Source organism: Pseudomonas oryzihabitans, assembly GCF_006384975.1.
GTDB classification, from domain to species: Bacteria; Pseudomonadota; Gammaproteobacteria; order Pseudomonadales; family Pseudomonadaceae; genus Chryseomonas; species Chryseomonas psychrotolerans_B.
Map to the genome: position 1 here is coordinate 2252945 of NZ_CP021645.1, position 55097 is coordinate 2308041.

A 55097-nucleotide genomic window follows, 5' to 3' on the forward strand; every position below is an offset into this window, starting at 1 on the left:
CGCTCTTGTCGGCCTTCTTGAACTGGCTCTTGAAGCTGCCGCCGCCGGCATTGACCAGCAGGCGCAGGTCGGGACGGGCATCACGCAGCTTTTCCGCCAGGCTCAGGCCGGCCAGCTCGGCCGCCTCGCCAAAGGCGCAGAGGTAGAGATCGGCCGGGCGCATGAGATCGCTCGGCAGGCGCTCCAGGGTTTCCAGCAGCAGTACCAGGCGCTCGACGCCCATGGCGAAACCGACACCAGGGGTGGGCTTGCCGCCGAATTGGGTGATCAGGCCATCGTAACGGCCACCGGCGCACACGGTGCCCTGGGCGCCGAGTTTGTCGGTGACCCACTCGAACACGGTACGGCCATAGTAATCCAGGCCACGCACCAGCTTGGGATTGATCTCGTAGCGGATCCCGGCGGCATCCAGACGCGCCTTGAGGCCGTCGAAATGGGCCCGGGACTCGTCGTCCAGATAGTCGGCCAGGGTCGGAGCCCCGACCAGCAGCGCCTGGGTCTGGGCATTCTTGCTGTCGAGGATGCGCAGAGGATTGGTGGTCAGGCGGCGCTGGCTGTCTTCGTCGAGCTGCTCGAAGCGCTCCTGCAGATAGGCCACCAAGGCCTCGCGATAACGCCCGCGATCGGCACTGGAGCCCAGGCTGTTGAGCTGCAGGGTAACGGCGTCGGTCAGGCCCAGACGCTGCCAGAGGCGTGCGGTGAGCACGATCAGCTCGGCATCGATGTCCGGCCCAGGCAGGTTGAACACCTCCACGCCGATCTGATGGAACTGGCGATAACGACCCTTCTGCGGCTTCTCGTAGCGGAACATCGGGCCGGCGTACCACAGCTTCTGCACCTGGCCACCGCCGGTGAGGCCGTGCTCCAGCACCGCCCGCACGCAACCCGCGGTGCCTTCCGGCCTCAGGGTCAGGGATTCCTCGTTACGGTCGAGGAAGGTGTACATCTCCTTGTCCACCACGTCGGTGCCCTCGCCGATACCACGGGCGAAGAGTTCGGTGAACTCCATGATGGGCAGGCGGATCTCGTGGTAGCCATAGCCGTCGAGCAACGTCGCGAAGGTACGTTCCAGGTAGCGCCAGGCCGGAGTCTGCTCCGGCAGGATATCGTTCATGCCACGGATGGCTTGCAGGGACTTGCTCACGAAAGGGCCTTATTCCTTGATCTTTCAGCTGCGCGCGATGAGCGCGGCATCCGCTTCGGCCTTTTCGGCCGCCTTGCGGCGAATGAGCCCTTCAAGCTCGTCCACCAGATTGTCGTTGTTCAGCTTGGACGCCGGCTTGCCGTCGATGTACACCAGGTTGTTCGGCGTACCTCCGGTCAGGCCCACGTGGGCTTCCTTGGCTTCGCCGGGACCATTGACCACGCAGCCGATCACCGCGACGTCCAGGGGGACCAGCAGGTCTTCCAGGCGCCCTTCCAGCTCGTTCATGGTCTTGACCACATCGAAGTTCTGCCGCGAACAGCTCGGGCAGGCGATGAAGTTGATGCCACGGGATCTCAGGCGCAGGGACTTGAGGATATCGAAACCGACCTTGATCTCCTCGACCGGATCGGCCGCCAGCGAGATGCGGATGGTATCGCCGATGCCCTCGGCCAACAGCATGCCCAGACCGACCGCGGACTTCACGGTACCCGAGCGCAGGCCGCCGGCTTCGGTGATGCCCAGGTGCAGCGGCTGCTCGATACGGGTCGCCAACTGGCGGTAGGCCGCCACGGCCATGAAGACGTCGCTGGCCTTCACACTGACCTTGAAGTCCGGATAGTCCAGCTTCTCCAGGTGATCGACGTGGCGCATGGCCGATTCCACCAGGGCTTCCGGGGTGGGCTCGCCGTACTTCTTCTGCAGGTCCTTTTCGAGGGAGCCGGCATTGACGCCGATGCGGATCGGGATGCCACGTTCGCGAGCCGCGTCGACCACCGCCTTCACCCGATCTTCGCGTCCGATGTTGCCGGGGTTGATGCGCAGGCAATCCACGCCCAATTCGGCGACACGCAGGGCGATCTTGTAGTCGAAGTGGATGTCGGCCACCAGCGGCAGGCTGACCCGCTGCTTGATGCGACCGAAGGCCTCGGCGGCATCCATGTCGGGCACGGAGACGCGCACGATGTCGGCACCGGCGTCCTGCAGACGCTGGATCTGCGCCACGGTGGCATCGACATCGCAGGTTTCGGTGTTGGTCATGCTCTGCACGGCGATGGGAGCATCGCCGCCGACCGGCACCGAGCCGACCCAGATCTTGCGGGATAGTCGACGTTTGATGGGCGATTCGCTATGCATGCTGGTTTCCCATGGGGTCGCCGGACGTCATTGTCCGGCTTGACCGAGTTTGATACGGGCGGTTTCGCCCTTGGTGAACGGCGCGAGATCGACGATCTGGCCGTTGTAGGTGATCTGCGCCCCACGGGCGTAGCCGAGCCGGATGTTGACCGGCGCCTGGATCGAGGCGTAGTCGAGGCTCTCGCCGCCCTTCTTCAGGCCGCTGAACAGGATCTTGCCGGTACCGTCGCTGACCTGCACCCAGCAGTTGGCGGAGAAACGGATATCCAGGCTGTCGGCACCGGTAGCGGCTGGCGCCGCCGGCGCGCTCGGCGTAGCGGCAGGTGCCGCCGCGGTGGCGGTGGCAGGTGCGGCAGGGCTCGGCGCACCCGTGACGGCGGTGGCTGCGGGCGGCGCTGGCGTAGCAGCCGGCGCGGGCATGTTGGCCACGGTGTTGGCGTCGGGCACGGGCGTTCCCACCGGTGACGGCAGGCTGGCCGCCGGGCTCTGGGCCACGGCTGGGGGCTGCTGCTCTTCGGGCTCGTCGATGGGGTGGATTTCGGTCTTGCCGTCGGCCCCCTCCACCTCGACGTGCTCCATGCTCACGGCGCTGCTGACGGAGGCCTGGCGGCTGCGCTCCTGCCACCAGAACAGGCCCATGGCGATGATCAGTACCACCAGGATGAAACTGACGAATCTCAGGATGTTGCGCGACAGCCGTACCGGCTCGTCGAGCCGCCCCAGGCTGTGCACGGTACTGCCCTTGGCATCGGTACCGGTGTAGCTGTCGAAGGCACGCACCAGCTCCACCTGGTCCAGGCCGAGCAGCTTGCCATAGGCCTTGATGTAACCCCGGGTGAAGGTATGCCCCGGCATCTGCTGATAGTTGCCCGCTTCGAGCTGATCGATGATGCGCGCGCTGAGATTGAGACTCTGGGCAACCTGGGCCTGGCTCCAGCCAAGCTCAAGACGCTTCTGCCGCAAGATCTCACCGGGATTGCCCCGTCCGGCGTGTACCGCTTCGGATTGCACTGCGGTCATTTCTGCTCCGACTGAAGTTGACGATATTCAGGTGAGTTCGGGTACAGGCGCTTCAGCTGCAAGGCATAGCTCGCCGCGGTGTTGCGATCATTGAACACCTCGGCGAGACGGATCCCGAGCAACAGGCTCCGGGCATCCTGGGGACTGAGCTGGCTGAAGGCCTGGTAATAGCTACGAGACGGCACGTAGTCGCGCGACTGGTAGGCCAGTTGAGCCAATTCGAACAATGCCCTGGGCTGGTTACGATCCAGCCGCAGGGATTTTTCCAGATTTTCCTTGCCCAAGTCGACCTGATTGAGTCGCAGGGCGGTCAGGCCAAGATTCTCGAACACCCGGGCGCGCTCGGGATAAAGGGTATCTTCGGCGGCCTGGGTAAAGCGTTCGTAGGCATCCTTGTAGCGCCCCTGCTCATAGAGGAAGCTGCCGTAGTTGTTGAGGATGCGGGCGTCATGGGGGCGTTCGCGCAGGGCCAGGCGATATTCCTGGTCCGCCAGTTGCGCCTCCCCCTGAGCTTGGAACACCAGGGCCAGGGCGGCATGGGCATCGGCGCTGGAGGAATCCAGCTCCAGGGCCTTTTTCAGCGGCACCTTGGCCTGTTCGGTATTGCCCTGCTGGACGTAGCCGAGGCCGAGCTGGATGTAGGCATCACGGGCCTGCATCCGTCCCTCGCGGGTATCCATGGGGTTGCGATCACCCTCGGTCACGCAGCCGGCCAGGCCGCTGACCACCAGGGCGAGCGCGACAGCCGCAAAGCGCGTGATCGCCATGGTCGCGCCCTCAGCCCTGGAGCGGCGTTACGGTTTCGGCACCGTCGAGCTGGCGAACGGCGATGTAACGCTGGCTGCGACGGGTACGGTCCATGACCTGGCCGACCAACTGGCCGCAGGCAGCGTCGATGTCGTCGCCACGGGTGGTGCGCACGGTGACGTTGAAACCGGCCTGCTGCAGCAGCTCCTGGAAGCGGCGCGTGGCGTTCTTGCTCGGCCGCTCGTAGCCGGAGTGCGGGAAGGGATTGAAGGGAATCAGGTTGATCTTGCAGGGCACGTTGCGCAGCAACTCGATCATCTGATGGGCATGCTCGGGCAGGTCGTTGACGTCCTTGAGCAGGGTGTACTCGATGGTCAGGACGCGCTTCTCGCCCAGTTGCCCGATGTATCTCTGGCAGGCGTCGAGCAGCATGGCCAGCGGATACTTGCGGTTGATCGGCACCAGCTCGTTGCGCAGCTCGTCGTTGGGCGCGTGCAGCGACAACGCCAGGGAGACGTCGACGTGCTTGGCCAGCTCTTCGATCATCGGCACCACGCCCGAGGTGGACAGGGTGACCTTGCGCTTGGAAATGCCATAGCCCAGGTCGTCCATCATGATGCGCATGGCGGAGACGACGTTGTCGAAATTCAGCAACGGCTCGCCCATGCCCATCATCACCACGTTGGTGATGGCACGGTCGATCTTGGCCGGCACGGTGCCGAAGGACTTGTTGGCAATCCACACCTGGCCGATCACCTCGGCGGCGGTGAGGTTGCTGTTGAAGCCCTGCTTGCCGGTGGAGCAGAAGCTGCAATCCAGGGCGCAACCGGCCTGGGACGACACGCACAGGGTGCCACGGCCGTTCTGCGGGATGTAGACGGTCTCGACGCAACTGCCGGAGGCGACGCGGATCACCCACTTGCGGGTGCCGTCGCGGGAGATGTCTTCGCTGACGATTTCGGGCCCGCGGATTTCCGCGGCGGCCTTGAGCTTTTCCTTGAGCGCCTTGCCCAGGTTGCTCATGGCGTCGAAATCGTCGATGCCGAAGTGATGGATCCACTTCATGACCTGGCCGGCGCGGAAGCGCTTCTCCCCGATCGACTCGAAGAACGACTCGAGTTGCGGCTGGGTCAGGCCCAGCAGATTGACCTTATCGGTGGCTGTGGTCATGGGATCACCTCGACGAAATCTGTTTGAAGCCCGCGCAGGGCGCGGGCGATGCCAGGAAGGCGGGCTGGCCGCTTCCCTGGCCGGCGCTCATCCTTAGCGGATGCGCTCGCAGACTTCGGTAGCTGCGAAGAAGTAGGAGATCTCGCGAGCGGCGGACGCTTCGGAGTCCGAGCCATGGACGGCGTTTTCGTCGATGGACACGGCGAAATCGGCGCGGATGGTACCGGCGTCGGCTTTCTTGGGATCGGTGGCGCCCATCAGCTCACGGTTCTTGGCGATGGCGTTCTCGCCTTCCAGCACCTGGACGACGACCGGACCGGAGGTCATAAAGGAGACCAGGTCCTTGAAGAAGGGGCGCTCTTTGTGTTCGGCGTAGAAGCCACCGGCTTCGCGCTCGGACAGCTGGACCATCTTGGCAGCGACGACGCGCAGGCCAGCTTTCTCGAAGCGGGTGACGATCTCACCGACGACATTCTTGGATACGGCATCGGGCTTGATGATCGACAGGGTACGTTGAACGGACATGTGAACTCCAAAGGTGGGTATAGAGCAAAAACGAAACCCGCGGATTATACGCGGGTCCCGGTGAAAAGCGTAGCGCGGTACGGGCGATGCGTCAGGCGGACTCTTCGATCCAGGCGGCCTGGATGGCCTCCAGCACCTTCTCGCCACCGCGCTGGGGATCGTCGTCGAAGTCCGGCAGGGCCACGACCCAGTTGCGCAGATTGACGAAGTTCACGTAGCGCGGATCCACGTCGGGATGGGCATCGTTGAGTTCGATGGCGATATCCAGCACATCGGTCCATTTCAGTGCCATGACAGCCTCCCTCAGTGACCTTCGGACACCTGGTTGATGGTGTAACGCGGGATTTCCACCACCAGGTCTTCGCTACCGACGATCGCCTGGCAGGACAGGCGCGAACGCATTTCCAGGCCCCAGGCCTTGTCCAGCATGTCGTCCTCGAGCTCATCGGAAGGTTCGAGGGAATCGAAGCCTTCCTGGATGACCACGTGGCAGGTGGTGCAGGCACAGGACATCTCGCAGGCGTGCTCGATGTCGATGCCGTTGCGCATGGCCGCGGCGATGATGGTTTCGCCTTCGCTGGCTTCGAAGACCGCGCCCTCGGGGCAGTGCTCGGCGTGGGGCAGCAGGGTGATCTGCGGCATGATGGAACTACTCCTCGATATCGTTGAGACGACGACCCGCCAGGGCCGCCTTGACCGAGGCGTTCATCCGCCGGGCGGCGAAGGCATCGGTCACCTGAGAAAGACGCTTGGTCTGCTCTTCGAGCGCCTGGACGTCGGTGGCTTCCAGCAGCTCGGCCAAGCGACCGATTTCCAGCTCGATCACCTGGCGCTCTTCGGCGTCCAGCAGACGGTCGCCGTCGGCGGCAACGGCAGCGGTGACCGCCTCGATCAGCCGGCGGGCCTCGACCTGCTGCTCGCGCAGGGCGCGGGCCTGCATGTCGTCGCCGGCATGGCGGAAGGAATCCTGCAGCATGTTGGCGATCTCGCCGTCGGTCAGACCATAAGAGGGCTTGACCTGGACACTGGCCTCCACGCCGCTGGACAGCTCGCGGGCGCTGACGCCAAGCAAGCCGTCGGCATCGACCTGGAAGGTGACGCGGATCTTGGCCGCCCCGGCCACCATGGGCGGAAAACCACGCAGCTCGAAGCGCGCCAGGGAGCGGGCGTCCTTGACCAGCTCGCGCTCGCCCTGCAGCACGTGCACCAGCATGGCGGTCTGGCCGTCGCGATAGGTGGTGAAGTCCTGGGCGCGGGCGACCGGAATGGTGGTGTTGCGCGGGATGATCTTCTCCATCAGCCCGCCCATGGTCTCGAGCCCCAGGGACAGCGGGATGACGTCCAGCAGCAGCAACTCTTCGCCACCGCGATTGCCGGCCAGGGAGTCGGCCTGCAGGGCGGCACCGATGGCGACCACGCGATCCGGGTCGATGTCGGTGAGCGGCGTGCAGTCGAACAACTCGCCCACGGCTTCACGGACATAGGGAACGCGGGTGGAACCGCCGACCATGACCACGGCGGCGATGTCCGCCGGCTCCACCTCGGCGTCGCGCAGGGCGCGGCGGCAGGCCTTGAGGCTGCGCGCGACCAGCGGGGCGATGAGTTCCTGGAAGGTGCTGCGTTCGAGCACGCCCGACCAGTCACCATGGCTGACCTCGACGCGCTCGGCGGCAGAGAGGGCTTCCTTGGCGGCACAGGCACTTTGCAGCAGACGCCGCTGGGTGCCCGGATCCAGGTCACTGGACAACCCGGCCTGCTGGACGATCCAGCCGGCGATGGCATGGTCGAAGTCGTCACCGCCCAGGGCGCTATCGCCCCCGGTGGCCATGACTTCGAAGACGCCACGGGTCAGGCGCAGGATGGAAATGTCGAAGGTACCGCCGCCCAGGTCGTAGATGGCGACCACGCCCTCCTCGCCCCGGTCCAGGCCGTAGGCCACGGCCGCGGCGGTGGGCTCGTTGAGCAGGCGCAGCACGTTCAGCCCGGCGAAGCGAGCGGCATCCTTGGTGGCCTGGCGCTGGGCATCGTCGAAATAGGCCGGCACGGTGATGACGGCGCCGACCAGTTCGCCGCCGAGGGTCGCCTCGGCGCGCTCGCGCAAGACGCGCAGGATGTCGGCGGACACCTCCACCGGACTCTTGCGCCCGGCAGCGGTATCGATGAAAGGCATTTCCGACTCACCAGCGACGAAGCGATAGGGCAACTGCTCGCCCAGCTGCTTGACGTCGGCGATGCCACGCCCCATGAGGCGCTTGACGGAGAGGATGGTGTTGAAGGGATCCTGGGCGGCGGCGGCCTTGGCGCTCGCACCCACTTCCACGCCGTCGGCGGCATAGCGCACGGCGGAAGGCAGGATCACCTCGCCCTGCAGGTCTGGCAGGGTCTCGGCCACGCCACTGCGCACGGCGGCCACGAGGGAATTGGTGGTGCCCAGGTCGATACCTACCGCCAGCTTGCGCTGATGCGGCTTAGGCGCCATCCCGGGTTCGGCTATCTGCAATAGAGCCATCGGCTAGTCGGCTTATGGTTGTCGGTGCCTGAGCGACACCTGTGATTAATCGTCCAGACGCTCTTCGAGCTGGCGGATCTCGCTGGCCAGCTTGTCGAGAAACTGCATGCGACGGACCAGGCGTTCGGCGTGCTCGCGCTGGGCGGGATCCTTCCAGATCGCCGCGAAGGCCTGCTCGATGTCGCGCTGCGCATCCTTGAGCCGCTGGCGGAAGGCGGGAATGCCCGCGCTGTCGCCGGCGTCCTGCAGGTCTTCCAACTCCTCACGCCACTGCAATTGCTGCATGAGGAAGTCGGTGTCCTGGATGGTCGCCTCGAGCGGCATCTCGTGCCCTTCGAGTTCCAACAGGTAGCGTGCCCGGCGCGAGGGCGCCCGCAGCACGTGGTAGGCCTCGTTGAGTTCGGCCGACCGCTCCAGCGCCTGGCGTCTTTCGCGCTCGGGCGCATCGGCGAAGCGATCCGGATGGACCGTACGGGCCAGATCGCGGTAGCGCGACGCCAGGCCCGCCTGGTCGATCACGAAGGCAGGCACGAGCTCGAACAGGGCGAAGTGACAGGGCTTACCCATGCAAGGCCTCAGATGTTGAAGCTTTCGCCGCAGCCGCACTCGCCACGCACGTTGGGATTGTTGAACTTGAAGCCCTCGTTGAGGCCTTCACGCACGAAATCCAGCTCGGTGCCGTCCAGGTAGACCAGGCTCTTGGGGTCGATGATGACCTTGACGCCATGGCTTTCGAACACCTGATCCTCAGCCGCGAGTTCGTCAACGAATTCGAGTACGTAGGCCAGCCCCGAGCAACCCGTGGTACGAACGCCCAGGCGAATACCGGCACCCTTGCCGCGCCCATCGATGGAGCGCTGCACGTGACGGGCGGCGGACTCGGTCATGCTGATCGCCATGGTTCCTCCTTAGAGCAGGCCTTTCTTCTGCTTGTAGTCGTTCACCGCCGCCTTGATGGCGTCTTCGGCGAGGACCGAGCAGTGGATCTTAACCGGCGGCAGGGCCAGTTCTTCGGCGATCATGCTGTTCTTGATCGACGCCGCTTCCTCGATGCTCTTGCCCTTCATCCACTCGGTGGCCAGGGAGCTGGAAGCGATGGCGGAACCGCAGCCGTAGGTCTTGAACTTGGCGTCTTCGATGATGCCCTGCTCGTTGACCTTGATCTGCAGACGCATGACGTCGCCGCAGGCCGGGGCGCCGACCATGCCGGTGCCGACATCCGGATCGGCCGCGTCGAACTTGCCGACGTTGCGCGGGTTTTCGTAGTGGTCGATGACCTTTTCACTGTATGCCATGGTTCAATCCTCGCTCATCAGGGGGTGGTCAGTGGGCTTGCCACTCGACCTGACTCAGGTCTACGCCTTCTTTAAACATATCCCACAGCGGAGACAGCTCGCGTAGCTTGGTTACGGCCTCGGCGACCTTGCTCGCGGCATAGTCGACATCTTCTTCGGTGGTAAAGCGACCGAAGGTGAAGCGGATGGAGCTGTGTGCCAGCTCGTCGTTGCGGCCCAGGGCGCGCAGGACGTAGGACGGCTCCAAGGACGCCGAGGTACAGGCCGAACCGGAGGAAACCGCCAGGTCCTTGAGCGCCATGATCAGCGACTCGCCTTCGACGTAGTTGAAGCTCAGGTTCAGGTTGTGCGGTACGCGGTGCACCAGGCTGCCGTTCAGGTAGACCTCTTCCAGGCCTTCGAACTGGCGGTAGAAGCGCTCGCTCAGGGCCTTGATACGGGCATTTTCCTGGGCCATCTCTTCCTTGGCGATGCGGAAGGCTTCGCCCATGCCGACGATCTGGTGGGTCGCCAGGGTGCCGGACCTCATGCCGCGCTCATGGCCACCGCCATGGGTCTGGGCTTCGATACGTACGCGCGGCTTGCGGCGGACGTAGAGGGCGCCAATGCCCTTGGGACCGTAGGTCTTGTGCGCCGAGAAGGACATCATGTCGACCTTGAGCTTTTCCAGGTCGATGTCGACCTTGCCGGTGGACTGGGCGGCGTCGACATGGAAGAGCACGCCGCGGGAGCGGGTCAGCTCACCGATGGCAGCGATGTCATTGATGGTGCCGATCTCGTTGTTGACGTGCATGACGGACACCAGGATGGTGTCTTCACGCAGGGCCGCTTCGACCATCTCGGGAGTGATCAGGCCGTCTTCGCCCGGCTCGAGGTAGGTCACTTCGAAGCCTTCGCGCTCGAGCTGACGGGTGGTGTCCAACACCGCCTTGTGCTCGATCTTGGAGGTGATGAGGTGCTTGCCCTTGTTCTGGTAGAAGTGCGCGGCACCCTTGATGGCCAGGTTGTCGGACTCGGTGGCACCGGAGGTCCAGACGATCTCGCGCGGGTCGGCATTGACCAGCTCGGCGACCTGGCGACGGGCGTTTTCCACGGCTTCCTCGGCCTTCCAGCCGAACAGGTGGGAGCGCGATGCGGGGTTGCCAAAGTTGCCGTCCACCAGCAGGCACTCGCTCATCTTCTGAGCGACGCGCGGATCGACGGGCGTGGTGGCGGAATAGTCTAGGTAGATCGGCAATTTCATCGGTTACTCCTAATCAGACGGGCGTCTCTGCTCAGTCGATGGTGGACGCTTCGATTTTTTCGACCGCAAGGGGCGATTGCTTGCTGGCACAAACCTTGTTGTCCTGACGCTTGGCAACCTGCTGGATCTCGTTGCGGGCGACCAGATCGGCCAGGGTGATGCCGCTCAGGAAGGTGTGGATCTGATCGCTCAGATCGCACCAGAGGTGGTGGGTCAGGCAGGTATCACCCTGGTGACAGCCGCCACTGCCCTGGCAGCGGGTGGCGTCCACGGATTCGTTGACGGCGTCGATCACCTGGGCCACATGGATACCGCCCATGTCACGCGCCAGCTGATAGCCGCCGCCCGGGCCGCGTACGCTGTTGACCAGGGAGCCGCGGCGCAGCCGGGCAAACAGCTGTTCCAGATAGGACAGCGAGATGCCCTGCCGCTCGGAAATGTCGGCCAGCGACACCGGGCCCCGCTGGGCATGCAGCGCCAGGTCGAGCATGGCGGTTACGGCATAGCGGCCTTTGGTGGTCAGTCTCATGACGAACTCGAGCGGGTTGCAGCGGATGAGCTCGATTATCGGATTCCCGACAAAAAAGGTCAACTTTAAAACCGAGCAAATCACTCAGGCATTATCTATCGGGGGGATAGTCCGCGGATGGGATTCGCCACGGGCGGCCTTCTGGGTTTCGGTCAGGATGCCGCGCAGGATGTTCATCTCCAGCTTGCTGATGCCGGCGCGCCCATAGAGCCGGCGCAGGCGACTCATCAGGTGGCGTGGCTTGGCCGGATCGAGGAAGCCGATCTCCACCAGAGTCTGCTCCAGGTGCTCGTAATAGAGCTCCAATTCCTCCACCGTCACCGGCTGGGTGTTGAGCATGGCGGTGGCTTCGACCTTGTTCATCTTGGTCGGCTGGTTCTGCGCGGCGAGCCAGGCCATTCGCACCTCGTACACCAGCACCTGGACCGCCGCGGCGAGGTTGAGCGAACCGAAGGCCGGATCCGAGGGGATGTGCACGTGATAGTGGCAGCGCTGCAGCTCTTCGTTAGTGAGGCCGGCGTACTCGCGACCGAACACCAGGGCCACTTCGCCGCCCTGCTCCACCTGGGCCAGCGAGGTGGTGGCACATTCGCGCGGATCGAGCAGCGGCCAGGGAATCCGCCGGTCGCGGGCACTGGTGCCCAGCACCAGGCTGCAGCCGGTCAGAGCCTCTTCCAGGGTACCGACGACGATGGCGGCGTCGAGCACGTCATTGGCACCGGAAGCGCGGGCGTTGGCCTCGCCGCTGGGAAAGTCCTCTGGATCGACCAGGTAGAGGCGCGACAGGCCCATGTTCTTCATGGCCCGGGCGGCACCGCCGATGTTGCCGGGGTGGCTGGTGTTGACCAGGACGACGCGGATGTTGTGCAGCACGTGGCTATCCTCGAGCGGACGCGGGAAATCGGCGCCGTATACTACGCCCACCGAGTCTCGCTGACCACGAATACCCCTTCCAGCGCCGCGAAGTCTGCTATCATTGCCGGCTTTCCTTATACAACCCAGGTGATCTATCCATGCAGCCCATGCTGAACATCGCCCTGCGCGCGGCCCGCAGCGCCGGTGAACTGATTTTCCGTTCGATTGAGCGCCTGGACGTGATCACAGTCGACGAAAAAGGCGCCAACGACTTCGTCTCCGAAGTGGACCGTGCCGCCGAGCAGACCATTCTCGCCACCCTGCGCAAGGCCTACCCCACCCATGGTTTCTACGGTGAGGAATCCGGTTACCTGGCCGGTGAAGGCGAAGGCGCCGATTACGTCTGGATCGTCGACCCGCTGGATGGCACCACCAACTTCCTCCGTGGCGTCCCGCACTTCTCGGTGAGCATCGCCTGCAAGTACAAGGGTCGCCTGGAGCACGCCGTGGTCCTGGACCCGGTGCGCCAGGAAGAATTCACCGCCAGCCGTGGCCGTGGCGCCGCGGTGAACGGTCGCCGCATCCGCGTCACCAACCGTCGTAGCCTGGACGGCGCCCTGCTGGGCACCGGTTTCCCCTTCCGCGCCAATGACGTCGATCACCTGGACAACTACCTGGGCATGTTCCGCAGCCTGATCGGCCAGACCGCAGGCATCCGCCGCGCCGGTTCCGCCGCCCTGGACCTGGCCTACGTGGCTGCCGGACGCTTCGATGCCTTCTGGGAAATGGGTCTGTCGGAGTGGGACATGGCGGCAGGCGCCCTGCTGGTGCAGGAAGCCGGTGGCCTGGTGGGCGATTTCAACGGTGGCCATGACTTCCTCGAGAAGGGCCATATCGTCGCCGGCAACCCCAAGTGCTTCCGTGGCCTGCTGACCCAGATCCAGCCGCACCTGCCGGCCTCGCTCAAGCGCTGAGTCCATCCCGGTAACGCAAAAGCCCCTGTCGGTGATGCCGACAGGGGCTTTTTCATGCCTGCTGCAGAGGTCTCCGCAGCAGGTTCGGCCAAAGGTTACTTGACCACTTTCAGGCTCGGCCGCGCCGGTGCCGGCTTGGGCGCTTCTGGCTTGCTGCCACCGGTATCCGGGCCCTGGTTGTCCGGCGGATTGGGCTCGCTGTCGAAGACCATGCCCTGGCCGTTCTCCCGGGCATAGATGGCCAGGATGGCGCCCACCGGAATGTAGAGGTTGTAGGCCACGCCGCCGAAACGCCCGTTGAAGCTCACTGCTTCGTTGTCCATGTGCAGGTCACGCACGGCGCTGGGCGAGGCATTGAGGACGATCTGGCCATCGTTGGCGTAGCCCGGCGGTACGCGCACCTCGGCGTAGTCGGCGTTGACCAGCAGATGGGGGGTGCAGTCGTTGTCCACGATCCACTCGTAGAGTGCGCGGACCAGGTAGGGGCGACTGGAATTCATGGGGTTCTCCTCTAGCGCATCTCACGCTCGGTGACCGAAAGACTGGATCGGAAACTGTCGCGGGCGAACATACGATCCATGTAGTCCTGCAACGGCTTGGCGGCCCGGGGCAACTCGATGCCCAGGCGTGGCAGTCGCCACAGGAGGGGGAGCAGGCAACAGTCCACCAGGGAAAAGTCGTCGCTCAGGAAGAAGGGGTTTTCCGCGAAGATCGGCGCCACACCGGTCAGGCTCTCGCGCAACTCCTTGCGCTTGATTGCGAGATCAGCACCGGGAGCCGCCTGCAGGATGGCGTCCGCCAGGGTGCACCAGTCACGACCGATGCGGTGCATCAGCAGCCGGGACTTGCCGCGCGTCACTGGATAGGCCGGCAGCAGCGGCGGGTGCGGATAGCGCTCTTCAAGGTACTCCATGAGTACCTCGGTACCATAGAGCACCAGGTCGCGATCCATCAGCGTCGGCACGGTGCCATAGGGGTTGTGCTCGGCCAGTTGCCGCGGGCACTCGCCACGGCGCACGGCGACCAGGTCGCACTCGACGCTCTTTTCCGCCAGGATCAGACGGATTCTATGGCTGTAGTGATCCTCTGGATCATGGAAACAGGTCAGGCGGGTTATGGCGCCCATGGGTCCCTCCCCCGGCGGGGGCGAAGCTGTAAAGGGGGATTATCTCGCACCTTACCGCCTCACACCTAGCCTCATCGCTCACTGTCGGGCAATCGCCGCCAGAATTCGCGCTTGAGCCAGAAGGCCAGGCCGGCGAACAGCACCAGATAGCCCAGTACCCAAGGCGCGAGACGCCAGGCCAGGCCTCGCTCGGGGGCGGCCGAATAGTTCAGGTAGGCCACCAGATCGTCGACCGTCCGGGCGAATTGCTCCGCGCTCTGGATGCCGCTGCCTGACTCCAGCCGCAGCACGCAACGCCCCTGGCTGCAATCGCGCTGCTGGCGCCCGCGCAGGGCGGCCAGGACGTCCGGCATGCGGGTACCGGGCGCCATGAGGTTATCCACGCCGAGGGGACGGCCAGGCGCCACATAGAAGTCCTGCAGGAAGGCACGCAGCCAGGCGTCGCCACGCACCGCGGCGATGAGGGTGAGGTCGGGCGGCACACTGCCGAAGGCGCGCTGGGCATCCGCAGGCTTGAGCAGGCTGAGCATGGGCGCGCTGGGGGTGCGCCCGGGGGCCCAAAGGGCCAGATCCAGATGGAGATCCCGGGCGACGCGGTCGAAACGCTGGTACTCCTGGCCATGACAGGCCAGGCAGTAGCGGCCGAAGGTGATGGCGCCCGCCTGGGGATCGCCCCGCTCGGCCGCGACGGTCAGGCCGGCGCAGAGCAGCAGGAGGCTCGCCAGCCACCAGCGCCTCAAGACCCAGACTCCAGCAGCGTTCGCGGGCGGCCGAGACGGCTGTACCAGGGCATGCCCAGCAGGCTGGCGAAATACACGCCAGCGGCCAGCCGGGCCAGCAGCAGGCGTTCATCGGTAAGGGCCAGCACACCCAGTACCCCCAGAGTGGCGAAGGCCAGGCAACCGGCGTACAGCCCCAGCCGCGCCGGCCAGGCCTTGTGGCGCACCGAGCGGACTGCGCTGCGATCCAGCCAGGGCAACACGAACAGCAAGGCGATGGCCAGGGCCGCCAGCCCCAGCCCGCCGGCCTTGCTCGGTACCGCGCGCAGCAAGGCATAGAAGGGCGCCAGGTACCAGGGCGGGGCGATGTGCGCGGGGGTGACCAGCGGATTGGCCATCTGCTGATTGGCCGCCTCCAGCACCAGGCCGCCGAGGGACGGCGCCAGCAGCACCACGCCGACGAAGACCAGCAGGAAGACGGCCAGGCCGCAGAGATCCTTGACGGTCAGGTAGGGGTGGAAAGGCACCCCGGCCGCGCCACGCAGATCACGATCATCGCCCTCGGGATTGTTCGAGCCGGTCTGGCGCAGGGCGACGACATGCAAGGCCACCAGCATGAGCAGCAACAGGGGCAGCCCGACCACATGCAGGGCCTGGAAGCGGCGCAGGCTGGCATCGGACAACACCACCCCGCCGCGCAGCAGGTCGGCCAGGGTCGAGCCGATCAAGGGCACGGCCTCGACGGCGCTGAGGGACACCTGGGCGCCCCAGTAGGACAGTTGTCCCCAGGGCAGCAGATAGCCGAAGAAGGCCTGGGCCAGCAGCAGCACATAGAGCAACACGCCGAAGCTCCAGACCAGCTCGCGCGGGGCGCGGTAGGAGCCGTACAGCAGGCCCCGCAGCATATGCAGATAGAGGCAGACGAACAGCGCCGAGGCGCCCACGGCATGCAGATAGCGGATCAACCAGCCGAAGGGCACCTCGCGCATGAACAGCTGCACCGAGGCGAAGGCGCCCTCGACGGTCGGCTCGTAACCGAACAGCAGCCAGAGCCCGGTCAGTACCTGCAGCGCCAGGATAAAGAGCAGCAGGGAGCCGAACAGATAGAAGCCGTTGAGATTACGGGGCACCCGGTAGTCGCTGACATGCCGGCGCCAGAAGGCGCGCAGTGGCAGGCGGCGCTCCAGCCAGTCGTGCTCGCGGTCTTTCACGCCGCCCCCTCCCCGTCACTGCCGATCACCAGCAGGTTCTCGCCTTTGAAGTGATAGGGAGGCACAACCAGATTCAGGGGTGCTGGCTGATCGCGATAGACACGCCCGGCGAGATCGAAATGGGAGCCATGGCAGGGGCAGAGATAGCCTTTGTTCGTCGCGGCGGTATCCAGCGAGGGAATACAGCCGAGGTGGGTGCAGATGGCGGTGACCACGAAGATGTCCGGCCGCCGCGATCTCAGCCGTGGATCGACATAGGACGGCTGGCTGGATTCCTTGGAGTCTGGATCGGCGAGGCCGGCCTCGTCGGCGAGCAGTTGCGCCTGATCCGCCGTGCTGCGCCGCAGCACGCAGACCGGCTGCCCCCGCCACTGCACCGTGAGCTGCTCGTTTTCACGCAAGGCGGAGATATCGACCTGCACCGGTTCCGCCGCCACCTGGGCCGAGCGACTGGGTCGCAGGGCGCAGACGAAGGGCACGCTGCCCGCCACCAGGCCCAGGCCGCCGACGGCGGAGGTGGTGGCGATCAGTAGGCGGCGGCGTTGGGCATCGAGCACATCGTCAGTCACGTCAGGCTTCCCGGCTCCATTTCCAACGTTACGCCGAAGCGCTCCCTGACCGAGATGCGGATGCTTTCCGCCAGCGCCAGGACGTCGCGACTGCTGGCACCACCGAAGTTGACCAGCACCAAGGCCTGATCGGCATGCACCCCGACGGCGCCTTCGCGATAGCCGCGCCAACCGGCCTGGTCGATCAGCCAGCCAGCGGCCAGCTTGACCGAGCCATCGGTCTGGGGATAGGTCGGCAGCCCTGGATAGCCCTCCTTGAGTGCGGCAGCGGCGGCGGCTGTGACCACCGGATTCTTGAAGAAGCTGCCGGCATTGCCCAGCACCGCGGGGTCGGGCAGCTTGCTGCGGCGGATGGCGCAGATCGCCGCGCTCACGGCCTCGGGTGTCGGTTGCGCAACGCCGGCCTCGGCCAGCGCCTGGCGCACCGGCCCGTAGTCCACTACCAGTTGCGGCTGGCGGCTCAGATGAAAACGCACCCGCAGCACGATCCAGCGCCCGGCTTCGGCCTTGAAGCGGCTCTCGCGATAGGCGAAGGCGCAGTCCTCCGGCGCCAGGTCCTGGAGTTCGCCGCTGTGGCGGTCGAGGACCGTCACCCCGGCGCACCTGTCCTTGAGTTCGACGCCATAGGCGCCGATGTTCTGGATCGGCGAGGCCCCCACGGTGCCCGGGATCAGGCTGAGATTTTCCAGCCCGTACCAGCCGTTGGCCAGGGTGGTCATGACGAAGGGATGCCAGGGTTCGCCGGCTTCGGCTTCCACCAGCAGGGCGTCGCCCTCCTTCGCCAGCAGGCGAATGCCCCTCGAGATCAGGCGCAGCACCAGGCCCTCGACCCGCTCGGGCAGGACCAGGTTGCTGCCGCCACCCAGTACCCGCAACGGCACGCCCAGCTCACGGGCCAACGCCAGGGCCTCCTGGACCTCGGCGTCGCTGGCGGCTTCCAGGTAACGATCGGCTGCGGCGATCAGGCCGAAGGTGTTGAGTCCCTGCAGCGGGACACCCTGCAGGAGTTCAGCGACCATGGCGGGCAGCCACCTCGGCAACCAGGCCGTCGCAGGCGCTTTCGAGCAGGTCGAGCACCCGTTCGAAACCGGCCGCGCCGCCGTAATAGGGATCGGGCACCTCGTCCACCGCCAGCCCCTGGCGCGCCAGGAACAGCTCGGGTGCCGCGCCCTCGGCAGGACGCAACTGCTCCAGCCAGGCGAGATTGTCGTGATCCATGGCCAGGATCAGATCGAAGCGCTGGAAGTCTTCGGCCGTGACCTGGCGTGCGCGCAGGCCACTGATGTCATAGCCGCGGCTGGCGGCGGCCTGGATGGCACGGGAATCCGGCGCCTTGCCGCGGTGCCAGTCACCGGTGCCGGCCGAATCCAGCTCTACCGCCTCGGCCAAGCCAGCGGCTTCGAGCTTGTGTCTCAGGATGCCTTCGGCGGTGGGCGAGCGGCAGATGTTGCCCATGCAGACGAACAGGATACGCAGGGTCATCTAGGCTCCCAGCAGGCGCCGCACGCGCTCGAGGTCTTCTATGGTGTCCACCCCAGCCTGGGGCGCTTCCAGGGCGTCGGCGACATGGATACGCACTCCGTGCCAGAGGGCACGCAACTGCTCCAGGGCTTCGGTCTCTTCCAGGGCACAGGGGCCCCAGCCGACGAAATCGGCGAGAAAGCCCGCGCGATAGGCGTAGATGCCGATGTGGCGACGATAGGGAAAGCCTTGGGGCAGCTGCGAGCGGTCGCCGGCAAAGGCATTGCGCGCCCAGGGCAGCGGCGCCCGGCTGAAGGTCAGCGCCAGGCCGCTCACATCGGTGGTCACCTTGACCACGTTGGGATTGAACAGGCTGTCGACCTCGTGGATGGGCTCGGCCAGGGTGGCCACGGCCGCCTCGGGGTGGGCGGCGAGATTGTTCGCCACCTGATCGATCACCGCCGGCGGGATCAGCGGCTCGTCGCCCTGCACATTGACCATCAGGGCGTCGTCGGCCAGACCGAGCAACTCGGCCACCTCGGCCAGGCGATCGGTACCCGAGGCATGGTCGGCGCGGGTCAGCAGCACCTGGGCGCCAAAGCCTTCGCAGGCGCGCAGGATGTCGTCGTGGTCGGTCGCCACCACCACCCGCTCGGCGCCACTGCGCCGGGCCTGCTCCCAGACGTGCTGGATCATCGGCTTGCCGGCGATGTCGAGCAACGGCTTGTTGGGCAGCCGGGTGCTGGCGAGTCGCGCCGGGATGACGACGGTGAAGGCGGTGCTCATTTATCCAGGCGCTCGTCCGTGGTGATGATGCGCGCCTCGCTTTCCAGCATCACCGGGATGCCGTCGCGAATCGGAAAGGCCAGGCCGGCGGCCTTGCTGATGAGCTCGGTCTTGTCGTCGCTCAGGATCAGCGGGCTCTTGGTCAGGGGGCAGGCGAGGATATCCAGCAGCTTGAGGTCCATGGGCGAGGGTTCCGTCAGTGAGAATGTTCGGGCAGGAGGCGGTCGAGACGCCCATCCAGCCAGGCGACGAAGGCGGCCGAGGGCTGGGCGTCCACCGCCAGGTACCACCAGTCAGCGGCGGCGAAGGGCCGGCACTTGACCGCGTCCTTCTCGGTCATCACCAGCGGCAGATCGGGCTCGAAAGCCAGGTCCGCGGCGCTGTAGGCGGCATGATCGGCGAAGGCATGGGGCAACGGCTGCCAGTGTAGTCCTTCGAGGGTGGCGAAGAAACGCCAGGGGTTGCCGATGCCGGCCAGGGCATGCAGGCGCTGCCCGGGCGGGAAAAAATCCAGGGGCTTGGCTTCGCCGCTGCGCAGGTTGATCAGGGCACTGGGGCTCAGGGTCAGGCCATAGCCAGCGGCGGGGTCTTGGGTGGCGCCGTTATGGATCACGGCGTCCACCGTGGCCAGGCGCTCCAGGGGTTCACGCAGGGGGCCAGCCGGCAGGCAGCGACCGTTGCCGAAGCCGCGCGTCGCATCGACCATGACCAGTTCCAGATCCCGCGCCAGGCGATAGTGCTGCAGGCCGTCGTCGCTGAGGATGACATCGAGCTGTTCCTCGGCGAGCAGCTGCTCGACGGCGCGACCGCGGTCGGGATCTATCACCAAAGGAACGCCGGTGCGCTGCACGACGAGCAGGGGCTCGTCCCCGGCGCTGGCCGCGCTGTCGCTGGCCCGCACCCGCCAGGGCAGGCTCGGCGGCTGGGCGCCGTAGCCGCGGCTGACCACGCCGACGGTGAGGCCACGGGCGCGCAGATGGCCGATCAGCCAGAGGATCATGGGCGTCTTGCCGGTGCCGCCGACGGTGAGATTGCCCACCACGATGACCGGGACCGGCGCGCGATGGATGCTGCCCTGCCCCGCCAGGAAGCGTTGGCGCTTGCGCCGGGCGACCCGACGATAGAGGGCTTCCAGCGGCGCCAGCAGGCGCAGGGCGGGATGGCCCTCGTACCAGGCGCGGACCAGGCGGTCGCCCAGGCTCACGGGCGTTTCGCCTGGGCCTCGAGGGTGGTGATGCGCAGCTGGCTGAAGCCCAGCTTGCCGGCGGCATCCATGGCCATGACCACCGATTGGTGGGTGGCGCGGCCATCGGCGGTGATCACCAGCGGCAGGCTGTTGTCACCACCGGATTCACGCTGCAGGGCGGTGGTCAGGCCGGTCAGGTCGTTGCGCGCCAGGGCCTGGCCGTTCAGCGCCATCTGGCCATCGGCGGTGATGCTGATTTCCAGGGTCTTGCCCTGGTTGGCCGCCGCGGCAGCGCTGTCGGCCTCGGGCAATTCGATCTTCAGCTGGCTGGGCCGGCTGAAAGTAGCGGTCACCACGAAGAACAGCAGCAGGACGAAGATGACGTCGATGAAGGACGCCAGGTTGATGTAGATCTCTTCGCGAGCGGCGCCCCCGGCGCGACGACGGAATTTCACGCGGCGGCTCCTTCGCGGAATTCCACCTCGCGATCGCCGTGGATGATGTCTACCAGCTTGACCGCCTCCTGCTCCATGCCCACCACCAGTTCGTCCACCCGGCGCAGCAGATAGCGATGGAAGAACACCGCCGGAATGGCCACCAGCAGACCGGCAGCGGTGGTGACCAGCGCCTTGGAGATGCCGCCGGCAAGGATGGGCGCATTGGCCATGCCGTCGTTCATGAAGGCGCTGAAGATGTCGATCATGCCGAACACCGTGCCGAGCAGACCCATCAAGGGGGCCAAGGCGGCGATGCTGCCCAGGGTATTGAGATAGCGTTCGAGGTCGTGCACCACCCGGCCACCGGCTTCCTCGATGGCTTCCTTCATGATGTCGCGACCATGGCGGGAATTGGTCAGCCCCGCGGCGAGGATGTCACCCAGCGGCGAACCGGCACGCAGCTCGCGCAGGCGCTCGGCGTTGAGTTGCTTGTCCTGGATCCAGCGCCAGACCTGGGCGAGCAGATTGGGCGGCATGATCCGGCTGCTCCTGAGGGTCCACAGCCGCTCGGCGATGATGGCCGTGGCCAGGATGGAACTGAGGATGATCGGCAGCATCATCCAGCCGCCTGCTTTGACCATTTCGAACACGAGATCGTTACCCCCGCCGCAAAATGCCGCCACTCTAGCACGAACGCTTCAGGGTGTCGGCGGAGGCGTCCGCCACCAACGCGCTACCTCACGCTGACCGCGCGGTGCCTCCCATTTACCAAGGGTCCAGCTCAGGGCACCAAGTTCGGCGGTGTCGTAGGCCAGCACACCGCGCTCGCGATAGCGCTCGACCACCAGCGGATGTGGATGCCCATAGCGATTGTGCTGGCCGCGGGAGATCAGCACGCCACGTGGCTGCACGGCGTCGATGAAACAGGCGCTGGAGCCGCTGCGACTGCCATGGTGCGGGGCGCTGAGCCACTCAGCCGCGAGCGGCAGGCCGCTGGCCACCAATTCGGCTTCGCGGCGCTCGTCGATGTCGCCGGTCAGCAGCAGGCGCTCGCCCTGGGCCTCGATCCGAAGCACGCAGGAGGAGGCATTGGAATCCGCGCTGGCATGCCACCAGGTGGTGAAACTGACCTCGTTCCAGTGCCAGTTGGCGCCATCCTCGCAGTCCCGTGCCCTCAGGCCCGGTTGCAGGCGACCTGCCTCGCCGCTGAGTACCTGACCCGGAGGCAACCCCTTGGCCACGGTCGGAGCACCGCCGGCATGGTCGGCATCGGCATGGCTGAGCAGCAATACGTCAAGCGCCTGAACACCGGCACCGCGCAGATTGGGCAAGACCACGCGGGCCCCGCTGTCGTAGCTGCCCTGGCGCGGACCGGCGTCGTAAAGCAGGGTGTGATCCCGGGTGCGTACCAGCACGGCCAGACCCTGGCCCACATCCAGCACGGTGATCCGCGCCTGGCCCGGTGCGGGCAGCGGGATCGGCGGAAACAGCGCCGGCAGCATGAGCAGCACCCCGCAACCACGCAGCGGCACGCCCGCGGGTAACAGGGCGAGCAAGGCACCCAGGCCCGCCAGCCAGAGCGCCCAGGTCGGCGCAATCGCCGGCTGCCAGGCGGTGGCGAGCTGCGCCAGCCACGCCAGCAGCCAGAGCAAGAGCTGCAGCAAGCCACCAGCCAGCAGCAGCGCCGGCTCGCCGAGGGGCGACCACAGCAGGGACAGCAGCGTACCCACCAGCGCCAGCGGCACGATGGCCATATCCATCAGCGGTACGGCGACGGCGTTGGCCAGGGGACCACTGATACTCAGGGGCAGTCCCAGCGCCAGCAACAGGGGCGCCAGGCCCACGGCCATGCACCACTGGGCGCGCCCCAGGGTGAGCAAGGGAGGCAATCGCCCCAGGCGTCCGGCGAAGCTCCACAGCAGCAACAGCACGGCGCCGAAGGACAGCCAGAAGCCGGGCAGCAGACTGACCAGCGGATTGGCGGCCAGGATCAACACCAAGGCCAGCAGCACGGCATCGCCCAGCCGGACCTGCTGGCGACCCAGTTGCCAGAGCAGCCCCAGGGTGACCATGACGCAGGCGCGCTGGACCGGCACCTCGAAACCGGCCAGCAGGCCGTAGCCCAGGGCGGTGGCGATGGCCAACACGGCGGCGGATAGCCGCCAGGGCAGCCGACTCGGCCAGCGACCGCGGCGTGCCAGGGTGACCACCCCGGCATAGACGCCCAGGGCGACCAGGCCGATGTGCTGCCCGGAAATCACCATCAGGTGCACGGTGCCGGTGTCCTGGAACAGCTGCCACTGGGCGTCGGTGATGCCCGAGGCATCGCCCACCACCAGGGCGGCGAGCAGCCCACCCTGCCCGGCCGGATCGCGGGTATGCAGGTATTGCCGAATGCCGTCGCGCCAGGTCGCCAGGCCACTGGCGGCGCTGAGTCGCTGGCCGTCCTTGACGCTACCGGTGGCGCCGATGCCCTGGGCCAGCAGCCAAGCTTCGCGATCCTGCCCCAGGGCATTGCTCAGGCCGGCCGGACTGCGCAACTCCACGGCCAGTCGCCAGCGCTCGCCGGCCAGGGGTCGCGGGCCGCCGTACCAATTCAGGCGTAGCCGCGCCGGGAGTTTCAGATCACGACGGCTGGTCGGTTGGCTGAGCACGAAGCCGACCGAATCGGCCCCCACCACCGGCAGGCCGCTCACCTGGCCTTCGATCCACAGCACCCGCTGTTCCAAAGCGGGATCGAGGCGATCGTGCAGGGCCCAGTGGCCATTGAGCACCGCCCAGACCAGGCCGAAGCCAAAGGCCCCCAAGACGAACAGGCGCGTCCAGAGCAGCACGACGGCGACCGCGCCGAGGGCGGCCAGTAAGGGCAGCGAAGGCAACGCCGGCAAGGCGCGCAGGACCAGCACACCCAGGGCGAACGCGAGCAGAGCGGCGCGCATCAGAACTCCATCCGTGGAGAACCGCAAAGGTCTTGAATGCGCGGATTAGAGCAGTTCGGCAGCAGGAGAGCCAGGGCTACCGGCGTGAACGCCGCTGTAGCCCGGCAAGGGGATCAATCGTAGCGCAGGGCTTCGGCGGGCGAGGTCCGCGAGGCGCGCCAGGCGGGATAGAGGGTCGCCAGGAAGCTCATGCCCAGGGCCGCGACGGCGATGAGCACCACGTCTTCCAGCTCCAGCCGCGATGGCAGGTTGCTGATGAAGTACATGTCGCCGCCAAACAGCTTGTGGCCGACCAGGCGCTCCAGGGCGGCGATCCAGTCGCTGACGTTGAGCGCCGCGATGATGCCCAGGATGCCGCCGATCAGGGTGCCGACCAGGCCGATCACCGTCCCCTGCACCATGAACACCGCCATGATTTGTCCGGGGGTGGCGCCGAGGGTGCGCAGGATGGCGATGTCGGCCTTCTTGTCGGCGACCACCATGATCAGGGTGGCGATGATGTTGAAGGCGGCCACGGCGACGATCAGCAAGAGCAGCAGGCCGATCATGGTCTTCTCCATCTGCATGGCCTGGAACAGGCTGCCCTGGGTGATCGTCCAGTCGCGGGCCTGGTAGCCCGGGCCCAGTGCCTTGGCCACCTCACGGGAAATCTGCGGTGCCTGGAAGAGATCATCCAGCCCCAGCCGCACGCTTTCCACCTGGTTCGGCTGCCAGCCCTTGAGCACCGCGGCATCGGCCACGTCGATCAGGGCCAGGGAGGCGTCCAGGTCGGCGCCGACGCGGAAGATGCCCACCACGGTGAAACGTCTCAGCCGCGGGGTGATGCTACCGGTGTCCGAGGTCACCTCGGGGATGATCAGGGTCACCTCGCTGCCCAGCTCCAGGTTGAAGCGACGGGCCGCGATTTCACCGAGCACGATGCCGAAGCCACCGGGCTTGAGGGCTGCCAGGCTGCCCTGGACCATGTGTTGACCGACGCTGGACACCCGCGCTTCCTGGGTCGGATCTATGCCGTCCACCAGCAGCGGCTGCATGCGGCCGCGCACCGAAAGCATGCCCTGCAACTGGGTGTAGGGCACCGCCGCCAGCACATGGGGCTGTTGCTCGGCCTTGGCCGCCACGGGATGCCAGTCGTCCAGCGGCTGGGCGGCGCTGATGAAGGCGTGGGGCACCATGCCGAGGATGCGACTACGCATTTCCTCCTGGAAGCCGTTCATCACCGACAGCACCAGGATCATGGCCAGCACGCCCAGGGCCAGGCCGCACATGGAGACCAGCGAGAAGAAGGAGATGAACGACTTGCGCCGCTTGGCGCGGGTGTATCTCAGGCCGATGAAGAGGGAGAGCGGTCTGAACATAACGACCTCAGAACTGCCGGGCCGGCGTGGCGTCGACCAGATGGCCTTCGTCCAGGCGCAGCATCCGGTCCATCTGGCCGGCCAGGGTCTGGTCGTGGGTCACCACCAGGAAGGCCGTGCGCAGCGAAGTGGAGAGCTCCAGCATCAACTCCTGGATGCCATGGGCGGTGTGCTGGTCGAGGTTGCCGGTGGGCTCGTCGAGCAGCACCAGCTTGGGTTGGTTGACCAAGGCGCGGGCGATGGCCACGCGCTGGCGCTCACCACCGGACAGCTCGGCCGGCTTGTGCCCCAGGCGATGACCGAGGCCGACCCGCTCCAGCAGCTTGGTGGCCCGCTCGCGGGCCTCGCCGATGGACGCCTTGCCGATCAGCAAGGGCATGCAGACGTTTTCCAGGGCGCTGAATTCGGGCAGCAGGTGGTGGAACTGATAGACGAAGCCCATGGCGCGGTTGCGCAAGAGACCGCGGGCCTTCTCGTTCAGCGCCGAGAGTTCTTCGCCGTCGAGCCAGACACTGCCACTGCTGGGGGTGTCGAGGCCGCCCAGCAGGTTCAGCAGGGTGGTCTTGCCGGACCCCGAGCTGCCGACGATGGAAACGCGCTCGCCCGGCTGCAGGGCCAGTTGCACGTTGCTCAGCACCTCGACGGTCTGGGGGCCTTCCTCGTAGCGCTTGCCCAGGTCCTGGCAACGCAAAACGGCTCGATCATTCATAACGCAGGGCCTCGGCGGGTTGGGTACGGGCGGCGCTCCAGGAGGGATAGAGCGTGGCCAGGAAGCTCAGGGCGAAGGAAGCGCCACAGACCAGCAGGACGTCGTGCAGCTGCAATTGCGCCGGCAAATAGTCGATGAAGTACACCTCGGCATTGAGGAACTGGTGACCGGTCACCTGCTGCACCCAGGCCAGCACGGCGCTGACGTTGAGCGCGGCGATCACGCCCAGCACGCAGCCGATGGCGGTGCCGATGACGCCGATGAAGGTCCCCTGGACCATGAACACCGCCATGATCTGCTTAGGCGTGGCGCCCAGGGTACGCAGGATGGCGATGTCGGATTTCTTGTCGGTCACCACCATCACCAGGGTGGAGACGATGTTGAAGGCGGCCACGGCGACGATCAGCAGCAGCAGCAGGCCGATCATGGTCTTTTCCATGCCGATGGCCTGGTAGAGATTGCCGTGGGTGCGCGTCCAGTCGCGGGCGTACCAGTCGTTGCCGGGCAGTTGGCGGGCGATGCTCCAGGACACGTCGGGCGCCTGGAACAGGTCGTGCAGTTTCAGGCGTACACCCTGTACCGCGCCCGCTGGCCAACGTTGCAGCCGCGCGGCGTCCTCGATGTCGATGAGGCCCACCGAACCGTCCAGTTCGCCGGCGCCGACGCTGAAGATGCCCACCACGGTGAATCTCTTCATGCGCGGGAAGACGCCAGCGGGGGTCACGGCCACTTCGGGGGCGATGTAGGTGACCTTGTCACCCACCTTGACCCCGAGTTTCTCAGCCGCCAGCGAGCCGATGATGATGCCGAACTCGCCCGGCTTGAGGTCGTCGAGCTGACCCTGGCGCATGAAGCCGCCGATGATCGAGACCTTGGGTTCCTCGGCTGGATCTATGGCGTTGAGCAGCACGGACTGCACCGCCTTGCCGCGGGCCAGCATGCCCTGTAACTGGGTGAAGGGCGCCACCGCGGCGACCTGGCTGTTCTGCAATGCCTTGTCGCGGACACTGCGCCAATCGAGCACCGGCTGGTAGGACTCGACGGTGGCGTGGGGAATCATGCCCAGGACGCGCTCGCGCATCTCGCGGTCGAAACCGTTCATGACCGACAGCACCACGATCATGACGATGACGCCGAGGGCCAGGCCGATCATGGAGGTGAGCGAGATGAAGGAGACGAAATGATTGCGGCGCTTGGCACGGACATAACGCAGGCCAAGGTAGATCGGCAGGGGTCTGAACATAGGCTCGCTTGCACGGCGGAAAGACGTAGGCGCCCTGCGGGTTGGACGGCGACACCGTGCCGGCTCGCCGGCTACACTCGGGGCCATCACCCACGGAGCGGCCCACATGACCACCCCAGACGCGCGTGAACGGCGGGAATACTATCGCATCACCGACCGCATCGCACTGCAAATCAGCCCTGCCGACGGCGTCCCCGGCGAGACCGCCCCCCTGTTCGCACTCTTGAGCGAATTGCACCAGCTGGAATTCGAATCCCGTCACCTGCTGCGCAATCTGGACGAGCGCGACCGCGCCGTCACCGCCTGCCTGCGGTTGGTGCACAAGCGCCTCGACCTGCTTGGCCAGGCCTTCACCTGGAATCTGCTGCACGACAGCGGCGCCACCCGCGAGGTGGTGCTCTCCGAAGGCGGCCTGGCGTTCGTCGATGCCGAGCCCTATGCCCTGGGCACCCGGCTCGACCTGCGCATGGCCCTGCCGCCGCAGGGACTGGGACTCCAGGTGCTGGCCGAGGTGACCAGTTGCCAGGCGGTGGCCGGCGGCCATGAAATCGGCACCAGCTTCATCGCGTTGGAAGACGCCCAGCGCCAGTTGCTGGCGCGCCACGTCTTGCGACAACAGGCGCGGGTCCGCCGCGCCGACCGCGGAGACGAGGCGTGAAAGGTCCCTGGCTGGCCTTCCTGCTGCTCGGCGCCGCCCTCCCCGGCTGGGCCGAGACCCTGAGGATTCCGCTCGGCCAACAGGGTGATCCCAGCGTACCGGTACCCGCTCGCGGCGAGACCCGCAGCCAGGTCCTGGAGCGCTTCGGCCTGCCCGACGAAGAGCATCCTCCGGTTGGCCACCAGCCCATTCGCCGCTGGGACTATCGTGACTTCAGTGTCTATTTCGACAACGATCGGGTTCTGGATACGGTCCGCGAACCGCGTCGCCAGCCCCCCTCACCCTAGCCCCTCACCCTAGGAGCCTTCATGACCCTCATCTACGGACACCGCGGCGCCCGCGGCGAAGCCCCGGAAAACACCCTGGCCGGCTTCGAGCTATGCCTGGAACTGGGCGTCCACCGTTGCGAGCTGGACCTGCATCTGTCGCGGGACGGTGAGCTGGTGGTGATCCACGACCCGACCCTGAAGCGCACCACGGGGCGCGGCGGCAAGGTCAGCGAGAAGCTCGTCGCCGACCTGGTGGCCCTGGACGCCCGTCAAGGCGGGCCCGTCTGGCCGCGCCCCTGCCCCATCCCGACCTTGCGTGAACTCTTCGAGAAGTGCCGCTTCGAGCATTGGCAACTGGAGGTGAAGAGCGCCTCGCGGGTTCGGGCGGCGCAGACCGTCAAGGCCATCGCCCAACTGGTCGAGGAATTCGGTCTGCAGGACAAGGTGACCGTCACCAGCTCCTCACGCGAAGTCCTGCGCGCCCTGCAGCGGGATACACCGCATCTGGCGCGTGGGCTGGTAGCGGAATATGCCTGGCTGGATCCTCTCAAGGTCGCAGCCCACTATGGTTGCCACCTGCTGGCGCTGAATTGGACGCTGTGCACCCCGGAACGCCTGCTCAAGGCCCAGCGCCAGGGCCTGCACGTCTCGGTGTGGACGGTGAACGACGCCAGCCTGATGCGCCGCCTGGCCGATTTCGGCGCGGATAGCCTGATCACCGATTTTCCGAGTCTGGCGCGGCGGACGTTGGGGTAGGCGCTGGCGCAGGTCGAAGCCCGGGACGTGTTGGGCTTCGCTGCGCTCAACCCAACCTACGAAAGCCAAATCTATCGGCCATCGCGGCCATGGGCCGCTCCTACAGGCACGAACGTTACCGTAGGAGCGGCCCATGGCCGCGATATGAGCCGACGCAGATCCGTAGCGTGGAAAACGGCGCAGCCTTTTCCACTGAAAGGCTGCTGCAGGGACACCCTCACCCCAGCCCTCTCCCATAGGGAGAGGGGGCTATCCGAGCGGGCGCTCGTTGCCGTGCGCCCGACGCAGACCGACTCAGAACAACCGATTCAAACCATCGAAGGCCGCTACCCGGTAGGCTTCGGCCATGGTCGGGTAGTTGAAGGTGGTGTTGACGAAGTAGCGGATGCTGTTCGCCTCGCCTTCCTGGTTCATGATCGCCTGGCCGATGTGCAGGATCTCCGAGGCCTGGTCGCCGAAGCAGTGCACCCCGAGCACCTGCAGCGTCTCGCGGTGGAAGAGGATCTTCAGCATGCCCACTGGTTCGCCGGAGATCTGTGCTCGCGCCATGCTCTTGAAGAAGGCCTTGCCCACCTCGTAGGGCACCTTTTCCTGGGTCAGCTCGCGCTCGGTCTTGCCCAGGGAACTGATCTCCGGAATGGTGTAGATGCCGGTGGGGATGTCGTTGACCACCCGCCCACGGTTATCGTGCAGGATGTTGTCCGACGCCGAACGGCCCTGGTCATAGGCGGCGCTGGCCAGGCTCGGCCAGCCGATGACGTCGCCAGCAGCATAGATGTTGGGTACCGAGGTCCGGTAGTTCTCGTCGACGCTGACCTGTCCCCGGCTGTTAACCGAGAGCCCCACGTTCTGCAGCCCCAGGTGATCGGTATTGCCGGTCCGGCCGTTACACCAGAGCAGGGCATCGGCGCGCAGCTTCTTGCCCGATTTCAGGTGCAGGACCACGCCATGCTCCTGGCCTTCGATGCGCTCGTACTCTTCGTTGTGGCGAATGAGCACATTGTTGTTCTGCAGGTGATAGCTCAGGGCGTCGGAGATCTCGTCGTCGAGGAAGCTGAGCAACTGGTCGCGGTTGTCGATCAGGTCGACCAGCACACCGAGGCCGCTGAAGATGGAAGCGTATTCGCTGCCGATCACCCCGGCGCCGTAGATGATCAACCTGCGCGGGGTATGGGTCAGGGACAGGATGGTATCGCTGTCATAGATGCGCGGATGGCTGAAGTCCACGTCCACCGGGCGATAGGGACGCGAGCCGGTGGCGATGATGACCTGCTTGGCCACCAGGCGCTCCAGGTCACCGCGCAGGTTGACGATCTCGATGGTGTTCTCGTCGGCGAAGCTGGCGGTGCCGAAGAACAGGTCGACGCGGTTACGCGCGTAATAGCTGGTGCGCGAGGACACCTGACGGGCGATCACCCGCTCGGCGCTGCGCAGCACGTCGGGAAAGGAGAACCAGCGCGGCTCGCCAATGGAGCGGAACATCTCGTTGGTGTTGAACTGGATGATCTGCTTGACCGAATGGCGCAGCGCCTTGGACGGAATGGTGCCCAGGTGGGTGCAGTTGCCGCCGACCACCTGGCGATTGTCCACCACCGCCACCCGCCGACCATTCTTGGCGGCGTTCATCGCCGCGCCCTCGCCTGCCGGTCCCGAACCCAGTACCACCACATCGTAGCTATAGACCGCCATGCTTTCTCCTTAGAAGGTTAGCCGTCCGCAGGCGACGGCTGGAGCCGGGCAGCCTCGCGAGGCCGTCCGACGTGAGACGCAAGCCCGGGGCTGCGACCTCTTGTCACGGGTGGCTATTGTGGCGCAAAACCCGACCAAAACGAAAACGGGAGCCGTGTGGGCTCCCGTTTTTTCTTGCAAGTCAGCCTTGCTTAGGACGCAAGACTCAAGCCGGGAAGGCCGGCGGGTTGACGCCCGCGATTTCTTCCAGCACCCGGACGACCTGGCAGCTGTAGCCGAACTCGTTGTCGTACCAGACGTAGAGCACGACCCGGTTGTCGCTGACGATGGTGGCCCCGGCATCGACCACGCCCGCATGACGGGAGCCGACGAAGTCACTGGACACCACTTCCGGCGAATTCACGAAATCGATCTGCTTGTGCAGCGGCGAGTGCAGCGCCATGGTGCGCAGGTACTCGTTGATCTCGTCCTTGCTGGTAGCGTTCTCCAGGTTCAGGTTGAGGATCGCCATGGAGACGTTGGGCGTGGGTACGCGGATGGCGTTGCCGGTCAGCTTGCCGGCCAGTTCCGGCAAGGCCTTGGCCACGGCCTTGGCGGCGCCGGTCTCGGTGATCACCATGTTCAGCGCGGCGCTGCGGCCACGGCGATCGCCCTTGTGGAAGTTGTCGATCAGGTTCTGGTCGTTGGTGTACGAGTGCACGGTCTCGACATGGCCGTTGACGATGCCGTACTTGTCGTTGACCGCCTTGAGGATCGGCACGATGGCGTTGGTGGTGCAGGAGGCCGCAGTGACGATGGTGTCTTCGGCGGTGATGGTGTCATGGTTGATGCCATGCACGATGTTCTTCAGATTGCCCTTGCCCGGCGCGGTCAGCACCACGCGGGAAACACCCTTGCACTTGAGGTGCTGCCCCAGGCCTTCGGCATCGCGCCATTTGCCGGTATTGTCGACCACGATGGCATCCTGGATGCCGTACTGGGTGTAGTCGACGCTGGTGGGATCGTTGGAGTAGATCACCTTGATCAGGGTACCGTTGGCACACAGGGTGCTGTTGGCCTCGTCGACGGTGATGGTGCCGTCGAAGGAACCGTGCACGGAATCACGACGCAGCAGGCTGGCACGCTTGACCAGGTCGTTGTCGGCGCCCTTGCGGACGACGATGGCGCGCAGGCGCAGGCCATCGCCGCTACCCTGGTGCTCGATGAGAATGCGCGCCAGCAGGCGACCGATGCGACCAAAGCCGTACAGGACGACGTCGGTACCCTTGCGCTGCTCGACGCCCTGCTTGCCGACCACGGCGGACAGCTCGCTACGCAGGAAGTCCTTGAGGTCGCGACCGGCACCTTCGGCCTTGAATTTCAGGCTCAGGCGGGCCAAGTCGATGGAGGCGGCACCCAGTTCCAGCTCGCTCAGGGCCTTCACCAGCGGGAAGGTGTCCTGCACCGACAGCTCGACGTTGTCGATCTGGCGCGCGAAACGATGGGCCTTGAGAATGGAGATCACCGAACGGTTGACCAAACCGCGACCGTAAATGGAGGTCACAACATTGTTGTTACGGTACAGCTGACCAATCAGGGGAATCATGGCCTCGGCGAGCGCTTCGCGATCGATCCATTCTTCAAGGCACTGCTCAGGCTTCTGACTCACGACAAATCCTTCCCTATGTAGGAGCTGAAAAAAGGAACTACATTATGACCGCGCCGCCTCTCCCAGGCAATCAACGCGCGTCGCTGCACTGACAGCGTGAAAGGCCGGTCGTTACAATCCCAACCCTCCCGAAATCCACCGGAGTTCCGCCCGCGTGTCAGTTTTGCGTACCCCGTCAATTCCTGAAACCGCCGGCCGCCAGCAGTGGGGCAATCTGCCCGGCGCCGCGCTAGCCCTTGCCATCGCTGAAGCCGCCAAGGCCGCGACCCGCCGCTTTACCCTGCTGATCACCCAGGACAGTCAAACCGCCGACCGCCTAGAGCAGGAACTGCGCTTCTTCGCCCCTGAACTTCCGGTACTGAATTTTCCCGATTGGGAGACGCTGCCCTACGATGTCTTCTCGCCACACCAGGACATCATCTCCCAGCGCGTCGCTACCCTTTATCGCTTGCCGGAGCTGTCCCACGGCATTTTGGTAGTCCCTCTGGCGACCGCCCTACACCGCCTGGCGCCGACCCGTTTCCTGCTCGGCAGCAGCCTGGTGCTGGACGTCGGCCAGCGGCTGGACGTGGACGCCACCCGCGCGCGCCTGGAAGCGGCCGGCTATCGATATGTGGACACGGTTTACGAACACGGCGAGTTCACCGTGCGCGGCGCCCTGATCGACCTCTTTCCCATGGGCAGCAGCCTGCCCTACCGGATCGATCTGTTCGACGACGAGATCGAGACGCTGCGCACCTTCGATCCGGAGACGCAGCGTTCCATCGACAAGGTCGACAGCATCCGCCTGTTGCCCGCGCGGGAGTTCCCGCTGCACAAGGAAGCCGTGACCGGTTTCCGCGCGCGCTTTCGCGAGAGGTTCGACGTGGACTATCGCCGCTGCCCCATCTACCAGGATCTGGCCAGCGGCATCACCCCGGCGGGCATCGAGTACTATCTGCCGCTGTTCTTCGAGGAGACCTCCACCCTCTTCGACTACCTGCCGGCCAACACCCAGGTGTTCTCCCTGCCGGGCATCGAGCAGGCGGCCGAGCAATTCTGGACCGACGTCCGTGCCCGCTACGAGGACCGCCGGGTCGATCCGGAGCGGCCGCTGCTGCCACCGGCCGAGGTCTTCCTGCCGGTGGAAGACTGCTTCGCCCGGCTGAAGAACTGGCCACGGGTGGTGATAGGCGCGGAGGATCTGGAGTCCGGCGTGGGGCGCGAGCGCTTCAAGGCGCGGGCGCTGCCGGACCTGGCCATCGATGCCAAGGCCAGTCAGCCATTGGCGGCCCTGGAACACTTCATCACCGACTTCCCCGGTCGCGTGCTGTTCACCGCGGAAAGCGCCGGCCGCCGCGAGATGCTGCTGGAATTGCTGGCCCGCCTGAATCTGCGCCCCGGCCAGGTCGAGGGCTGGGCGGCCTTCCAGGCCAGTGGCGAGCGCATCGCCATCGCCTTGGCGCCGCTGGACGAAGGCCTGGTACTGGATGACGCCGGCGTCGCCCTGATCCCGGAAAATCCGCTGTTCGGCCAGCGCATCATGCAGCGCCGCCGGCGCGAGAAGGGCCGCGACGCCGGCGACAACGTCATCAAGAACCTCACCGAGCTGCGCGAAGGCGCGCCGGTGGTGCACATCGATCACGGCGTCGGCCGCTACATGGGCCTGATCACCCTGGAGCTGGATGAGCAGCCCCAGGAATTCCTGCTGCTCGAATACGCCGACGACGCCAAGCTCTATGTGCCAGTAGCCAACCTGCACCTGATCGCCCGCTACTCGGGCACCGACGACGCCCTGGCGCCGCTGCACAAGCTGGGCTCGGAAGCCTGGCAGAAGGCCAAACGCAAGGCCGCCGAGCAGGTCCGCGACGTCGCCGCCGAATTGCTCGACATCTATGCCCGCCGCGCCGCGCGCAAAGGCTATGCGTTCAAGGACCCGGCGGCGGACTACGCCACCTTCTCCGCCGGCTTCCCCTTCGAGGAGACGCCGGACCAGCAGGCCGCCATCGAGGCGGTGCACCGGGACATGTTGGCGGGCACACCCATGGATCGCCTGGTCTGCGGCGACGTGGGCTTCGGCAAAACCGAGGTAGCCATGCGCGCGGCCTTCATCGCCGTGCACGGTGGCCGCCAGGTGGCGGTGCTGGTCCCCACCACCCTCCTCGCCCAGCAGCACTACAACAGCTTCCGCGATCGCTTCGCCGACTGGCCGGTACGCGTCGAGGTGATGAGCCGCTTCAAGTCGACCCAGGAGGTCGCCGCCGCGGCGCGCGAGCTGGCCGAAGGCAAGATCGACATCATCATCGGCACCCATAAGCTGTTGCAGGGCGATGTGAAGTTCAAGGACCTGGGCCTGGCCATCATCGACGAGGAACACCGCTTCGGGGTGCGCCAGAAGGAACAGCTCAAATCGCTGCGCAGCGAGGTGGATATCCTCACCCTCACCGCCACGCCGATTCCGCGCACCCTGAACATGGCCGTGTCGGGCATGCGCGACCTGTCCATCATCGCCACGCCGCCCGCGCGGCGTCTGTCGGTGCGCACCTTCGTCATGGAGGAGCAGAATGCGGTGATCAAGGAAGCCCTGCTGCGCGAACTCTTGCGTGGCGGCCAGGTGTACTTCCTGCACAATGAGGTCAAGACCATCGAGAAGCGCGCCCGCGAGCTGGCGGAGCTGGTGCCCGAGGCCCGCATCGGCATCGGTCACGGGCAGATGCGCGAGCGCGATCTCGAACAGGTGATGAGCGACTTCTACCATAAGAGGTTCAACGTGCTGGTGGCCTCGACCATCATCGAGACCGGCATCGACGTGCCCAATGCCAACACCATCATCATCGAACGCGCCGACAAGTTCGGCCTGGCCCAGCTGCACCAGCTGCGCGGCCGCGTCGGCCGTAGTCACCACCAGGCCTATGCCTATCTGCTCACCCCGCCGCGCAAGGGCATGACGCCGGACGCCGAGAAGCGCCTGGAAGCCATCGCCGGTGCCCAGGACCTGGGGGCCGGCTTCATCCTGGCCACCCACGACCTGGAAATCCGCGGTGCCGGTGAACTGCTCGGCGAAGGCCAGAGCGGCCAGATCCAGGCAGTCGGCTTCACCCTCTACATGGAAATGCTGGAGCGCGCGGTCAAGGCCATCCGCAAGGGCGAGCAGCCCAACCTGGAGCAACCCCTGGGTGGTGGGCCGGACATCAATCTACGCGTCCCTGCGCTGATCCCAGAAGACTACCTGCCCGACGTCCATGCGCGACTGATCCTCTACAAGCGCATCGCCTCGGCGGCGGACGAGGAAGCCCTCAAGGAATTGCAGGTGGAGATGATCGACCGCTTCGGCCTGCTACCGGAGCCGACCAAGAACCTGGTGCGGCTGACGCTGCTCAAGCTGCGCGCGGAAGGCCTGGGCATCGTCAAGGTGGATGCCGGCCCCCAGGGTGGGCGATTGGAATTCGCCGCCGATACCCAGGTAGACCCGCTGGTGCTGGTGAAGATGATCCAGGCGCAGCCGAAGAAGTACCGACTGGAAGGCGCGACCCTGTTCAAGTTCCAGGTGCCGATGGAACGCGCCGAGGAACGCTTCAACGTGCTGGAAGCCCTGTTCGATCGCCTGACGCCGGCCGCCAGCTGAAGCCCACGCCGCTCCCGAGATCCGCTCGGGAGCGGCGCAGGAGCCGATCAATCAGCTATCAACACCTCGGCCAGCACTTGGCGCACCTGGTCGATACCGCTGGCCAGGACGGCCTCGATCTCGGCCATGGTGATCTCGCGCTGCACCTTGCCGGCCGCTGGATTCACTACTAGCGCCAGGCAGGCATAAGGCAGGCCCAGCTCGCGGGCGAGGGCCGCTTCCGGCATCCCGGTCATGCCGACGATGTCGCAGCCATCGCGCTCCAGGCGGACGATCTCCCCGGCCGTCTCCAGCCGCGGCCCCTGGGTGGCGGCATAGACGCCATGGTCGCTGTGCGGCAGCTGCAGCTTGCGCAAGGCGCCGAGCAGTCGTTGCCGCAGGGGCTCGTCATAAGGAAAGCTGAAATCGATATGGGTGACATGCTCGAGGTCCGCCCCTTCGAAGAAGGTATGGCCGCGACCCCAGGTGTAGTCCACCAGTTGATGGGGCACGCACAGGTGACCGCTGCCCATGGCGGCGTGGATGCCACCCACGGCGTTCACCGCGAGGATGGCCTCGGCCCCGGCTTCCTTTAGTGCCCAAAGGTTGGCTCGGTAGTTCACCTGATGCGGCGGCAGACGATGGGGATGGCCATGGCGGGCCAGGAACAGCACCGGGCGCCCGGCATAATGGCCGCGCTGCACCGGCGCCGAGGGTTCGCCCCAGGGGGTGTCAAAGGTCTGGGCCTGATCCAGCTCCAGACCGGCGAGTGCGGTGAGACCGGTGCCGCCGATGATGGCGTAGGTAGTCATGGGAATGTCCTTAGAGCCTGTTCAAAGGCTCGCGAGCTAGAGACAAACAAGGCGAAAATGCCTGAGGAAGAGGATCGGACTCGCGCTCGAGTTTACGTGTGGTAAATGAGCATTTCGACGGGGCTGGCCTTCCAGGGCATTTTTAACGCGGTTTGGCCGACGCGCAGCAGGCTTTGAATAGACTCTTAGATGAGTTCAGCTTGGCGCAACCGCTGCAGGGCAAGACTCCACTGCGGTTGCTGCCGGTAATCGAGATCCACGTGGCGCCGGGCCCTCATGCTGGCCAGCCGTGGCGCGGGCGCGACGCCCAGCTGCTGGACCCGGGTCAGAGCCAGCTCGGCCGCGGCGCGGTCATTGCAGACCAGTCCCATGTCGCAGCCGGCGGTGAGCGCCGCCTCGACACGCTGACCGGCATCGCCAGCGACGTGGGCGCCGGCCATCGACAGGTCATCGCTGAAGATGACACCCTGGTAACCCAGCTCGCCGCGCAGGATGTCCTGCAGCCAACGCCGGGAGAAACCGGCCGGCTGGGCATCCACCGCCGGGTAGATGACATGGGCGGGCATGACCCCGCCCAGCGTGGGCAGCAGCGACAGGAACGGGCGCAGGTCGGTGCGCTGCAGGGTGTCTAGATCGCGTTCGTCGGTAGGAATGGCGTAGTGGGAATCGGCTTCGGCCCAGCCATGTCCGGGGAAGTGCTTGCCGGTGGCCGCCATGCCGGCCTCGTTCATGCCGGCGATGAAGGCGCCGCCCAGCTCGATCACCTGCTCGGCGCTGCCGAAAGAGCGCGCCCCTATGACCTGGCTGCGTTTATGGTCGACGTCCAGCACCGGGGCGAAACTGAAATCCAGTCCTACCGCCAGGATCTCGGTCGCCATCAACCAGCCGCAAAGCCGAGCCAGCTCGACGCTGTCTGCGCGTCCGGCCAACTGTCCCATGGCCGGCAGGCGCACCACGTCGCGCCGCAGGCGCTGGACACGACCGCCCTCCTGATCCACTGCCAGCAGCAGCTCCGGCCGCACCGCGCGAATCGCCCGGCACAGTTCGCGGACCTGTCCCGGGGTTTCGATGTTGCGGGCGAACAGGATCAGTCCACCCACCTCAGGCTGGCGCAACAACTGCCGATCCTCGGCAGTGAGCCAGGTGCCAGCGATATCGACCATCAGGGAGCCTTGCATGGGTACCTCGTCCGAATGCTCCGGCGCACGGCGCCGTGAAAGGGACGCAAGCTTACCCCAGCCACCCTCGCCCCCGCAGCCTAGTAGGTCTCGGCCGCCTCGACGGGAGTCGAGCGCCGTGGCCGATACTGGGCCTGGGCCAGCTCAGGCTCGTGCATCGCAGTGGGCGCGCGCATGCCGGTGGCGAGGAAGGGCACCATCAGCCGCAGCACTTGCTCGGTATGGGTATCGACGCCGAAATCGTTCTCGCCGATGGCCCGCAGCGCCTTGATGCCGGACATGCTGAACACCGCCGCGCCGAGCATGAAGTGGGCACGCCAGAACAGCTCCAGCGGCGGGATCTCGGGTACCGCTTGATTCATCAGCAATAGGAAACGACGGAAGGCGCGGCCATAGTTCTGCTCGAGATACTTGCGCAAATGGCCCTGGCTCTGGCTGAACGCCAGGCCCAGCAGCCGCATGAACACCGAGAGATCGTTGCCATGCCGCGGCTTGATGGCGATCGAGTGGTCGACCAGCAGATTCAGCAGCGTCTCCAGACTCATCTGCTCGCCATTCTGCGGCTGCCACTGATCCAGATCTCGATCCAGATTGAAGAAGAAGGGATCGAGGAAGCGCGAGAACACCGCCTGGATCAGCGCCTTCTTGGAGCCAAAGTGGTAATTGACGGCCGCCAGGTTCACCCCGGCCCGCGTGGTGATGAGCCGCAACGAGGTTTCGGCGAACCCACGCTCGGCGAACAGCTGCTCGGCCGCATCCAGAATGCGCTCTACGGTATCCGACTGCGCCATGACCTTCCTCGATAGACGATTGCTGTTTGAAACATATGTTTCAAACGCTATCCGCGTCAATCGCGCTCCTGCAGATGAGGTGAAAGAGTGGCAAGCCGAGCGGGCTCCATCGGTCGAATGAACTGGGCAGTGGTGGATGGAACCCATCATCCGCTACCGGTCGCGACAGCCTTGCCTGCCACCCAAAGTTACTGTATATAATCACAGCATCATTAGACGACGCGACGTGCATCATGCTGAAACTGACACCGCGACAAGCCGAGATCCTGGCCTTCATCAAGCGTTGCCTAGAAGCCAATGGCTTTCCGCCCACCCGCGCCGAGATCGCGCAGGAGCTTGGTTTCAAATCGCCGAACGCGGCCGAGGAGCATTTGAAGGCCCTGGCGCGCAAGGGCGCTATCGAGATGACGCCGGGCGCTTCCCGGGGCATCCGCATTCCGGGCCTGGATACCACGCGCAAGGCCGACGAAAGCCTGCCGGTCATCGGGCGGGTCGCCGCAGGCGCGCCCATCCTGGCGGAGCAGAACGTCGAGGAGAACTGCGCCATCAATCCGGCCTTCTTCCAGCCCCGTGCCGACTACCTGCTCAAGGTAAAGGGCATGAGCATGAAGGACGTCGGTATCCTCGATGGCGACCTCCTGGCCGTGCACGTGACTCGCGAGGTACACAACGGCCAGATCGTCGTGGCCCGGGTTGGCGATGAAGTCACCGTCAAGAGATTCAAGCGTTCGGGCAACCAGGTCACCCTGCTGGCCGAGAACCCCGAGTTCGCCCCTATCGAGGTCGATCTTTCCAGCCAGGAATTCGCCATCGAAGGGTTAAGCGTCGGCGTCATCCGCCGCTAACCTCTAGGGCTGACCACGTCAGCCCTCGCTACCAACACACACTAACGCCGAAGTCTTGATCGGGGGGATAGGTTCGCGCTCCAGAAGGCGCTCAAGACCAGGCCGGAGAACAGTGACGTCCCGTATCGGTTACGGACGTCGAGTGGATTGATCGAGTCGCCTCCAGGAGGTCACCATGCAATTTCCCCTGATGTTCGATGCACCGCGCTCGTCCGTTCAAGAGCTGGATCTGGCACCCACGGTCCTGCTGCAGGAACTGACCGCCTTGCTACCCAAGCCCGGCAAGCCTGCGCGGGAGCTGCCGGTCGCGCCGCTGCCGGATACCTTCAGCGAGATGTCCCTGCATGGCAGCCAGGAGCAGTGCCTACAGCTGCTGGCCCCTATCCTGCGGCAACTCAGCGAGAAGGACGATGCCCGCTGGCTGACCCTGGTTACTCCGCCTTCACTACTGAGCAATGCCTGGCTGCGTAGTACCCATCTGAACAAGGAGCGAGTGCTACTGCTACAGACACCGAGTTCCGCCAAGACCCTGCAACTGGCCTGCGAGGTGCTGCGCAAGGGGCAGAGTCATACGGTGATCAGTTGGCTGCACGACCTGAGCGATGCCGGCAAGCAGCAACTGGCACGGGCGGCAGCGCAAGGCAATAGCCAGAGTCTGAATGTCAGATTCGCGTGATAGGGCGCGGGTGGGACGAAGAGTAGCGACGGCATTCCAGGACAGAATGCCGGACTTTCAGAGTATCAGTGCAGGACGCGCGGTTGATCGTCGCGCTGGAGGCTATCGCCTTCGGCCAGTCGGCCAGCCATCTGCACGCCCAGGTTGAACATGGCCTTGGCCACTTCTATCTGCTGTCCGTGCAGGAAATCCTTGGCATCGTTGGAAAACTCCAGGGTGACCAGGGCTTCCTCATCGTCCGCGCGGCGCAACACGATGCGACCATCGGAGAGTTCAACGATTTCCAGGTAGGCAGTAGTCATTCAGTATCTCCACAGCTAAGCGGATAGTGTAACAGCGTGGGGTCTGAGAGGCTGACTTGCCTTGACCTTTTTCGACGGTCTGCAAGGCTGTCTTCCCTGACGGCCATTCAACGACTGCTTCGGGGTCGCTCGCGCTACCACTCCGTCATGGCACCGCGAAATCTGAGTGCCGTCTGTTTGAGGCTTTCCCGCCAGGCTTCCACCTCTTCGAGGCTCAACTCCGGCTCCGCGGGTTCCAGGCTCACCGCTTCGATCAGCGGCAGCGTCGGGTCCTGCTTGGGCCGCCGCGGCGCCTGGGGCGGCTGCAGCAGACGCTGGTACTCGGCGATCAGTCGCGCCAGCCAGGTCTCCGAATTACCGGCCAGTTCGACCAGCTCGCCCATTTCCGGGCTCGGTGCCTCATCCAGGGCGGCGGGCGCGAGCAGCACCGCCAGCGAGGTGGCCTCCATGGTGGGGTGTCGGTAGAAACCCGCCACCTCCTGGCAGAGACCGAGCAGCGCGCCATGCAGGTGGAACAGGCAGGCTTCGCGTTCGGCCATGATGCGCCCCTGGCTTTGCGCCGAGGGCGCGGCCAGGGCTGAGCGCCAGCTGTCCAGCGCCAGGCCGGCGAAGTAGAGCTTCTGGTTGGTCCGGGTGTAACGCTCGTTAGCCATGCCCTTCTCCTGCGACCGGCGCACCGGTCGGCTTGTCTCCCGCTAGCGCCGATCAGGCCCTAGCGCTTTTCTTCCACCTGCCACTTCTTGCCGTCGTAGAAGGCCTTCCAGCCAGTGGGCTTGCCCTCGACCTCGGTCTGCACGTACTGCTCCTTGGTCTTGCGGCTGAAGCGGATCACTGCCGGGCGACCTTCGGCGTCTTTCACCGGAGCACTGAGCAGATAATGGTACTTGGGATCGATCTCGTCGCGATGGGGCAGCAATTCGCTGACCAACGGCGCCCGGGTCTCGCGATTCTTCGGGAAACCGCTGGCGGCCAGGAACAGCCCCGAGGCGCCGTCGCGCAGCACATAGGTGTCGTCGACCTTCTCGCAGCGCAGCTCCGGCATCGGCACGGCATCCATCTTCGGCGGGGCCGGCTCGCCGTTCTTAAGCAGCTTGCGGGTGTTCTTGCAGGCCGGATTGGTACAGCCGAAGAACTTGCCGAAGCGACCGGTCTTGAGCTGCATCTCGCTGCCGCACTTGTCGCATTCCAGCGAGGGGCCTTCGTAGCCCTTGATGCGATAGCTGCCCTCTTCGATCTCGTAACCCGGGCAGTCCGGGTTGTTGCCACAGACGTGCAGCTTGCGGTGCTCGTCGATCAGGTAGGCGTCCATCGCCGTGCTGCAGATGGGGCAGCGATGCTTGCCACGCAGCACCAGGGATTCCGACTCGCCCTCGTCGTCCTCGGCGATCTCGTCGCCCGGGACCAGGTTGATGGTGGCCTTGCAGCGCTCCTTGGGCGGCAGGGCATAGCCCGAGCAACCGAGGAAGACGCCGGTGGAGGCGGTACGGATCATCATCGGCCGGCCGCAAACCTGGCAGGGAATGTCGGTCAGGGTCGGCTGGTTGGCTCTCATGCCCTTCTCGCCGGCCTCGGCGGTCTCCAGCTTCTGCTTGAAGTCGCCATAGAACTCGTCAAGCAGGTTCTTCCAGTCACGCTCGCCCTGGGCAACGTAGTCCAGGTTGCCTTCCATGCTGGCGGTGAAGCCGAAGTCCATCAGGTTGGCAAAGCTTTCGTTGAGTCTATCGGTGACGATGTCGCCCATCTTCTCGGCATAGAAACGGCGATTGTGCACCGTCACGTAGCCGCGATCCTGGATGGTGGAGATGATGGCGGCATAGGTGGACGGCCGACCGATGCCGCGCTTCTCCAGCTCCTTGACCAGGCTGGCTTCCGAGAAGCGCGCCGGCGGCTTGGTGAAGTGCTGGCTGGGGTCGAGTTTGATCAGGCCGAGGTCTTCACCCTGCTTCATCTCGGGCAGGACGTCGTCGTCGCCCGGCTTGCTCTGCTGCGGCAGCACGCGGGTGTAGCCATCGAACTTGAGGATGCGGCCACGGGCACGCAGCTCGAAATCACCGGCCACGGCGGTCACCGTGGTGGACAGGTATTCGGCCGGCGGCATCTGGCAGGCCAGGAACTGGCGCCAGATCAGCTCGTACAGGCGCTCGGCGTCTCGCTCCATGCCCGACAGGCTGTTGGGCTTGACGTTGACGTCGGAGGGACGGATGGCCTCGTGCGCTTCCTGGGCGCCTTCACGGCTGCCGTAGACGTTGGCCTTCTCCGGCAGGTATTTCTTGCCGAACTCGCTCTCGATGTAACCCCGGGCCATGGCGATGGCATCACCCGAGAGGTTGGTCGAGTCGGTACGCATATAGGTGATGTAGCCAGCCTCGTAGAGACGCTGGGCCATCATCATGGTCTTCTTCACCCCGAAGCCCAGGCGATTGCTCGCCGCCTGCTGCAGGGTGGAGGTGATGAATGGTGCCGAGGGCTTGCTGCTGGTCGGCTTGTCTTCGCGCTTGGCGATGCGATAGCCGGCCTTTTCCAGCTTGGCCAGGGCCGCCTTGGCCTGGGCTTCGTTCAGCGGCTTGAAGGCTTCGCCCTTCTCGCGCACCACCTCGAAGCGCACCTGGTCCTTCTTCGGCGTGGCCAGGTCGGCGTGGATTTCCCAGTACTCTTCGGGAACGAAGGCGCGGATCTCGCGCTCACGCTCCACCACCAGCTTGACCGCCACCGACTGCACCCGGCCGGCGGACAGGCCACGGGCGATCTTCGCCCACAGCAGCGGCGAGACCATGTAGCCGACCACACGGTCGAGGAAGCGGCGCGCCTGCTGGGCGTTGACGCGATTGATGTCCAGCTCGCCGGGCTGGGAGAAGGCCTCCTGGATGGCCTTCTTGGTGATTTCGTTGAAGACCACGCGCTTGTAGCGCGAGTCATCGCCACCGATGGCCTCGCGCAGGTGCCAGGCGATGGCTTCCCCTTCGCGGTCCAAGTCGGTTGCGAGATAGACGGTGTCGGCGTCCTTGGCCAGGCGGCGCAGTTCCTCGATCACCTTTTCCTTGCCGGGCAGGATCTCGTAGTGCGCCTTCCAGCCGTGCTCGGGGTCGACGCCCATGCGGGCGAACAGCTGGCGCCGGGCCTTTTCCTTGGGTGACAGCGCAGGCGCCTCGGCGGCGGTCTTGCGCGTCTTGGCGGCGGGCTCCTTGGCGGTGCCGGCGCCGCTGGTGGGAAGGTCGCGGATATGACCGATGCTCGACTTCACCACGTACTGGTTGCCCAGATACTTGTTGATGGTCTTGGCCTTGGCCGGGGATTCCACGATGACCAGCGATTTACCCATGGGAGAGTCAGATTCCTGCTTGAAAGCGATGAGCGAGCGAAAGGCGAGCGCCATGACGGCGGATGGAGGACCAGCACGTCTTCGTCTGGTGCGCCGGGGGCGGTCGGCCAACGCGGCACCGCTATATATAGTGGCGATATCGGCGAGGTCAAGGCTGGGGCGTGGCATCCAGCCCCAAGGGATCGGCCTCGACGCTGATCAGCGAGAAGCGCGGCACCTGCTCGCCGTCCACCTGGACGCTCTCGCGAAACATGCTCAAAGGCCGGGCCCAGAGACCGAATTCGCCGTACAGCGCCTGATAGATGACCAGCTCTTCCTCGGTCTCCGAATGCAGGGCCACGCCCAGTACCCGATACTGCTGACCTTTGTAGTGCCGGTAGAGTCCCGTCTGCAATGCCATGTTCCACCTCGAAAAAAGAAAACCGGGGCAGCCCTGGGGGCGCCCCGGTCGGATGACGCACGCCGCGGATCAGCGCAGGCGTTCGAACACCGTGGTGATGCCCTGGCCGAGACCCACGCACATGGTGGCCAAGCCGAAGGTGCCGTCATTCTGTTTCATGACATTTAACAGCGTGCCTGAAATCCGGGCGCCAGAGCAACCGAAGGGGTGACCCAGGGCGATGGCACCGCCGTGCAGATTGACCTTCTCGTCCATCTTGTCGAGCACCTTGAGGTCCTTGAGCACCGGCAGGGCCTGGGCGGCGAAGGCTTCGTTGAGCTCGATGAAGTCGATGTCGGCGATGGTCAGGCCGGCGCGCTTGAGGGCCTTCTGCGATGCCGGTACCGGACCGTAGCCCATGATCGCCGGGTCGACGCCGGCCACGGCCATGGAGCGGATCTTGGCCAGCGGCTGCAAGCCCAGGTCCTGGGCGCGCTGAGCGGACATGACCAGCATGCAGGAGGCGCCGTCGGTGATCTGCGAGGAGGTACCAGCGGTCACGGTGCCGCCCTTGGGATTGAAGGCCGGCTTCAGCGCGGCCAGGCCCTCGACGGTGGTTTCCGGGCGAATGGTCTCGTCGAAATCGAAGACCTTGAGGAAGCCGTTCTCGTCATGACCTTCCAGGGGGATGATCTCGTCCTTGAACTTGCCTTCCTGGGTGGCCTTCCAGGCCAGCTGGTGCGAGCGATAGCCGAACTGGTCCTGGGCCTCGCGGGTGATGCCGTGCATCTTGCCCAGCATCTCGGCGGTCAGGCCCATCATGCCGGAGGCCTTGGCGGCGTGCAGCGACAGCTGGGGATTGGGATCGACACCGTGCATCATGCCGACGTGACCCATGTGCTCCACCCCGCCGACGACGAAGACGTCACCGTTGCCGGTCTGGATCGCCTGGGCGGCGGTATGCAGGGCGCTCATGGAGGAACCGCACAGGCGGCTCACCGTCTGGGCACCGCTGGTATGGGGGATACGGGTCAGCAGCGACGCCATGCGGGCGATGTTCCAGCCCTGCTCCAGGGTCTGGTTGACGCAGCCCCAGATCACGTCTTCCACCTCGGCCGGATTGACCTGGGGATTGCGGTCGAGGACCGCGTCGATCAGCCGCGCGGAGAGGGTCTCGGCGCGGGTGTTGCGGTGCATGCCGCCCTTGGAACGGCCCATGGGCGTGCGGGCGAAGTCGACGATGACGACGTCTCTCGGATTAAGGCTCATCTTGTTCTGGCTCCTGGCTCAACCGAAGAAGCGTTGGCCGGCGGCGGCCATTTCGCGGAGTTTGGGGGTCGGGTGGTACAGCGGCCCGAGATCGGCGTACTTGTCGGCCATGGCGACGAATTCGGCCACGCCGAGGCTGTCGATGTAGCGCAGCGCACCACCGCGGAAGGGTGGGAAGCCGATGCCATAGATCAGTCCCATGTCGGCCTCGGCGGCGCTTTCGACGATGCCGTCTTCCAGGCAGCGCACGGCCTCCAGGCACAGCGGCACCATCATCCGCTCGACGATCTCTTCATCGGTGAATTCACGCTGTTCGTAGGTGACCGGTGCCAGCACCTCGGCCACGGCCGGATCGGCGACCTTCTTCGGCTTGCCCTTCTTGTCGGTCTCGTAGACATAGAAGCCCTTGCCGTTCTTCTGGCCGAAGCGCTGGGCTTCGTAGAGAGCGTCCACCGCGGTCTTGCGGCTTTCCTTCATGCGCTCGGGGAAACCCTCGGCCATGACGTCGCGGGCATGGTGGGCGGTGTCCATGCCGACCACATCCATCAGGTAGGCCGGGCCCATGGGCCAGCCGAACTTCTCCATCAGCCGGTCGACGCGCTGGAAATCGGCGCCCTGGGCCAGCAGCGCGGCGAAGCCGCCGAAGTAGGGGAAGAGGATGCGGTTGACCAGGAAGCCGGGGCAGTCGTTGACCACGATGGGGTTCTTGCCCATCTGCCGGGCATAGGCCACGGTGGTGGCGATGGCCTTCTCGCTGGTCTTTTCGCCGCGGATCACCTCGACCAGGGGCATCATGTGCACCGGGTTGAAGAAGTGCATGCCGCAGAAGTTTTCCGGGCGCTTGAGCGCCTGGGCCAGCAGGCTGATGGAGATGGTCGAGGTATTGGAGGTGAGGATGGCGTCTTCGCGCACCTGGCCTTCGACTTCGGCCAGCACGGCCTGCTTGACCTTGGGATTCTCCACCACGGCCTCGACCACCAGGTCGACGCTCTTGAAGTCGCCATAGGACAGGGTCGGGCGAATGCGGTTGAGCGCCTCGGCCATCTTCACCGGCTCCAGACGGCCTTTCTCGACACGCTTGTTGAGCAGCTTGCTGGCTTCGCTCAGGCCCAGTTCCAGGGCTTCGTCGCGAATGTCCTTCATCAGGATCGGGGTACCCTTGAGCGCGGACTGGTAGGCGATGCCGCCGCCCATGATGCCGGCACCCAGGACGCTGGCCAGCTTGACCGGCGCGGCCTGCTTCTCCAGCGCCTTGGCCTTGCGCTTGAGCGCCTGGTCGTTGAGGAACAGGCCGACCAAGCTAGCGGAGACCGAGGTCTGGGCCATCTTGGCGAAGCCGGCGCCTTCCACTTCCAGAGCCTTGTCGCGGCCGTAGTTGGCGGACTTCTGGATGGCCTTGATGGCTTCCAGCGGCGCCGGGTAGTGCGGACCGGCTTGGCTGGCGACGAAACCCTTGGCCGATTCGAAGGCCATCATGGCTTCGATGGCGTTGAGCTGCAGTTTCTCCAGCTTGGGCTTGCGCTTGGCGCGGTAATCCAGTTCGCCGGCGGCGGCGCGGCGGACCAGGTCCAGCGCGGCGTCGAACAGGTGCTCGGGAGCCACCACGGCATCAGCCACCCCGACCCTGAGGGCGGTGGCGGCGTCGTTTTCCTTGCCGGAGGCGATCCACTCGATGGCGTTGTCGCTGCCGATCAGGCGCGGCAGGCGCACGGTGCCCCCCCAGCCCGGATAGATGCCCAGCTTGACTTCCGGCAGGCCGATGCGCGCGGCGGTGCTCAGCACCCGGTAGTCGGCGGCCAGGCTCATCTCGCAGCCGCCGCCCAGGGCGATGCCACCCACGGCGGCCACGGTGGGTACCGGCAGGTCTTCGAAGTCGTTGAAGATGCGGTTGATCTCGGCGATGCCAGCCTGCAGCTCTTCGGTCGGCCGGCTGAACATCTCGACGAATTCGGTGATGTCGGCGCCGACGATGAAGACGTCCTTGCCGCTGGTGACGATGACGCCGCGCAGGCCGGCGTGGGCTTTCAGGGCATCCACGGCCTGGCGGAATTCGCGCAGGGTGATGGCGCTGAACTTGTTGACCGATTCGCCTTGGAGGTCGAAGCGAAGTTCGGCGATGCCGTCCTCCACGTCGCGCACCGAAAGGGCTTTGCCTTCGAAAATCATCAGCGGGTCTCCCTTGAGTCCTGGTCGCGAGGCGGGCGGCGGCTTGAGTGGAAGCCGAGGATCGCCAGCCCCGATATTGTTCTGTGGAGGGCACCGGCCGGGCCGGGGCGAAAATTCATACAACCGTTTGAACGGCTCGCACAACCTTCTGGCAAAAGCGGGCGCTTGTCAATTGGGACGCAGGGGGAAAGCGCGACCGGGGGTTCCAACGGCCAGCGCTTGAGCTTGTCGCGCTTCTGTGCAAGATAGCCGTGGAGCTATCCCCGACTCCTGGAGTCGAAACTACAAGTGGGCGAGCGTCTGCCTGAACAGTTGAGCGCAAGCCGGTGCTATTCAGTCAGCGCCTGAAGCCTGCGAATCGAGCGTCAGCCACGGTACGGCCTGGCGCCCCATCATGAAGGAGAGATGTGTATGGCCTACCAACACATATTGGTCGCAGTCGACCTGACCGACGATTGCCAGCCGGTGATCCGCCGTGCGGTTGCCCTGGGTCAGTGCTGCGGGAGCAAGGTGTCGCTGGTGCACGTGGTCGAGCCCATGGCCATGGCCTTTGGCGGTGACGTGCCCATGGACCTGTCGTCGCTGCAGCAGCAGCAGATCGAACAGGCCCGCGAGCGGCTGGACGGTTTCACCACCCAGTATGCGGAGCTGGCCGGCAACTGCGTGCTGGCCTACGGCCAACCGCGACAGGAAATCCACCGTATGGCCAAGGAACAGGGCTGCGACCTCATCGTGGTCGGCAGCCATGGTCGTCACGGCCTGGCGCTGCTGCTGGGCTCGACGTCCAACGACCTGCTGCACGGCGCGCCCTGCGACACCCTGGCGGTGGCCCTGAAGAAAGACAAAGCCTGACCTCGCAGCCGGGCTGGCTTACTCCAGCTCGGCCCAGCGCTCGATGAGGCGATCCAGCTCGGCCTGCAGCTCATCCATGCGGGCCAGCTTGGCGCGGGTGACCTCGGCCGGCAGCTGATAGAAATCCGGCGCGGCGATGGCGGTCTGCAGGGCTTCCAGCTCGATTTCCGCGGTTTCGATGGCGGCCGGCATGGCGTCGAGTTCGCGCTGCTCCTTGTAGCTGAGCTTGCGCTTGGCCGGTGCCGCCGCCGCAGCCACGGGCGCCGCGACCGGGGCGGGTTCGACCTTGGCGGCCGGCGCTGTCGGCTTGTCTTCACGGGTCTGCACACCGAGCAGGCGCGGCGAGCCGCCCTGGCGCAGCCAGTCCTGGTAGCCACCGACGTATTCACGCACCTGCCCTTCCCCTTCGAACACCAGGGTGCTGGTCACCACGTTGTCGAGGAAAGCCCGGTCGTGGCTGACCATCAGCACCGTGCCCTCGAAACTCAGCAGCACCTCTTCGAGCAGCTCCAGGGTCTCGACGTCGAGGTCGTTAGTGGGTTCGTCCAGCACCAGCAGGTTGGCCGGCTTGCTGAACAGCTTGGCCAGCAGCAACCGGGCGCGCTCGCCGCCGGACAGCGCCTTGACCGGGGTACGGGCACGCTGGGGGCTGAACAGGAAGTCGCCGAGGTAGCTCAGCACATGGCGATCCTGGCCATTGATGGTGATGAATTCCCGGCCTTCGGCGAGGTTGTCGATCACCGTCTTCTCCGGCTCCAGTTGCAGGCGCAATTGGTCGAAATAGGCGATCTCCAGCTTGGTGCCGTACTGGATGGTGCCGGTGGTGGGTTGCAGATCGCCCAGCAGCAGCTTGAGCAGGGTGGTCTTGCCGGAGCCGTTGGGGCCGAGCAGGCCGATGCGGTCACCGCGCTGGATCAGCAGGGTCAGGTCGCGGATCAGCGGCTCACCACCGGGATGGGCATAGCTCATGTGCTCGGCGAGGATCACCTGCTTGCCGGATTTGTCCGCGGTTTCCAACGTGAGGTTGGCCTTGCCCTGGCGTTCACGCCGATCGCTGCGCTCGTTGCGCATGGCCTTGAGGGCACGGACGCGGCCTTCGTTACGGGTCCGCCGGGCCTTGATGCCCTGGCGGATCCACACCTCTTCCTGGGCCAGGCGCTTGTCGAACAGGGCGTTGGCGGTCTCTTCCGCCGCCAGCTGCTGCTCCTTGTGCACCAGGAAGCTGGCGTAGTCGCCCTGCCAGTCGATCAGGTTGCCGCGATCCAGTTCGAGGATGCGGGTGGCAAGGGCCTGCAGGAAGGCGCGGTCGTGGGTGATGAACAGCACGGCACCGGGATAACCGCGCAGGGCGTCTTCCAGCCAGGCGATGGCGCCGATGTCCAGGTGGTTGGTGGGTTCGTCGAGCAACAGCAGATCGGGCTCGGCCACCAGCGCCTGGGCCAGCAGCACGCGGCGGCGCCAGCCGCCGGAGAGTTCGGCCAGGGTCTTCTCGGCTGGCAGTTGGAGCCGGCTCAGGGTGCTTTCCACCAGTTGCTGCAGGCGCCAGCCATCGCGGGCTTCCAGCTCCTGCTGGACGTGCATTAGCCGCTCCATGTCCAGTTCGCCGCTGGTGGCCTGGGTCAGGTGATGGTACTCGGCGAGCAACTCGCCGACGCCGGCCAGGCCCGCGGCCACCACGTCGAACACCGAGCGGTCGTCGGCGCGCGGCAATTCCTGCGGCAGTTCGCCGATCTTCAGCGCCGGGGCGCGCCAGACTTCGCCGTCGTCGGCCTGCTGCTCGCCCTTGACGATGCGCAGCAGGCTGGATTTGCCGGTGCCGTTGCGGCCGATGATGCATACCCGCTCGCCCCGTTCGATCTGCCAGGACACCCCGTCCAGCAAGGGGGTGACGCCAAAGGCCAGGGATACGTTGGTGAACTTGAGCAGCGCCATGGGTTTCTCCGCGAAAAATGGCGACCAGTCTAGCAGAGACGACCACCCACCCGGCGTTCGCCGCCGGCCGGCGAAACATCCACGCCGCCCGACGGCAGGCCATGTCCGCCGCTTTCGCCGGCTGCCGCCGACACGTAAGCTAGACTGCCCCGTGACGGCCGACGCCTCGCTTCCCAGCGTGCCCCGGTCCCTCCGCATCCAGCTTTTACGGAATCCTCATGCGCGGTCGCCTGCTCTGTCTCCTGCCCCTGCTGCTCGCTCCCCTGATCGCCTCCACCACCTCGCAGGCCGCTCCCCTGGAGCAGCAGCGGCAACTCTACGACCAGGCCAAGGCGGCGCTGGACAAGGGTGACGCCAGTTTCTACCTGGCCCATCGCGGCGAATTGCGCACCTATCCGCTGGAGCCCTATCTGGCCTATGACGAGCTGATCAAGCGCGTCCCCGGCGCCAGCGACGCCGAGATCGAGACCTTTCTCGCCGAGCACGGTGACCTGCCGCAGTCCAACTGGCTGCGCCTGCGCTGGCTGCGCAGCCTGGCCGACCGCGGCGACTGGACGCGCTTCGAAAAATACTATTCGCCCGACTACAACTTCACCGAGCTGGATTGCCTGCACGGCCAGTACCTGATCGCCCAGGGCAATGCCAGCGAGGGCTTCAAGCTGGCGGAAAAGCTCTGGTTGGCGGGCAAGCCCCAACCGACCACCTGCGACGGCCTGTTCCAGGCCTGGGCGGCCCGTGGGCAGCTCACCGAGGAGCGGGTGTGGGAACGCGCCAAGCGCGCCGCCGACAAGGGCGAGTACGGCCTGGTGCGCGCCCTGATGCCGCAGTTGCCCACCCTCGCCAGCCAGGCCCAGCGCCTGATCGAGGTGGCGCAGAAGCCGCAGCTGATCACCAATGTCCAGGCCTTCGCCCCGGCCAGCGAAAGCCTCGCCGACGTGGTCGGCCTGGGCCTGCGCAAGCTGGCGCGCCAGGACCCGGAGCAGGCCATGCCCTTGCTCGAGATCTACAGCCAGCGCATGCCCTTCACCCGCGACGAGAAGGTCGCCATCGCCCGGCAGATCGGCCTGACCCTGGCGAAGAATTTCGATCCGCGTGCCCTGCCGCTGATGGAGCGCTACGATCCCGAACTGCGCGACGACGATGTCAGCGAATGGCGCGCCCGGCTGCTGCTGCGCCTGGGTCGCTGGAGCGATGCCCATGCGCTGATCGAGCGCTTTCCGCCGAGTCTGGCCAAGGCCAACCGCTGGGAATACTGGCGCGCCCGCACCCTGGAACTGATGCAGCCGCAGAGCCCCACGGCGTTGCACGAATACGCCGAGGTCAGTCGCGAGCGTGACTACTACGGCTTCCTCGCCGCCGACCGCAGCAAGGCGCCCTACCAGCTCAACAACCGGCCGCTGGTGCTGAGCGAGGCACTCAAGCGCAAGGTACGCAACACCCCCGGCGTACAGCGCGCCCTGGAATTCATCGCCCGCGGCGAGCCGATCAATGCCCGCCGCGAGTGGTTCTACGTCAGCCGGCATTTCAACCGCGACGAGTTGGTCGCCCAGGCGCGCCTGGCCTATGACATGCAGTGGTACTTCCCGGCGATCCGCACCATCAGCCTGGCCAAGTACTGGGATGACCTGGACGTGCGCTTCCCCATCGCCTACCGCGAAAGCTTCCTGCGCGAGGCCCAGACCCGCGGCCTGCACAGCAGCTGGGTGTTCGCCATCACCCGCCAGGAAAGCGGCTTCATGGCCGATGCGCGTTCCGGGGTGGGGGCCATGGGTTTGATGCAGCTGATGCCGGCCACCGCCAGCCATACCGCCAGCAAGTTCGCCATCCCCCTGGCTTCGCCGCAACAGGCGCTGGCCCCGGAGAAGAACATCGAGCTGGGTACCGCCTACCTGTCCATGGTCAACGCCCAGTTCAACGGCAATCGGGTGCTGGCCTCGGCGGCCTACAACGCCGGGCCCGCGCGGGTGAAGCGCTGGCTGACCGGTGCGCGCCACCTGGCCTTCGATGTCTGGGTGGAGACCATTCCCTTCGACGAAACGCGGCAATACGTGCAGAACGTGCTGGCCTATGCGGTGATCTACGGCCAGAAGCTCAATGCGCCGCAGCCGCTGGTGGAGTGGAACGAGCGTTTCTTCGACGAGACCTGAGCGCCTGCCGGCCGATGCCGGCGCGCCGCAGCGGATTCGAACGCCGGGTCGAGTCCGCTGCGCCAGAGCCGGCGATTCCCTGCGGAGCCGCGCCCCAGAGCGCCTCGACCTCGGCGCCCGGCTTCCCGCCGCTAAGCAGCGCTCATGACGGGCTGCGCAAAGCCCCGTCACCCCCTATACTGCAGCCCCTTTTTTTTCCGCTATTGAACCGGAGAAACCCATGCTCAAGCGCTCGCTGGCCCTGGCAGCAGGCCTGGCCCTGTCCCTCACCTCCCTGCTCTCCCATGCCACCGACGAGCTGCGCGTCTCGGCCATTCCCGACGAGGCGCCCACCGAGCTGATCCGCAAGTTCAAGCCGCTGGGTGAATACCTGGAACAGCGCCTGGGCATGCCGGTGAAATTCATTCCGGTGTCCGACTATGCCGGCGTGGTGGAAGCCATGGCCGCGGATCGCCTGGACCTGGCCTGGTTCGGCGGTTTCACCTTCGTCCAGGCGCAGCGCAAGGCACCGATGATCCCCCTGGTGCAGCGCGAGGAAGATCAGAAGTTCACCAGCAAATTCATCACCGCCGACCCGGCCGTGAAGACCCTGCAGGATCTCAAGGGCAAGACCTTCGCCTTCGGCTCGGTATCGTCCACCTCGGGCAGCCTGATGCCGCGCTACTTCCTGCAGCAGGACGGTATCGTCCCCGAGCAATTCTTCTCGCGGGTGGCCTATTCCGGCGCCCATGACGCCACCGTCGCCTGGGTCGCCGCCGGCAAGGCCGACGCCGGGGTGCTCAATGCATCGGTGTGGAAGAAGCTGGTCGATGCCGGCAAGGTCGACACCAGCAAGGTACGGGTGATCGCCACCACCCCGACCTACTACGACTACAACTGGACGGTGCGCGGCAACCTGGACCCGCAGCTGGCTGCCAAGATCAAGCAGGCCTTCCTCGACCTGGACCCGGCCAAGCCGGCGGACAAGGCCATTCTCGATCTGCAGGCGGCCACTCGCTTCGTGCCGACCTCGCCGGACAACTACAAGGGCATCGAGGCTTCCGCCCTGGCGGCCGGCCTGCTCAAGTGAGTCTCGCCCTCAGGGGCGTGACGCTGGTCCACGCCGACGGCTCGCCCGCCCTGGCCGACGTCGATCTGCACCTGGAACAGGGTGAGCAGGTCGCCCTGATCGGCCCCTCCGGCGCGGGCAAGACCAGCCTGCTGCGGCTGCTGGCCACCGGGCTGCGTCCGGCTGCCGGGCAGTTGGAGGTGCTCGGCCAGGAGCCCTGGAGCCTGGGCAACCGGGCGCGGCGCCAGTTGCGCGCGCGCATCGGCCTGATCCATCAGGCTCCGCCCCTGCCGGCGCGCCAGAGAGTCATCACCGCCGTGCTCGCCGGGCGCCTCGGCCAGTGGTCGCTGGCGCGCAGCCTGGTCAGCCTGGTGCATCCGCTGGACACGGCCGGTGCCGCCGCGGTCCTGGCACCGCTGGATCTAGCCGACCGGCTATACGCCTCTTGCGACCAGCTTTCCGGTGGCCAATTGCAGCGCATCGGCATCGCCCGGGCGCTCTATCAGCAACCGCAATTGCTGCTCGCCGACGAACCCGTCTCGGCGATGGACCCGGTGCTGGCCGGCCATACCCTGGACGTGCTGAGCGACGCCGCGACGCGCCAGGGCACCACCCTGGTCACCAGCCTGCACAATGTCGAGCTGGCGCTGCAGCGCTTTCCGCGCATCCTCGGCCTGCGCGCCGGCCGGCTGCTGTGGGACAAGCCCGCCAGTGCGGTGAGCGCCGCCGATCTCGCCGAGCTCTATGCCAACGAGGGGCTGAGCACCGCCCTGCCGCAGGCGACAGCCGCTGCGGCCGAGACACCCCTCGACCTGCCGCGATGCTGAATCCGCCCTATCGGGACCCCGCCGCCCGGCCCCGCCTGCTGCTGACCCTGCTGGCACTGCTGTTGGCCTGGCCGACGCTGCACCTGGCAGAATTCGATCTCCTTGGTCTCTTCAGCGGCGACAACGCCCGCACCATGGGTCTCTTCCTCGCCGGCTTCTGGCCACCCGCCCACGACGCCGACTTTCTCGCCGTGCTGGGGCGCGCCACCCTGGAGACTCTGGCCATCGCCACCCTGGGCATGGCTCTGGCCGCACTCATCGCCCTGCCCGCCGCCCTGCTCGCCACCCGCGCCCTGTCGATCTCCGCCCTGCCCCGCGCCGGTCGGCCGGGACGGCTACCGCGGCTACTGCGCGGTCTGATCCGCGGTGTGCTGATCGTCTTGCGCAGCGTGCCGGAGATCGTCTGGGCGCTGCTGTTCGTCCGCGCCGTGGGCCTGGGCCCCACCGCCGGGGTGCTGGCCATCGCCATCACCTATGGCGGCATGCTCGGCAAGGTCTACGCGGAGATCTTCGAATCGGTCGATCCGCGCCCGGCGCGCGCCCTGCTGCTGCAAGGCGCGGGGCGCTTGCAGGCGTTCGTCTACGGCGTGCTGCCCAATGCCGCCAGCGAGATGATTTCCTACAGCGTCTATCGCTGGGAATGCGCCATCCGCGCCTCGGTGGTGATGGGCTTCGTCGGCGCCGGCGGCCTCGGCCAGCAGGTCGACCTGTCGTTGCGCATGTTCGCCGGCGGCGAGGTGGCCAGCCTGTTGCTGACCTTCCTGCTGTTGGTGCTGCTGGCCGATGTGCTGAGCCGCCTGCTGCGCCTGGCGGAGCGCGGCCAGGGCCGTGGTCGCGGATTGCTAACGGTTGCCGCGATGGGCGTCGCCCTGGTGGCCTCCGTCGGCTATCTGGGCACTGCCTTCGGCGAATTGCTCAGTGCCCGCGCCCTGGGCCAGATGGGTCGTTTTCTCGCCGACTTCCTCAGGCCCGACTTCTCCCTCGGCCAACTGACCGCCGTGGCCCGCGGCGCCGTGGAAACCCTGGCGATGTCGGCCCTGGGTACCCTACTCGCCGGGC

At 65.8% G+C, this 55097-nt stretch carries 56 protein-coding genes and 1 pseudogene (2 of these 57 running past the window's edge); 14 read left to right on the plus strand and 43 right to left on the minus strand.

Features of this window, described 5'->3' with window-relative positions:
• The 15 genes from hisS to trmJ all read right to left on the minus strand — a co-directional run.
• A protein-coding gene (gene hisS / locus CCZ28_RS09980; protein ID WP_058759999.1) for a histidine--tRNA ligase crosses the window boundary here: on the minus strand, positions 1–1144 show its 5' portion. It extends 164 nt beyond the left edge of the window; only the first 1144 of its 1308 coding nucleotides appear in the window; its start codon is at positions 1142–1144; the stop codon falls past the left edge of the window.
• Between the two features lie 24 nt (positions 1145–1168).
• Positions 1169–2281, minus strand: coding sequence for a flavodoxin-dependent (E)-4-hydroxy-3-methylbut-2-enyl-diphosphate synthase (gene ispG / locus CCZ28_RS09985; protein WP_058759998.1), 1113 nt, complete (start codon positions 2279–2281; stop codon positions 1169–1171).
• 27 nt (positions 2282–2308) lie between these two features.
• Positions 2309–3301: a RodZ domain-containing protein gene (locus CCZ28_RS09990; RefSeq protein ID WP_140217686.1), complete on the minus strand. Its 993-nt coding sequence runs from the start codon at positions 3299–3301 to the stop codon at positions 2309–2311.
• A complete protein-coding gene (pilW, locus tag CCZ28_RS09995; protein ID WP_140217688.1) occupies positions 3298–4068 on the minus strand; it encodes a type IV pilus biogenesis/stability protein PilW in 771 nt (256 codons plus the stop codon). The genes CCZ28_RS09990 and pilW overlap by 4 nt, the downstream gene beginning before the upstream one ends.
• A 10-nt stretch (positions 4069–4078) precedes the next feature.
• Complete coding sequence (rlmN, locus tag CCZ28_RS10000; RefSeq protein ID WP_140217690.1) at positions 4079–5218, minus strand: 23S rRNA (adenine(2503)-C(2))-methyltransferase RlmN; 1140 nt, start codon at positions 5216–5218, stop codon at positions 4079–4081.
• A 93-nt stretch (positions 5219–5311) separates the two neighbouring features.
• The gene (ndk, locus tag CCZ28_RS10005) at positions 5312–5743 is read right to left on the minus strand and encodes a nucleoside-diphosphate kinase (protein WP_058759994.1); all 432 of its coding nucleotides are present in this window, start codon (positions 5741–5743) and stop codon (positions 5312–5314) included.
• Between the two features lie 91 nt (positions 5744–5834).
• Complete coding sequence (gene iscX, locus CCZ28_RS10010; protein WP_140217692.1) at positions 5835–6035, minus strand: Fe-S cluster assembly protein IscX; 201 nt, start codon at positions 6033–6035, stop codon at positions 5835–5837.
• Between the two features lie 11 nt (positions 6036–6046).
• Positions 6047–6385 (minus strand): ISC system 2Fe-2S type ferredoxin, encoded by a 339-nt coding sequence (fdx, locus tag CCZ28_RS10015; protein ID WP_140217694.1) that lies wholly within the window; start codon positions 6383–6385, stop codon positions 6047–6049.
• Between the two features lie 7 nt (positions 6386–6392).
• On the minus strand, positions 6393–8252 hold the full coding sequence (hscA, locus tag CCZ28_RS10020) for a Fe-S protein assembly chaperone HscA (RefSeq protein WP_140217697.1): 1860 nt from the start codon (positions 8250–8252) through the stop codon (positions 6393–6395).
• Positions 8253–8297: 45 nt separating this feature from the next.
• Positions 8298–8819 (minus strand): co-chaperone HscB, encoded by a 522-nt coding sequence (hscB, locus tag CCZ28_RS10025; protein ID WP_140217698.1) that lies wholly within the window; start codon positions 8817–8819, stop codon positions 8298–8300.
• A gap of 8 nt (positions 8820–8827) precedes the next feature.
• Complete coding sequence (gene iscA / locus CCZ28_RS10030; protein ID WP_058759989.1) at positions 8828–9151, minus strand: iron-sulfur cluster assembly protein IscA; 324 nt, start codon at positions 9149–9151, stop codon at positions 8828–8830.
• A gap of 9 nt (positions 9152–9160) precedes the next feature.
• Positions 9161–9547, minus strand: a complete 387-nt coding sequence (gene iscU / locus CCZ28_RS10035; protein ID WP_058759988.1) for a Fe-S cluster assembly scaffold IscU — start codon at positions 9545–9547, stop codon at positions 9161–9163.
• Between the two features lie 28 nt (positions 9548–9575).
• The gene (locus CCZ28_RS10040) at positions 9576–10790 is read right to left on the minus strand and encodes an IscS subfamily cysteine desulfurase (protein WP_140217700.1); all 1215 of its coding nucleotides are present in this window, start codon (positions 10788–10790) and stop codon (positions 9576–9578) included.
• A gap of 31 nt (positions 10791–10821) precedes the next feature.
• Positions 10822–11319 carry a Fe-S cluster assembly transcriptional regulator IscR gene (gene iscR, locus CCZ28_RS10045; RefSeq protein ID WP_058759986.1) on the minus strand — a complete coding sequence of 166 codons (498 nt, stop codon included), beginning with the start codon at positions 11317–11319 and terminating at the stop codon, positions 10822–10824.
• Between the two features lie 84 nt (positions 11320–11403).
• Positions 11404–12192, minus strand: coding sequence for a tRNA (cytosine(32)/uridine(32)-2'-O)-methyltransferase TrmJ (gene trmJ, locus CCZ28_RS10050; protein ID WP_140221318.1), 789 nt, complete (start codon positions 12190–12192; stop codon positions 11404–11406).
• A gap of 140 nt (positions 12193–12332) precedes the next feature.
• On the opposite strand from trmJ, the gene suhB reads away from it, so the two are divergent.
• Complete coding sequence (suhB, locus tag CCZ28_RS10055) at positions 12333–13148, plus strand: type III secretion system regulator SuhB (protein WP_140217702.1); 816 nt, start codon at positions 12333–12335, stop codon at positions 13146–13148.
• Positions 13149–13243: 95 nt separating this feature from the next.
• On the opposite strand, the gene CCZ28_RS10060 is transcribed toward suhB, so the two are convergent.
• The 16 genes from CCZ28_RS10060 to CCZ28_RS10135 form a co-directional block, all read right to left on the minus strand.
• Positions 13244–13648 carry a ClpXP protease specificity-enhancing factor gene (locus CCZ28_RS10060; RefSeq protein WP_140217704.1) on the minus strand — a complete coding sequence of 135 codons (405 nt, stop codon included), beginning with the start codon at positions 13646–13648 and terminating at the stop codon, positions 13244–13246.
• A gap of 11 nt (positions 13649–13659) precedes the next feature.
• Positions 13660–14274, minus strand: coding sequence for a glutathione S-transferase N-terminal domain-containing protein (locus CCZ28_RS10065; protein WP_140217706.1), 615 nt, complete (start codon positions 14272–14274; stop codon positions 13660–13662).
• Between the two features lie 71 nt (positions 14275–14345).
• Positions 14346–15014: a cytochrome c1 gene (locus CCZ28_RS10070; protein WP_140217707.1), complete on the minus strand. Its 669-nt coding sequence runs from the start codon at positions 15012–15014 to the stop codon at positions 14346–14348.
• A complete protein-coding gene (locus tag CCZ28_RS10075; RefSeq protein WP_437179200.1) occupies positions 15011–16204 on the minus strand; it encodes a cytochrome b in 1194 nt (397 codons plus the stop codon). The genes CCZ28_RS10070 and CCZ28_RS10075 overlap by 4 nt, the downstream gene beginning before the upstream one ends.
• The gene (gene petA, locus CCZ28_RS10080; RefSeq protein ID WP_140217709.1) at positions 16201–16773 is read right to left on the minus strand and encodes a ubiquinol-cytochrome c reductase iron-sulfur subunit; all 573 of its coding nucleotides are present in this window, start codon (positions 16771–16773) and stop codon (positions 16201–16203) included. Before petA ends, CCZ28_RS10075 begins: the two co-directional genes overlap by 4 nt.
• Entirely contained in the window at positions 16770–17792 is a 1023-nt protein-coding gene (gene murB, locus CCZ28_RS10085; protein ID WP_140217711.1) for a UDP-N-acetylmuramate dehydrogenase, read from the minus strand. The genes petA and murB overlap by 4 nt, the downstream gene beginning before the upstream one ends.
• Positions 17782–18255 carry a low molecular weight protein-tyrosine-phosphatase gene (locus tag CCZ28_RS10090; protein ID WP_140217713.1) on the minus strand — a complete coding sequence of 158 codons (474 nt, stop codon included), beginning with the start codon at positions 18253–18255 and terminating at the stop codon, positions 17782–17784. Before CCZ28_RS10090 ends, murB begins: the two co-directional genes overlap by 11 nt.
• On the minus strand, positions 18256–19020 hold the full coding sequence (gene kdsB, locus CCZ28_RS10095) for a 3-deoxy-manno-octulosonate cytidylyltransferase (protein ID WP_140217715.1): 765 nt from the start codon (positions 19018–19020) through the stop codon (positions 18256–18258).
• On the minus strand, positions 19017–19202 hold the full coding sequence (locus CCZ28_RS10100) for a Trm112 family protein (RefSeq protein ID WP_007162406.1): 186 nt from the start codon (positions 19200–19202) through the stop codon (positions 19017–19019). Before CCZ28_RS10100 ends, kdsB begins: the two co-directional genes overlap by 4 nt.
• Positions 19203–19216: 14 nt before the next feature.
• Positions 19217–20224 (minus strand): tetraacyldisaccharide 4'-kinase, encoded by a 1008-nt coding sequence (gene lpxK / locus CCZ28_RS10105; protein ID WP_140217717.1) that lies wholly within the window; start codon positions 20222–20224, stop codon positions 19217–19219.
• Positions 20221–20661, minus strand: a complete 441-nt coding sequence (locus CCZ28_RS10110) for an ExbD/TolR family protein (protein ID WP_140217719.1) — start codon at positions 20659–20661, stop codon at positions 20221–20223. Before CCZ28_RS10110 ends, lpxK begins: the two co-directional genes overlap by 4 nt.
• Entirely contained in the window at positions 20658–21293 is a 636-nt protein-coding gene (locus CCZ28_RS10115) for a MotA/TolQ/ExbB proton channel family protein (protein ID WP_140217721.1), read from the minus strand. The genes CCZ28_RS10110 and CCZ28_RS10115 overlap by 4 nt, the downstream gene beginning before the upstream one ends.
• 48 nt (positions 21294–21341) lie before the next feature.
• Entirely contained in the window at positions 21342–23582 is a 2241-nt protein-coding gene (locus CCZ28_RS10120) for a DNA internalization-related competence protein ComEC/Rec2 (RefSeq protein WP_140217723.1), read from the minus strand.
• Between the two features lie 113 nt (positions 23583–23695).
• Positions 23696–24940: a lipoprotein-releasing ABC transporter permease subunit gene (locus CCZ28_RS10125; protein ID WP_140217725.1), complete on the minus strand. Its 1245-nt coding sequence runs from the start codon at positions 24938–24940 to the stop codon at positions 23696–23698.
• Between the two features lie 7 nt (positions 24941–24947).
• A complete protein-coding gene (gene lolD / locus CCZ28_RS10130) occupies positions 24948–25649 on the minus strand; it encodes a lipoprotein-releasing ABC transporter ATP-binding protein LolD (RefSeq protein ID WP_140217727.1) in 702 nt (233 codons plus the stop codon).
• Complete coding sequence (locus tag CCZ28_RS10135) at positions 25642–26892, minus strand: lipoprotein-releasing ABC transporter permease subunit (protein ID WP_140217729.1); 1251 nt, start codon at positions 26890–26892, stop codon at positions 25642–25644. The genes lolD and CCZ28_RS10135 overlap by 8 nt, the downstream gene beginning before the upstream one ends.
• Before the next feature lie 106 nt (positions 26893–26998).
• Between CCZ28_RS10135 and CCZ28_RS10140 the strand changes: the two genes are divergently transcribed.
• From CCZ28_RS10140 to CCZ28_RS10150, 3 genes are read left to right on the plus strand one after another with little or no spacing between them, the layout of a single operon-like run.
• Positions 26999–27550, plus strand: a complete 552-nt coding sequence (locus CCZ28_RS10140) for a PilZ domain-containing protein (RefSeq protein WP_058793038.1) — start codon at positions 26999–27001, stop codon at positions 27548–27550.
• Positions 27547–27837, plus strand: coding sequence for a phosphodiesterase (locus tag CCZ28_RS10145; protein ID WP_140217731.1), 291 nt, complete (start codon positions 27547–27549; stop codon positions 27835–27837). The genes CCZ28_RS10140 and CCZ28_RS10145 overlap by 4 nt, the downstream gene beginning before the upstream one ends.
• 21 nt (positions 27838–27858) lie before the next feature.
• On the plus strand, positions 27859–28575 hold the full coding sequence (locus CCZ28_RS10150) for a glycerophosphodiester phosphodiesterase (protein WP_140217733.1): 717 nt from the start codon (positions 27859–27861) through the stop codon (positions 28573–28575).
• A gap of 294 nt (positions 28576–28869) precedes the next feature.
• On the opposite strand, the gene sthA is transcribed toward CCZ28_RS10150, so the two are convergent.
• Together sthA and CCZ28_RS10160 are read right to left on the minus strand one after the other, a co-directional pair.
• Positions 28870–30264, minus strand: a complete 1395-nt coding sequence (sthA, locus tag CCZ28_RS10155) for a Si-specific NAD(P)(+) transhydrogenase (RefSeq protein WP_140217735.1) — start codon at positions 30262–30264, stop codon at positions 28870–28872.
• Between the two features lie 205 nt (positions 30265–30469).
• A complete protein-coding gene (locus tag CCZ28_RS10160; RefSeq protein WP_140217737.1) occupies positions 30470–31912 on the minus strand; it encodes a glyceraldehyde-3-phosphate dehydrogenase in 1443 nt (480 codons plus the stop codon).
• 154 nt (positions 31913–32066) lie between these two features.
• Between CCZ28_RS10160 and mfd the strand changes: the two genes are divergently transcribed.
• Positions 32067–35516, plus strand: coding sequence for a transcription-repair coupling factor (gene mfd, locus CCZ28_RS10165; RefSeq protein WP_140217739.1), 3450 nt, complete (start codon positions 32067–32069; stop codon positions 35514–35516).
• A 47-nt stretch (positions 35517–35563) separates the two neighbouring features.
• Here mfd and CCZ28_RS10170 read toward each other — a convergent pair whose 3' ends face one another.
• The 3 genes from CCZ28_RS10170 to CCZ28_RS10180 all read right to left on the minus strand — a co-directional run bounded on the left by CCZ28_RS10170 (position 35564) and on the right by CCZ28_RS10180 (position 38276).
• Positions 35564–36307, minus strand: a complete 744-nt coding sequence (locus tag CCZ28_RS10170; protein WP_140217741.1) for an S-methyl-5'-thioinosine phosphorylase — start codon at positions 36305–36307, stop codon at positions 35564–35566.
• A gap of 185 nt (positions 36308–36492) precedes the next feature.
• Positions 36493–37485: a beta-N-acetylhexosaminidase gene (gene nagZ / locus CCZ28_RS10175; protein ID WP_140217743.1), complete on the minus strand. Its 993-nt coding sequence runs from the start codon at positions 37483–37485 to the stop codon at positions 36493–36495.
• A gap of 80 nt (positions 37486–37565) precedes the next feature.
• Entirely contained in the window at positions 37566–38276 is a 711-nt protein-coding gene (locus tag CCZ28_RS10180; protein WP_140217745.1) for a TetR/AcrR family transcriptional regulator, read from the minus strand.
• On the opposite strand from CCZ28_RS10180, the gene CCZ28_RS24830 reads away from it, so the two are divergent.
• The 3 genes from CCZ28_RS24830 (at position 38275) to sulA (ending at position 39797) form a co-directional block, all read left to right on the plus strand.
• On the plus strand, positions 38275–38397 hold the full coding sequence (locus CCZ28_RS24830; RefSeq protein WP_276613590.1) for a hypothetical protein: 123 nt from the start codon (positions 38275–38277) through the stop codon (positions 38395–38397). The two genes, CCZ28_RS10180 and CCZ28_RS24830, sit on opposite strands and share 2 nt — an antisense overlap.
• 112 nt (positions 38398–38509) lie before the next feature.
• A complete protein-coding gene (gene lexA / locus CCZ28_RS10185) occupies positions 38510–39121 on the plus strand; it encodes a transcriptional repressor LexA (RefSeq protein WP_058759960.1) in 612 nt (203 codons plus the stop codon).
• Positions 39122–39296: 175 nt separating this feature from the next.
• Positions 39297–39797 carry an SOS-induced cell division inhibitor SulA gene (sulA, locus tag CCZ28_RS10190; RefSeq protein ID WP_140217747.1) on the plus strand — a complete coding sequence of 167 codons (501 nt, stop codon included), beginning with the start codon at positions 39297–39299 and terminating at the stop codon, positions 39795–39797.
• 65 nt (positions 39798–39862) lie between these two features.
• Here sulA and CCZ28_RS10195 read toward each other — a convergent pair whose 3' ends face one another.
• From CCZ28_RS10195 to fadB, 6 genes are all read right to left on the minus strand, one after another.
• Entirely contained in the window at positions 39863–40099 is a 237-nt protein-coding gene (locus tag CCZ28_RS10195; RefSeq protein ID WP_058766680.1) for a hypothetical protein, read from the minus strand.
• 134 nt (positions 40100–40233) lie between these two features.
• The gene (locus CCZ28_RS10200; RefSeq protein ID WP_140217749.1) at positions 40234–40752 is read right to left on the minus strand and encodes a DUF6586 family protein; all 519 of its coding nucleotides are present in this window, start codon (positions 40750–40752) and stop codon (positions 40234–40236) included.
• 59 nt (positions 40753–40811) lie between these two features.
• Complete coding sequence (gene topA / locus CCZ28_RS10205; protein ID WP_140217751.1) at positions 40812–43418, minus strand: type I DNA topoisomerase; 2607 nt, start codon at positions 43416–43418, stop codon at positions 40812–40814.
• Positions 43419–43566: 148 nt separating this feature from the next.
• The gene (locus CCZ28_RS10210; protein ID WP_205894658.1) at positions 43567–43818 is read right to left on the minus strand and encodes a DUF1653 domain-containing protein; all 252 of its coding nucleotides are present in this window, start codon (positions 43816–43818) and stop codon (positions 43567–43569) included.
• 69 nt (positions 43819–43887) lie between these two features.
• Positions 43888–45066: an acetyl-CoA C-acyltransferase FadA gene (fadA, locus tag CCZ28_RS10215; protein ID WP_058766676.1), complete on the minus strand. Its 1179-nt coding sequence runs from the start codon at positions 45064–45066 to the stop codon at positions 43888–43890.
• An 18-nt stretch (positions 45067–45084) separates the two neighbouring features.
• Positions 45085–47232 (minus strand): fatty acid oxidation complex subunit alpha FadB, encoded by a 2148-nt coding sequence (fadB, locus tag CCZ28_RS10220; protein WP_140217753.1) that lies wholly within the window; start codon positions 47230–47232, stop codon positions 45085–45087.
• A gap of 411 nt (positions 47233–47643) precedes the next feature.
• Between fadB and CCZ28_RS10225 the strand changes: the two genes are divergently transcribed.
• Positions 47644–48084 (plus strand): universal stress protein, encoded by a 441-nt coding sequence (locus CCZ28_RS10225; RefSeq protein WP_058759953.1) that lies wholly within the window; start codon positions 47644–47646, stop codon positions 48082–48084.
• Between the two features lie 18 nt (positions 48085–48102).
• Here CCZ28_RS10225 and CCZ28_RS10230 read toward each other — a convergent pair whose 3' ends face one another.
• Positions 48103–50016, minus strand: a complete 1914-nt coding sequence (locus CCZ28_RS10230) for an ATP-binding cassette domain-containing protein (RefSeq protein WP_140217755.1) — start codon at positions 50014–50016, stop codon at positions 48103–48105.
• A gap of 218 nt (positions 50017–50234) precedes the next feature.
• Here CCZ28_RS10230 and CCZ28_RS10235 point away from each other — a divergent pair, with 218 nt between their 5' ends.
• The 5 genes and pseudogenes from CCZ28_RS10235 to phnE form a co-directional block, all read left to right on the plus strand.
• Positions 50235–52163: a transglycosylase SLT domain-containing protein gene (locus tag CCZ28_RS10235; protein ID WP_140217757.1), complete on the plus strand. Its 1929-nt coding sequence runs from the start codon at positions 50235–50237 to the stop codon at positions 52161–52163.
• Between the two features lie 220 nt (positions 52164–52383).
• Positions 52384–53232, plus strand: coding sequence for a putative selenate ABC transporter substrate-binding protein (locus CCZ28_RS10240; RefSeq protein ID WP_140217759.1), 849 nt, complete (start codon positions 52384–52386; stop codon positions 53230–53232).
• Complete coding sequence (locus CCZ28_RS10245) at positions 53229–54038, plus strand: phosphonate ABC transporter ATP-binding protein (protein ID WP_140217761.1); 810 nt, start codon at positions 53229–53231, stop codon at positions 54036–54038. Before CCZ28_RS10240 ends, CCZ28_RS10245 begins: the two co-directional genes overlap by 4 nt.
• Positions 54032–54844, plus strand: a pseudogene (locus CCZ28_RS24670) (PhnE/PtxC family ABC transporter permease); the annotation flags it as partial. The gene CCZ28_RS10245 and the pseudogene CCZ28_RS24670, both read left to right, overlap by 7 nt.
• Positions 54845–54895: 51 nt before the next feature.
• A protein-coding gene (gene phnE, locus CCZ28_RS24675; protein ID WP_240795284.1) for a phosphonate ABC transporter, permease protein PhnE crosses the window boundary here: on the plus strand, positions 54896–55097 show its 5' portion. The gene runs 530 nt beyond the window's last position; the window shows 202 of its 732 coding nt (coding positions 1–202); the start codon lies at positions 54896–54898; its stop codon lies beyond the right edge, outside the window.

Excerpts from the sequence above, each read along its gene's own strand:
- ispG (WP_058759998.1), bottom strand. The coding sequence starts at position 2,281 with ATGCATAGCGAATCGCCCATCAAACGTCGACTATCCCGCAAGATCTGG.
- CCZ28_RS09990 (WP_140217686.1), bottom strand. The coding sequence starts at position 3,301 with ATGACCGCAGTGCAATCCGAAGCGGTACACGCCGGACGGGGCAATCCC.
- pilW (WP_140217688.1), bottom strand. The coding sequence starts at position 4,068 with ATGGCGATCACGCGCTTTGCGGCTGTCGCGCTCGCCCTGGTGGTCAGC.
- rlmN (WP_140217690.1), bottom strand. The coding sequence starts at position 5,218 with ATGACCACAGCCACCGATAAGGTCAATCTGCTGGGCCTGACCCAGCCG.
- ndk (WP_058759994.1), bottom strand. The coding sequence starts at position 5,743 with ATGTCCGTTCAACGTACCCTGTCGATCATCAAGCCCGATGCCGTATCC.
- iscX (WP_140217692.1), bottom strand. The coding sequence starts at position 6,035 with ATGGCACTGAAATGGACCGATGTGCTGGATATCGCCATCGAACTCAAC.
- fdx (WP_140217694.1), bottom strand. The coding sequence starts at position 6,385 with ATGCCGCAGATCACCCTGCTGCCCCACGCCGAGCACTGCCCCGAGGGC.
- hscA (WP_140217697.1), bottom strand. The coding sequence starts at position 8,252 with ATGGCTCTATTGCAGATAGCCGAACCCGGGATGGCGCCTAAGCCGCAT.
- hscB (WP_140217698.1), bottom strand. The coding sequence starts at position 8,819 with ATGGGTAAGCCCTGTCACTTCGCCCTGTTCGAGCTCGTGCCTGCCTTC.
- iscA (WP_058759989.1), bottom strand. The coding sequence starts at position 9,151 with ATGGCGATCAGCATGACCGAGTCCGCCGCCCGTCACGTGCAGCGCTCC.
- iscU (WP_058759988.1), bottom strand. The coding sequence starts at position 9,547 with ATGGCATACAGTGAAAAGGTCATCGACCACTACGAAAACCCGCGCAAC.
- CCZ28_RS10040 (WP_140217700.1), bottom strand. The coding sequence starts at position 10,790 with ATGAAATTGCCGATCTACCTAGACTATTCCGCCACCACGCCCGTCGAT.
- iscR (WP_058759986.1), bottom strand. The coding sequence starts at position 11,319 with ATGAGACTGACCACCAAAGGCCGCTATGCCGTAACCGCCATGCTCGAC.
- suhB (WP_140217702.1), top strand. The coding sequence starts at position 12,333 with ATGCAGCCCATGCTGAACATCGCCCTGCGCGCGGCCCGCAGCGCCGGT.
- CCZ28_RS10060 (WP_140217704.1), bottom strand. The coding sequence starts at position 13,648 with ATGAATTCCAGTCGCCCCTACCTGGTCCGCGCACTCTACGAGTGGATC.
- CCZ28_RS10065 (WP_140217706.1), bottom strand. The coding sequence starts at position 14,274 with ATGGGCGCCATAACCCGCCTGACCTGTTTCCATGATCCAGAGGATCAC.
- murB (WP_140217711.1), bottom strand. The coding sequence starts at position 17,792 with ATGGTCGCTGAACTCCTGCAGGGTGTCCCGCTGCAGGGACTCAACACC.
- CCZ28_RS10090 (WP_140217713.1), bottom strand. The coding sequence starts at position 18,255 with ATGACCCTGCGTATCCTGTTCGTCTGCATGGGCAACATCTGCCGCTCG.
- kdsB (WP_140217715.1), bottom strand. The coding sequence starts at position 19,020 with ATGAGCACCGCCTTCACCGTCGTCATCCCGGCGCGACTCGCCAGCACC.
- CCZ28_RS10100 (WP_007162406.1), bottom strand. The coding sequence starts at position 19,202 with ATGGACCTCAAGCTGCTGGATATCCTCGCCTGCCCCCTGACCAAGAGC.
- CCZ28_RS10120 (WP_140217723.1), bottom strand. The coding sequence starts at position 23,582 with ATGCGCGCCGCTCTGCTCGCGTTCGCCCTGGGTGTGCTGGTCCTGCGC.
- CCZ28_RS10125 (WP_140217725.1), bottom strand. The coding sequence starts at position 24,940 with ATGTTCAGACCGCTCTCCCTCTTCATCGGCCTGAGATACACCCGCGCC.
- lolD (WP_140217727.1), bottom strand. The coding sequence starts at position 25,649 with ATGAATGATCGAGCCGTTTTGCGTTGCCAGGACCTGGGCAAGCGCTAC.
- CCZ28_RS10135 (WP_140217729.1), bottom strand. The coding sequence starts at position 26,892 with ATGTTCAGACCCCTGCCGATCTACCTTGGCCTGCGTTATGTCCGTGCC.
- CCZ28_RS10140 (WP_058793038.1), top strand. The coding sequence starts at position 26,999 with ATGACCACCCCAGACGCGCGTGAACGGCGGGAATACTATCGCATCACC.
- CCZ28_RS10150 (WP_140217733.1), top strand. The coding sequence starts at position 27,859 with ATGACCCTCATCTACGGACACCGCGGCGCCCGCGGCGAAGCCCCGGAA.
- sthA (WP_140217735.1), bottom strand. The coding sequence starts at position 30,264 with ATGGCGGTCTATAGCTACGATGTGGTGGTACTGGGTTCGGGACCGGCA.
- CCZ28_RS10170 (WP_140217741.1), bottom strand. The coding sequence starts at position 36,307 with ATGACTACCTACGCCATCATCGGCGGCACCGGTCTCACCGCACTCGCC.
- nagZ (WP_140217743.1), bottom strand. The coding sequence starts at position 37,485 with ATGCAAGGCTCCCTGATGGTCGATATCGCTGGCACCTGGCTCACTGCC.
- CCZ28_RS24830 (WP_276613590.1), top strand. The coding sequence starts at position 38,275 with ATGACCTTCCTCGATAGACGATTGCTGTTTGAAACATATGTTTCAAAC.
- CCZ28_RS10180 (WP_140217745.1), bottom strand. The coding sequence starts at position 38,276 with ATGGCGCAGTCGGATACCGTAGAGCGCATTCTGGATGCGGCCGAGCAG.
- lexA (WP_058759960.1), top strand. The coding sequence starts at position 38,510 with ATGCTGAAACTGACACCGCGACAAGCCGAGATCCTGGCCTTCATCAAG.
- sulA (WP_140217747.1), top strand. The coding sequence starts at position 39,297 with ATGCAATTTCCCCTGATGTTCGATGCACCGCGCTCGTCCGTTCAAGAG.
- CCZ28_RS10195 (WP_058766680.1), bottom strand. The coding sequence starts at position 40,099 with ATGACTACTGCCTACCTGGAAATCGTTGAACTCTCCGATGGTCGCATC.
- CCZ28_RS10200 (WP_140217749.1), bottom strand. The coding sequence starts at position 40,752 with ATGGCTAACGAGCGTTACACCCGGACCAACCAGAAGCTCTACTTCGCC.
- topA (WP_140217751.1), bottom strand. The coding sequence starts at position 43,418 with ATGGGTAAATCGCTGGTCATCGTGGAATCCCCGGCCAAGGCCAAGACC.
- CCZ28_RS10210 (WP_205894658.1), bottom strand. The coding sequence starts at position 43,818 with ATGGCATTGCAGACGGGACTCTACCGGCACTACAAAGGTCAGCAGTAT.
- fadA (WP_058766676.1), bottom strand. The coding sequence starts at position 45,066 with ATGAGCCTTAATCCGAGAGACGTCGTCATCGTCGACTTCGCCCGCACG.
- fadB (WP_140217753.1), bottom strand. The coding sequence starts at position 47,232 with ATGATTTTCGAAGGCAAAGCCCTTTCGGTGCGCGACGTGGAGGACGGC.
- CCZ28_RS10225 (WP_058759953.1), top strand. The coding sequence starts at position 47,644 with ATGGCCTACCAACACATATTGGTCGCAGTCGACCTGACCGACGATTGC.
- CCZ28_RS10230 (WP_140217755.1), bottom strand. The coding sequence starts at position 50,016 with ATGGCGCTGCTCAAGTTCACCAACGTATCCCTGGCCTTTGGCGTCACC.
- CCZ28_RS10235 (WP_140217757.1), top strand. The coding sequence starts at position 50,235 with ATGCGCGGTCGCCTGCTCTGTCTCCTGCCCCTGCTGCTCGCTCCCCTG.
- CCZ28_RS10240 (WP_140217759.1), top strand. The coding sequence starts at position 52,384 with ATGCTCAAGCGCTCGCTGGCCCTGGCAGCAGGCCTGGCCCTGTCCCTC.